The 54,030-nt window shown below is 61.0% G+C and carries 59 protein-coding genes and 4 tRNA genes (1 of these 63 cut by a window edge); 28 read left to right on the forward strand and 35 right to left on the reverse strand.

Translation table 11 applies throughout. The features are described from left to right. Positions 1-248 precede the first annotated feature (248 nt). From CGZ66_RS31570 to CGZ66_RS31580, 3 genes are read left to right on the forward strand one after another with little or no spacing between them, the layout of a single operon-like run. The gene (locus CGZ66_RS31570; RefSeq protein ID WP_167392334.1) at positions 249-1,220 is read left to right on the forward strand and encodes a glycoside hydrolase family 25 protein; all 972 of its coding nucleotides are present in this window, start codon (positions 249-251) and stop codon (positions 1,218-1,220) included. Continuing rightward, positions 1,217-2,059 (forward strand): zinc metalloprotease, encoded by an 843-nt coding sequence (locus tag CGZ66_RS31575; RefSeq protein WP_095090640.1) that lies wholly within the window; start codon positions 1,217-1,219, stop codon positions 2,057-2,059. The genes CGZ66_RS31570 and CGZ66_RS31575 overlap by 4 nt, the downstream gene beginning before the upstream one ends. Continuing rightward, entirely contained in the window at positions 2,023-3,108 is a 1,086-nt protein-coding gene (locus CGZ66_RS31580; protein ID WP_095090641.1) for a S1 family peptidase, read from the forward strand. The genes CGZ66_RS31575 and CGZ66_RS31580 overlap by 37 nt, the downstream gene beginning before the upstream one ends. 268 nt (positions 3,109-3,376) lie before the next feature. On the opposite strand, the gene CGZ66_RS31585 is transcribed toward CGZ66_RS31580, so the two are convergent. Then, positions 3,377-3,658 carry a SinR family protein gene (locus tag CGZ66_RS31585; RefSeq protein WP_095090642.1) on the reverse strand — a complete coding sequence of 94 codons (282 nt, stop codon included), beginning with the start codon at positions 3,656-3,658 and terminating at the stop codon, positions 3,377-3,379. 150 nt (positions 3,659-3,808) lie between these two features. Then, positions 3,809-4,846, reverse strand: a complete 1,038-nt coding sequence (locus CGZ66_RS31590) for an IS66 family transposase (RefSeq protein WP_206073825.1) — start codon at positions 4,844-4,846, stop codon at positions 3,809-3,811. 12 nt (positions 4,847-4,858) lie between these two features. Between CGZ66_RS31590 and CGZ66_RS31595 the strand changes: the two genes are divergently transcribed. The 3 genes from CGZ66_RS31595 to tnpC all read left to right on the forward strand — a co-directional run bounded on the left by CGZ66_RS31595 (position 4,859) and on the right by tnpC (position 7,303). Beyond that, positions 4,859-5,245 (forward strand): transposase, encoded by a 387-nt coding sequence (locus CGZ66_RS31595; RefSeq protein WP_095090644.1) that lies wholly within the window; start codon positions 4,859-4,861, stop codon positions 5,243-5,245. Next, positions 5,242-5,586 (forward strand): IS66 family insertion sequence element accessory protein TnpB, encoded by a 345-nt coding sequence (tnpB, locus tag CGZ66_RS31600; RefSeq protein WP_095090645.1) that lies wholly within the window; start codon positions 5,242-5,244, stop codon positions 5,584-5,586. Before CGZ66_RS31595 ends, tnpB begins: the two co-directional genes overlap by 4 nt. Before the next feature lie 76 nt (positions 5,587-5,662). Next, the gene (gene tnpC / locus CGZ66_RS31605) at positions 5,663-7,303 is read left to right on the forward strand and encodes an IS66 family transposase (protein WP_095090646.1); all 1,641 of its coding nucleotides are present in this window, start codon (positions 5,663-5,665) and stop codon (positions 7,301-7,303) included. A gap of 687 nt (positions 7,304-7,990) precedes the next feature. Here tnpC and CGZ66_RS41595 read toward each other — a convergent pair. Continuing rightward, positions 7,991-8,605, reverse strand: coding sequence for a hypothetical protein (locus CGZ66_RS41595; RefSeq protein WP_342586892.1), 615 nt, complete (start codon positions 8,603-8,605; stop codon positions 7,991-7,993). Between the two features lie 318 nt (positions 8,606-8,923). Between CGZ66_RS41595 and CGZ66_RS40150 the strand changes: the two genes are divergently transcribed. Further along, positions 8,924-9,085: a hypothetical protein gene (locus CGZ66_RS40150; RefSeq protein ID WP_167392335.1), complete on the forward strand. Its 162-nt coding sequence runs from the start codon at positions 8,924-8,926 to the stop codon at positions 9,083-9,085. Positions 9,086-9,091: 6 nt separating this feature from the next. Beyond that, on the forward strand, positions 9,092-10,345 hold the full coding sequence (locus CGZ66_RS31630; RefSeq protein ID WP_095090648.1) for a hypothetical protein: 1,254 nt from the start codon (positions 9,092-9,094) through the stop codon (positions 10,343-10,345). Positions 10,346-10,442: 97 nt separating this feature from the next. Here the strand turns inward: CGZ66_RS31630 and CGZ66_RS40455 are convergent, their stop codons facing one another. From CGZ66_RS40455 to CGZ66_RS31650, 5 genes are read right to left on the reverse strand one after another with little or no spacing between them, the layout of a single operon-like run. Beyond that, positions 10,443-10,640, reverse strand: a complete 198-nt coding sequence (locus CGZ66_RS40455; RefSeq protein ID WP_206073827.1) for a hypothetical protein — start codon at positions 10,638-10,640, stop codon at positions 10,443-10,445. Continuing rightward, positions 10,637-10,858, reverse strand: a complete 222-nt coding sequence (locus CGZ66_RS40460; protein ID WP_206073828.1) for a hypothetical protein — start codon at positions 10,856-10,858, stop codon at positions 10,637-10,639. The genes CGZ66_RS40455 and CGZ66_RS40460 overlap by 4 nt, the downstream gene beginning before the upstream one ends. Then, positions 10,855-11,415, reverse strand: a complete 561-nt coding sequence (locus CGZ66_RS31640; protein WP_095090649.1) for a hypothetical protein — start codon at positions 11,413-11,415, stop codon at positions 10,855-10,857. Before CGZ66_RS31640 ends, CGZ66_RS40460 begins: the two co-directional genes overlap by 4 nt. A gap of 51 nt (positions 11,416-11,466) precedes the next feature. Next, complete coding sequence (locus CGZ66_RS31645; RefSeq protein ID WP_143748919.1) at positions 11,467-11,877, reverse strand: DUF2958 domain-containing protein; 411 nt, start codon at positions 11,875-11,877, stop codon at positions 11,467-11,469. Between the two features lie 9 nt (positions 11,878-11,886). Continuing rightward, on the reverse strand, positions 11,887-12,108 hold the full coding sequence (locus CGZ66_RS31650) for a hypothetical protein (protein WP_095090650.1): 222 nt from the start codon (positions 12,106-12,108) through the stop codon (positions 11,887-11,889). 926 nt (positions 12,109-13,034) lie between these two features. Here CGZ66_RS31650 and CGZ66_RS31660 point away from each other — a divergent pair. The 6 genes from CGZ66_RS31660 (at position 13,035) to CGZ66_RS31685 (ending at position 19,757) form a co-directional block, all read left to right on the forward strand. Then, positions 13,035-13,907: a phage integrase N-terminal domain-containing protein gene (locus CGZ66_RS31660; RefSeq protein ID WP_095090652.1), complete on the forward strand. Its 873-nt coding sequence runs from the start codon at positions 13,035-13,037 to the stop codon at positions 13,905-13,907. Positions 13,908-13,933: 26 nt separating this feature from the next. Continuing rightward, positions 13,934-14,209, forward strand: coding sequence for a hypothetical protein (locus CGZ66_RS31665; RefSeq protein WP_245331330.1), 276 nt, complete (start codon positions 13,934-13,936; stop codon positions 14,207-14,209). A gap of 227 nt (positions 14,210-14,436) precedes the next feature. After that, on the forward strand, positions 14,437-16,152 hold the full coding sequence (locus CGZ66_RS31670; protein WP_095090654.1) for a type IV secretory system conjugative DNA transfer family protein: 1,716 nt from the start codon (positions 14,437-14,439) through the stop codon (positions 16,150-16,152). Next, on the forward strand, positions 16,149-18,725 hold the full coding sequence (locus tag CGZ66_RS31675) for a M48 family metalloprotease (protein WP_095090655.1): 2,577 nt from the start codon (positions 16,149-16,151) through the stop codon (positions 18,723-18,725). The genes CGZ66_RS31670 and CGZ66_RS31675 overlap by 4 nt, the downstream gene beginning before the upstream one ends. A 280-nt stretch (positions 18,726-19,005) precedes the next feature. After that, positions 19,006-19,203: a hypothetical protein gene (locus tag CGZ66_RS31680; RefSeq protein ID WP_095090656.1), complete on the forward strand. Its 198-nt coding sequence runs from the start codon at positions 19,006-19,008 to the stop codon at positions 19,201-19,203. 11 nt (positions 19,204-19,214) lie between these two features. Continuing rightward, on the forward strand, positions 19,215-19,757 hold the full coding sequence (locus tag CGZ66_RS31685; protein WP_095090657.1) for a hypothetical protein: 543 nt from the start codon (positions 19,215-19,217) through the stop codon (positions 19,755-19,757). 15 nt (positions 19,758-19,772) lie between these two features. On the opposite strand, the gene CGZ66_RS31690 is transcribed toward CGZ66_RS31685, so the two are convergent. The 10 genes from CGZ66_RS31690 to tuf form a co-directional block, all read right to left on the reverse strand. Continuing rightward, positions 19,773-20,222, reverse strand: coding sequence for a hypothetical protein (locus CGZ66_RS31690; protein WP_095090658.1), 450 nt, complete (start codon positions 20,220-20,222; stop codon positions 19,773-19,775). Between the two features lie 21 nt (positions 20,223-20,243). Next, complete coding sequence (locus CGZ66_RS31695) at positions 20,244-20,558, reverse strand: hypothetical protein (RefSeq protein WP_095090659.1); 315 nt, start codon at positions 20,556-20,558, stop codon at positions 20,244-20,246. Positions 20,559-20,632: 74 nt separating this feature from the next. After that, complete coding sequence (locus CGZ66_RS31700) at positions 20,633-21,142, reverse strand: hypothetical protein (RefSeq protein WP_095090660.1); 510 nt, start codon at positions 21,140-21,142, stop codon at positions 20,633-20,635. Between the two features lie 86 nt (positions 21,143-21,228). Then, positions 21,229-22,296 (reverse strand): MobA/MobL family protein, encoded by a 1,068-nt coding sequence (locus CGZ66_RS31705; RefSeq protein ID WP_095090661.1) that lies wholly within the window; start codon positions 22,294-22,296, stop codon positions 21,229-21,231. Positions 22,297-22,494: 198 nt separating this feature from the next. After that, entirely contained in the window at positions 22,495-23,724 is a 1,230-nt protein-coding gene (locus tag CGZ66_RS31710) for a site-specific integrase (RefSeq protein ID WP_095090662.1), read from the reverse strand. Positions 23,725-23,834: 110 nt separating this feature from the next. Further along, positions 23,835-23,910, reverse strand: a tRNA-Trp gene (locus CGZ66_RS31715). A gap of 81 nt (positions 23,911-23,991) precedes the next feature. Then, positions 23,992-24,543, reverse strand: a complete 552-nt coding sequence (locus CGZ66_RS31720) for a putative glycolipid-binding domain-containing protein (RefSeq protein ID WP_095090663.1) — start codon at positions 24,541-24,543, stop codon at positions 23,992-23,994. Positions 24,544-24,573: 30 nt separating this feature from the next. Continuing rightward, positions 24,574-25,056: a group II truncated hemoglobin gene (locus CGZ66_RS31725; protein ID WP_095090664.1), complete on the reverse strand. Its 483-nt coding sequence runs from the start codon at positions 25,054-25,056 to the stop codon at positions 24,574-24,576. 122 nt (positions 25,057-25,178) lie between these two features. After that, positions 25,179-26,852 carry a COG3904 family protein gene (locus CGZ66_RS31730; RefSeq protein WP_095090665.1) on the reverse strand — a complete coding sequence of 558 codons (1,674 nt, stop codon included), beginning with the start codon at positions 26,850-26,852 and terminating at the stop codon, positions 25,179-25,181. Positions 26,853-27,012: 160 nt separating this feature from the next. Then, positions 27,013-28,188 carry an elongation factor Tu gene (gene tuf, locus CGZ66_RS31735; protein WP_095090666.1) on the reverse strand — a complete coding sequence of 392 codons (1,176 nt, stop codon included), beginning with the start codon at positions 28,186-28,188 and terminating at the stop codon, positions 27,013-27,015. 294 nt (positions 28,189-28,482) lie between these two features. Between tuf and CGZ66_RS31740 the strand changes: the two genes are divergently transcribed. Then, positions 28,483-29,370 carry a DMT family transporter gene (locus CGZ66_RS31740; RefSeq protein WP_095090667.1) on the forward strand — a complete coding sequence of 296 codons (888 nt, stop codon included), beginning with the start codon at positions 28,483-28,485 and terminating at the stop codon, positions 29,368-29,370. A gap of 134 nt (positions 29,371-29,504) precedes the next feature. Continuing rightward, the gene (locus CGZ66_RS40155; protein ID WP_167392326.1) at positions 29,505-29,642 is read left to right on the forward strand and encodes a hypothetical protein; all 138 of its coding nucleotides are present in this window, start codon (positions 29,505-29,507) and stop codon (positions 29,640-29,642) included. Positions 29,643-29,753: 111 nt separating this feature from the next. On the opposite strand, the gene CGZ66_RS31745 is transcribed toward CGZ66_RS40155, so the two are convergent. Then, a complete protein-coding gene (locus tag CGZ66_RS31745; protein WP_095091667.1) occupies positions 29,754-30,008 on the reverse strand; it encodes a GlsB/YeaQ/YmgE family stress response membrane protein in 255 nt (84 codons plus the stop codon). 130 nt (positions 30,009-30,138) lie between these two features. Here CGZ66_RS31745 and CGZ66_RS31750 point away from each other — a divergent pair, with 130 nt between their 5' ends. The 3 genes from CGZ66_RS31750 to CGZ66_RS31760 all read left to right on the forward strand — a co-directional run bounded on the left by CGZ66_RS31750 (position 30,139) and on the right by CGZ66_RS31760 (position 32,281). Then, positions 30,139-30,603 (forward strand): YidB family protein, encoded by a 465-nt coding sequence (locus CGZ66_RS31750; RefSeq protein WP_095090668.1) that lies wholly within the window; start codon positions 30,139-30,141, stop codon positions 30,601-30,603. A 571-nt stretch (positions 30,604-31,174) separates the two neighbouring features. After that, positions 31,175-31,765 (forward strand): ankyrin repeat domain-containing protein, encoded by a 591-nt coding sequence (locus CGZ66_RS31755; protein WP_095090669.1) that lies wholly within the window; start codon positions 31,175-31,177, stop codon positions 31,763-31,765. A 12-nt stretch (positions 31,766-31,777) separates the two neighbouring features. After that, a complete protein-coding gene (locus CGZ66_RS31760; protein WP_206073829.1) occupies positions 31,778-32,281 on the forward strand; it encodes a YHS domain-containing (seleno)protein in 504 nt (167 codons plus the stop codon). 11 nt (positions 32,282-32,292) lie between these two features. Here CGZ66_RS31760 and CGZ66_RS31765 read toward each other — a convergent pair whose 3' ends face one another. From CGZ66_RS31765 to CGZ66_RS31780, 4 genes are all read right to left on the reverse strand, one after another. Then, complete coding sequence (locus CGZ66_RS31765; protein WP_095090670.1) at positions 32,293-34,470, reverse strand: adenylate/guanylate cyclase domain-containing protein; 2,178 nt, start codon at positions 34,468-34,470, stop codon at positions 32,293-32,295. Positions 34,471-34,795: 325 nt separating this feature from the next. Continuing rightward, a complete protein-coding gene (locus tag CGZ66_RS31770) occupies positions 34,796-35,944 on the reverse strand; it encodes an IS30 family transposase (RefSeq protein ID WP_095081806.1) in 1,149 nt (382 codons plus the stop codon). A gap of 223 nt (positions 35,945-36,167) precedes the next feature. Continuing rightward, a tRNA-Gly gene (locus tag CGZ66_RS31775) sits at positions 36,168-36,241 on the reverse strand. 89 nt (positions 36,242-36,330) lie between these two features. Next, positions 36,331-36,415 (reverse strand) — tRNA-Tyr (locus tag CGZ66_RS31780). Between the two features lie 198 nt (positions 36,416-36,613). Between CGZ66_RS31780 and CGZ66_RS31785 the strand changes: the two genes are divergently transcribed. Beyond that, complete coding sequence (locus CGZ66_RS31785; RefSeq protein WP_095090671.1) at positions 36,614-37,462, forward strand: TrmH family RNA methyltransferase; 849 nt, start codon at positions 36,614-36,616, stop codon at positions 37,460-37,462. A gap of 114 nt (positions 37,463-37,576) precedes the next feature. Here the strand turns inward: CGZ66_RS31785 and CGZ66_RS31790 are convergent, their stop codons facing one another. From CGZ66_RS31790 to gcl, 3 genes are read right to left on the reverse strand one after another with little or no spacing between them, the layout of a single operon-like run. Next, positions 37,577-38,563, reverse strand: coding sequence for a 2-hydroxy-3-oxopropionate reductase (locus CGZ66_RS31790; protein WP_483425962.1), 987 nt, complete (start codon positions 38,561-38,563; stop codon positions 37,577-37,579). A 42-nt stretch (positions 38,564-38,605) separates the two neighbouring features. Then, the gene (gene otnI / locus CGZ66_RS31795; protein ID WP_095090673.1) at positions 38,606-39,403 is read right to left on the reverse strand and encodes a 2-oxo-tetronate isomerase; all 798 of its coding nucleotides are present in this window, start codon (positions 39,401-39,403) and stop codon (positions 38,606-38,608) included. A 25-nt stretch (positions 39,404-39,428) separates the two neighbouring features. Next, complete coding sequence (gcl, locus tag CGZ66_RS31800; RefSeq protein WP_095091669.1) at positions 39,429-41,210, reverse strand: glyoxylate carboligase; 1,782 nt, start codon at positions 41,208-41,210, stop codon at positions 39,429-39,431. Positions 41,211-41,423: 213 nt separating this feature from the next. Here gcl and bhcR point away from each other — a divergent pair, with 213 nt between their 5' ends. After that, positions 41,424-42,245: an HTH-type transcriptional regulator BhcR gene (gene bhcR / locus CGZ66_RS31805; RefSeq protein WP_095091670.1), complete on the forward strand. Its 822-nt coding sequence runs from the start codon at positions 41,424-41,426 to the stop codon at positions 42,243-42,245. A gap of 16 nt (positions 42,246-42,261) precedes the next feature. On the opposite strand, the gene CGZ66_RS31810 is transcribed toward bhcR, so the two are convergent. From CGZ66_RS31810 to CGZ66_RS31825, 4 genes are all read right to left on the reverse strand, one after another. Continuing rightward, entirely contained in the window at positions 42,262-42,504 is a 243-nt protein-coding gene (locus tag CGZ66_RS31810; RefSeq protein WP_095090674.1) for a hypothetical protein, read from the reverse strand. A 152-nt stretch (positions 42,505-42,656) separates the two neighbouring features. Next, on the reverse strand, positions 42,657-42,962 hold the full coding sequence (locus CGZ66_RS31815; RefSeq protein ID WP_095091671.1) for a BA14K family protein: 306 nt from the start codon (positions 42,960-42,962) through the stop codon (positions 42,657-42,659). A gap of 258 nt (positions 42,963-43,220) precedes the next feature. Next, positions 43,221-43,412: a hypothetical protein gene (locus tag CGZ66_RS31820; RefSeq protein ID WP_095090675.1), complete on the reverse strand. Its 192-nt coding sequence runs from the start codon at positions 43,410-43,412 to the stop codon at positions 43,221-43,223. Between the two features lie 198 nt (positions 43,413-43,610). Further along, entirely contained in the window at positions 43,611-43,778 is a 168-nt protein-coding gene (locus CGZ66_RS31825; protein ID WP_095090676.1) for a hypothetical protein, read from the reverse strand. Positions 43,779-43,937: 159 nt separating this feature from the next. Between CGZ66_RS31825 and CGZ66_RS31830 the strand changes: the two genes are divergently transcribed. Together CGZ66_RS31830 and CGZ66_RS41910 are read left to right on the forward strand one after the other, a co-directional pair. Further along, positions 43,938-44,013, forward strand: a tRNA-Thr gene (locus CGZ66_RS31830). A gap of 191 nt (positions 44,014-44,204) precedes the next feature. Beyond that, positions 44,205-44,474, forward strand: coding sequence for a prolyl oligopeptidase family serine peptidase (locus CGZ66_RS41910; protein ID WP_167392336.1), 270 nt, complete (start codon positions 44,205-44,207; stop codon positions 44,472-44,474). Positions 44,475-44,876: 402 nt separating this feature from the next. Here CGZ66_RS41910 and CGZ66_RS31835 read toward each other — a convergent pair whose 3' ends face one another. Continuing rightward, positions 44,877-45,443 (reverse strand): DUF2569 family protein, encoded by a 567-nt coding sequence (locus CGZ66_RS31835; RefSeq protein ID WP_095090677.1) that lies wholly within the window; start codon positions 45,441-45,443, stop codon positions 44,877-44,879. A gap of 112 nt (positions 45,444-45,555) precedes the next feature. Further along, a complete protein-coding gene (locus CGZ66_RS31840) occupies positions 45,556-46,170 on the reverse strand; it encodes a TetR/AcrR family transcriptional regulator (RefSeq protein WP_095090678.1) in 615 nt (204 codons plus the stop codon). A gap of 91 nt (positions 46,171-46,261) precedes the next feature. On the opposite strand from CGZ66_RS31840, the gene CGZ66_RS31845 reads away from it, so the two are divergent. Genes CGZ66_RS31845 through CGZ66_RS31865 form a run of 5 tightly spaced genes read left to right on the forward strand, consistent with a single transcriptional unit; the run spans position 46,262 to position 50,836 of the window. Next, positions 46,262-47,353 carry a polyamine ABC transporter substrate-binding protein gene (locus tag CGZ66_RS31845; protein ID WP_095090679.1) on the forward strand — a complete coding sequence of 364 codons (1,092 nt, stop codon included), beginning with the start codon at positions 46,262-46,264 and terminating at the stop codon, positions 47,351-47,353. 13 nt (positions 47,354-47,366) lie between these two features. Further along, entirely contained in the window at positions 47,367-48,230 is an 864-nt protein-coding gene (locus CGZ66_RS31850) for an ABC transporter permease (RefSeq protein WP_095090680.1), read from the forward strand. Position 48,231: 1 nt separating this feature from the next. Then, positions 48,232-49,014, forward strand: a complete 783-nt coding sequence (locus CGZ66_RS31855; protein ID WP_095090681.1) for an ABC transporter permease — start codon at positions 48,232-48,234, stop codon at positions 49,012-49,014. After that, entirely contained in the window at positions 49,011-50,075 is a 1,065-nt protein-coding gene (locus CGZ66_RS31860; protein ID WP_095090682.1) for an ABC transporter ATP-binding protein, read from the forward strand. Before CGZ66_RS31855 ends, CGZ66_RS31860 begins: the two co-directional genes overlap by 4 nt. A 2-nt stretch (positions 50,076-50,077) precedes the next feature. Beyond that, on the forward strand, positions 50,078-50,836 hold the full coding sequence (locus tag CGZ66_RS31865) for an MBL fold metallo-hydrolase (RefSeq protein WP_095090683.1): 759 nt from the start codon (positions 50,078-50,080) through the stop codon (positions 50,834-50,836). 8 nt (positions 50,837-50,844) lie between these two features. On the opposite strand, the gene CGZ66_RS31870 is transcribed toward CGZ66_RS31865, so the two are convergent. The 3 genes from CGZ66_RS31870 to CGZ66_RS31880 all read right to left on the reverse strand — a co-directional run. Beyond that, the gene (locus tag CGZ66_RS31870; protein WP_095090684.1) at positions 50,845-51,534 is read right to left on the reverse strand and encodes a TetR/AcrR family transcriptional regulator; all 690 of its coding nucleotides are present in this window, start codon (positions 51,532-51,534) and stop codon (positions 50,845-50,847) included. A gap of 109 nt (positions 51,535-51,643) precedes the next feature. Further along, a complete protein-coding gene (locus CGZ66_RS31875) occupies positions 51,644-53,071 on the reverse strand; it encodes an amidase (protein ID WP_095090685.1) in 1,428 nt (475 codons plus the stop codon). 89 nt (positions 53,072-53,160) lie between these two features. Continuing rightward, positions 53,161-54,030 carry the 3' portion of an extracellular solute-binding protein gene (locus CGZ66_RS31880; protein ID WP_095090686.1) on the reverse strand. 165 nt of this gene lie beyond the right edge of the window, so 870 of the gene's 1,035 nt are visible here — the last part of the coding sequence; the start codon falls outside the window, past its right edge; the stop codon is at positions 53,161-53,163.

Below are 54,030 nucleotides of genomic sequence, written 5' to 3' on the forward strand. Positions count from 1 at the left end.
CATATAGGATAGGAAACCCTCGATCTGACTTCAAGTGTGTGAGTGCCGGAGCGTGACTGTAGCCTAACCACAAGGTTTTGCCGCTGCACGCACTGTGCTGTTTTGATGCTAGTTAATCTAAGCAATATTTGTACTACAGCATGTTTTTTAGCTATTGCGAATAATTTTATGATGATGCACGATCGCTTTTGTAATTTATGTTTATTACTGGCCGCACTCTAACATGTCTCTTAGTGGGGAATGCTTACATGGAAATTGATCGCCGCCAACTTCTGATAACCGCTGCAGGAACATTGGCTACTACATCTGCCTCCGTATCTTTCGCCCAGGCGAAAGCTCCCCGATTGGCGGATCTCACCGACCAGCCATCGAGAAGCGACCTTTATGAGTGGATCACTAACATCGCGATTGCGAAGCTGCAGCCGGACGATGATGTCGACAACACGGGAGGCGCATATATTCCTGGAGATTTTACTTTTCCCGATGACTCGACGAAGGATCCGAAGACGGGTGTCGACCGCGTTGACTATCATTGGGGCGTCGACGTCAGCCACTACTCTGGACGCGTGGACCTCAGGTCCTTGCGCGACGAGAAGAACATCAAATTTGTGTACATAAAGGCCACCCAGGGGACACAGTACAAGGACAAGAAGTTTGCCGGGTTCTGGTCACAAGTAAAAGCGCTGCCCAAGCATCCGACTAATACGCTTCGCAGGGGCGCGTATCACTTTCTCGCCGCAGGCAAAGACGGATCCGCCCAGGCGGACACTTTCGTCAACTTCGTGAAATCCCATGGCGGCTTCGAAAAGACCGACATGCCTCCCGTGCTCGATCTCGAATGGGATATTGCCAGGCCTGCCGGCCCGGACCGGTGGAAAGACTATTCCCCAAGTACCATACTCGATTCAGTGAAGGCCTGGTGCGCGAACGTGCAAAAGCAAACCAAACGGGTCCCGGTCATTTACACGGCGAACTCTTGGTGGCGGGAACGCGGTATCCCGCCGAAGCGGATTTCCGAGCTCTCGGACTATGGTATCTGGATCGCGGACTACTCCCGGTCGGGGCAGGCCAGTGAAGACCCCAAGGTTCCGGGCGGTGCAAAATGGAAACTCTGGCAGTTCTCAGACAAGGCCAAGGTCGGAGACGCCTACAAAGGCGGCTTGGACGCCAACGTCTTCAAAGGATCTGATGACGATTTCGAGCAGTTCGCGAGTCAATGATCAATCGGCGCGCCTTCCTCGGATGCTGCGCGTTCTGCCTCGCCGGGAAGGCCCATGGGGACGAACCAAGTTTCATCTGCGCTGTCGAGGACAGCGCAGTTACTGACGCCCTGCAGTTTCGACCGGCGGACGGCAACGGCCAAAACCTGACGTTCAAAACGGACCTTGGCCCGCTGGTATTCACCCCCTACGGGACAGCTTTTAAGAGCGACATTTGGCTACCCGAGGACAGTGAGACTAAAGACAAGATAACCCTAGGCGTGGCCTTCCTGAACGGTGAGAAACCTCAACACGATATCGTCATCGAATCGGCACGAATGTGGCTCGCCACGCATATCGGCACTTTCATAGACTTCGACTTCACGGCCAGTGTGGAGAAGGCGAAGATACGCGTCGAAGTGCTTTCCAATCAGAACTGGTCGGCCATCGGTAGGCGCGCAATGACCGTCACCACGCGGTATACGATGTGCTTCAGCGACCTACATCCTGCCAGTATCATGCATGAATTCGGTCATTGCCTTGGCTTGCAGCACGAGCACAGGTTCCCTCTGTCCACGATCGAATGGGACAAAGACGCTGTTTTCGCAGATATGCATCCAAAGGGCTGGAGTGAAGAAACCATCGAGGAGCAGATACTTACAAAACTGGACAAAAGCGCTGTTTGCCTAGCAAGCCCCAACTTCGATAAATCGTCCATCATGATGTATCCTATCAAAGACGGGTGGGCTACCATCCTTAACGATCGAAACCAACGAGTTGCATTTGTGGTCAATCCTTCCACTATTTCAGACGGTGATGTGGCATGCGTGACGGGACTCTACAAACCTCTGTCCATGTAGGCATTGGACGTTTTCTGGCCTTTGCATATATGTTCCTTTCGTTCGTTGGCCAATGCAACGCACAATCCGTTACCAATATATTCGACGGGGTTGTCTATGTTAGGCTGACGACAGCGGATGGCAGGCTGTTCAGGGAAGGCTCCGGCGTCTTGCTTGGCTCGGACGGCTTCATCTTTACGGCAAAGCACCTTTTTGACAATTTTGACGCTACCACAGGCAAAGTAAGCGTATCGTTGAGGGGCGTTAAGACTGCTCTGATCCCTGCTTCGCGTTACCCAGCAGATGCTAGCACCACAGACATTGCACTCCTCTACGTCAACCAGACCGAGGTCCGTAACGCCGGTATCGGCACATATTTCCGGCTTGGCTGTAATACACCGCCAATCATGGAGTCGATTATCGTCGCCGGATTTCCGGCCGGAGATGCCTCGCCGCTGCTGGTTCTGCCCGCTGTCGTCACAACCGACAGCCTCGACAGTTCGTTTCGAGACTACATGAGGGCTGGTATCGCCCCAGGCATGAGCGGGGGGCCCATTTTCTGGCGGGGGTATCTGATCGGGTTGGTTTATGGCGCCGCCGATAACGTGGAAGCCTTTACCCCCATAAACCAGTCCGGAGAGCTGAGGACCGTCGCAAAGGTGGACTGCTATCAGGTGCCGCCGAACGGCCCTGTACAGGTCGCCATCCTCTCTGCGGATCCGAAGGGTCCAGTGCCCATCGGCGATGTGCAGAAGCCAGCGCAGGCCCCAGCCAGCGCTAAGCCCCGTGTCTTTGTACAGATCGCGGCAGAGAGCCAGCGCGCCGATGCCACCAAGCTGATCTCTGGGTTGGTTGACAAGGGGATCAACGCCGCGCGGGGCATTGAAAACGTAGGGAGCAAGGCGCCACTGTCAGGCGAGATACGCTATTTTTCGGCGGAAGATCGCGCCAACGCCGACAAGATAAAAGCCATACTGGACCAGCTTTCGCCGACAACATTTAGCATTCAACGGGAGAACGTTCCCAATTCCCCACAGAATGTTTTCGAGCTTTGGTATCCGCATGGGTAACTTGCCATTTGCCGCGCGCCTCTCTCCCAACCAAAGCAAACAGGGGCGTAAAAGGTCGAAGCACCGAAATGCCCGCCAGCGGGACCAAGTCAGTTCGTTGCTGGGGAAAGTTCGAAAGTTCGTGGCCCTGAGACCGGTTTAACAGGGCGGCCGTAGGAGCATCAGCATAGCGCCGCCGCAGGGGGGATGCGGGACCGACAGCCTCCGGCGAAGGGCGCCAAAATGAAGATGACGCATCAGAACAGAAAAACGGAAAGGCTCGGGCATCTCACAAGTTGCTCTTTAGCCACTTGCCCCCGCTCTCGTTGAACCCGTGCCAAGCTCCTTCACCTGAGAGCTTGGCTACTAGCAGTTCATCATTGTCGTCCACAAACGGAAGCAGGTCATCCCTTATCTCCTTGGCGGAAAGGTCTGTCACAGTGATGAACGTAGAATCCAAGTGAGCCCAATAGGTAGGATACTTTTCTTTGATGTGTTTGCGAAGCGCTGCGTCCTTCTTGGAGTAGTTCTCACCCTCGCGGTTCAAATCGTATCCGATCATGTAGCTCATCCGGCACCCTCATCGAGAATAGTCAAACAAGAACCATGAGATCAAACATGGATCACGGTGGCAATAGTCATCTGACATTCATAACGCTCGCCGATTTCGGGCCTCGCCTCGATCAGCGCAGCAATGTAACCGGGGCAGATTTCCGGGCGATCAGGCTGGAGCGGCTTGGCTGACGAGATCGGGAAGCGGCAGAACGGCGGTTTGTGTGGGGATACCAAGGCGGTCGCCGAGGTAGGCGAAGAAGGAGACGCCGAGCTTGGTGCAGGTCTTCATCAGGCCGAGCAGGACATCGCGGGCATCTCTGCCTGCGTCACTGACGGTCCCGCCGGAGATCTTGCGTTTGATAACGACGGCGCGAATGTCGTTTTCCGAACCGTTGGTGTGGAGTGGGATCTCGGGGCGATCGAGAACGCGCAGGAGTTCATGCTTGCGGCGGTGAAGCCGGGTGAGCAGCCTGTCGAGCATGACGTAGCCGGTTCGTCGTTTGAACAGGCGGTCGAAGCGGGCACGCAAGGCCGCCGCGCGGCGCGGACAAGGTGACCGCTGATAGCTCTTCAGGTCGTGATAGAACCACCAGATCAACTGGCGCATGACGTCAACGGCCTGGCGCTGGTCTGGCGTCATCGGCACCAATTTGTGGACGAGCCGCTCGGCGTGGACCCAACACAGAGCATGGTCGGCGATGCGGAACTGGCCGGCGTCATCGGAGACGATAACGGCGTCGGCAAGAAAGCCATGATGGCGGATCGCCCCCCACATCGCGCCCTCAGTGGCAATCTTGACCGGGTTCGGCTCAACCGCAAGCTGGTCGAGGCCCAGTGCTGCCAGATGCGCCTGCCAGGCGGCGCTGTCGGCAAACACCTTTTGCGGGAAAGCCGCCAGCCGGTCGATCACCGGACCAGCGAGGTTGCGGCCGCGCATATAGGCCAACGCCTCGTCATTGATGACGTAATCGCCGTGCCCGGCGCGCAGCGTTGCCAGGAACGCCCCCCGTGACTTCGATCGCCCGGTGCGGAACGCGGTGAAGCGGTCATCGCCGATCTGAGCGGTGTAGCCGTCCTGGTTGGCGTGGCGCGCCGACGTATCATCGACCGTGATCCAGCGCGCCGTGGCAAGTCCGGTGGTAAGCGCGTAGGCATCCCCACGTAGCGTGCAGGCGGTTGATCGCTCATTTTCAGCATGAATCATGCGGAGAATCCTGTGAGCGACAGTATGAGCCATCATCGAACATTCGAGATTTTGACGGCGGAGCCTGTGCCGTCCCGACGCAAGCCGCGCCATCGGTCGGAAGACGAGAAGGCACGGCTTGTCGCCGAAGCGTTCTCGCCAGGGGGCAATGTGTCGGCGGTTGCGCGTTCCGAGGGGCTGGATCCCTCGCAGCTCTATGGGTGGCGCCGCAAGGCGCTTTCGTCGGGCATGGTTGCGCCACTGACGGAGGCAGCGAGCAAGCCGGCGAAGTTCACGCGCTTTGAAGCGGTGGGCAGCGGCACGGTGGAAATCGTCATTGGCGATGCCGTGGTGCGCGCCGGCGGCGATGTTGATTCCGATCGCCTGGCGAGGATCATCCGCGCGGTTCGCAAGGCATGATCGCTTCCGGTGTGGTGGTTTACGTGTCGTGCCAGCCTGTCGACTTCCGCAAGGGCGCGGCATCTTTGATGGCGCTGGTCAGGGACGGCGGCCTGGACCCGTTCTCGGGGGCGCTTCACGTATTCCGTTCGAAGCGTGCGGACCGGGTTCGCATCGTGTGGTGGGACGGCAGCGGGGTTTGCCTTTATTCGAAAACGTTGGAAGAGCACGGCTTCTGCTGGTCTGCGATATCGGCCGCGCGCATGCGTCTCGACCACGCCCAGTTGATGGCGCTTCTGGCCGGGCTAGACTGGAAAAAGATCCGTCCGGCCAGGGTCAGGCGGCCGTTATCGACGGGCTGAAACCGGCCTGCGGCAAGATGAATCATGGGGCTGTAACGGTTGGGAAAGCGGCTGTTTTTGTGCTCTGCTGCTTGCCATGGTTCTACCGGATCTTGCCCTTCCCGACGACGTTGATGCGCTTAAGGCGATGATCCTTTCCATGGCTCGCGAGCAGGCTGCGAGCGAGGCCCGGATCGCAGTCGCCGAAGCTCGGATCGCAGCATCTGAGGCGGAGGTCGCCCGGCTGAAAGCCGTCGAGAAAAGCGCCAACGAGCGGATTGCCAACCTCACGTCGATCCTGAAAGTTTTGCAGCGCACGCAACATGGCACGCGTTCCGAGCGGCTACGCCTGGCCATCGACGACGAGCAGGCCTCCTTTGTCTTCGAGGAGGTCGAGACCGGCCTTTCGGCGATCCGGAGCGAACTTGCTCACGCGGTCGGGGACAAGCCGAAGCGTGCCCCGCGCCCGCGCAAGGGTTTTGCCGCCCACCTCGAACGCATCGAGGAGGTTATAGAGCCGGAAATCCCGGCCGACTGCGAGGAGTTGGAAAAGGTTCTGATCGGTGAGGATCGCTCTGAGCGGCTGGACGTCGTGCCGCCGAAGTTCCGGGTCATCGTCACGCGCCGTCCCAAATACGCCTTCCGGGGCCGTGACGGCGTGGTCCAGGCTCTGGCGCCGGCGCACATCGTTGAAAGCGGCCTGCCGACGGAGCGGTTGCTCGCCTATATCGCTGTCTCGAAATACGCCGATGGCCTCCCGCTTTACCGGCAGGAGGCGATCTATCTGCGCGACGGTGTCGAGATCAGCCGGTCGCTGATGGCGCAGTGGATGGGACATCTGGGCTTTGAATTGCAGATGCTCGCCGATTATATCCTGGAGCGTGTGAAGGAGGGCGAAAGGGTCTTCGCCGACGAGACGACCTTGCCCACCCTTGCCCCTGGGTCCGGGAAAACCACGAAAGCCTGGTTGTGGGCCTACGCGCGTGATGATCGACCGTTCGGCGGGACCAGCCCACCGATGGTTGCTTATCGCTTTGAAGATAGCAGGGGCGCCGATTGCGTGGCGCGTCACCTCGCTGGATTCGGGGGCATCCTGCAAGTGGATGGCTACTCGGCCTATACTAACCTGGTCAAGGCACGGGCCAAAGCCGGCGGCAATGAAACAATACGGCTCGCAGGGTGCTGGGCGCATCTGCGGCGCAAGTTTTACGATCTGCACATCAGCGGGATCTCACAGGCCGCGACGGCAACGATCACCGCCATGACCGAATTGTGGAAGGTCGAGGACGAGGTTCGCGGCAAGGATGCTGGGAGCCGCGCCGCGCTGCGTCAGGAAAAGTCCGCGGCCATTGTCGCGAGCCTCTTCGACCTGTGGGAAAAAGAACTGCACAAGGTCTCCGGAAAATCCAAGACTGCCGAGGCGATCCGCTACGCGCTCACCCGGCGGGAGGCGCTGGAACGCTTTCTGATGGACGGTCGTATCGAGATCGACTCTAATATCGTCGAGCGTGCAATCAGGCCCCAGACAATTACGAGAAAAAATAGTCTCTTCGCTGGAAGCGAGGGCGGTGGACGCACTTGGGCGACCGTCGCGACACTTCTGCAAACCTGTAAAATGAATGGCGTCGACCCACTCGCCTGGCTCTCCCAGACCTTGACCCGCATCGCTCAGCGCTGGCCCGCAGCCAAAATCGAAATGCTCATGCCCTGGAACTTCAAACCAGACGCCGTCAGCTAACCGCTTACGTCCGGTGCGCAACACGTCACGATCCTCTGCAACGAAGACCTCGAGGCCCTCCGAAATCAGCCGCACCACCTGACGCTTCGAGATGTCGACGCCAATGCCCGTCAAGAGTGCGGTTAATCGCTCCGTCGTCACTTGGCCCTGAATATGGCAGGCCAGGATGAAGCGGCGCAGGTTCGCGCCCCAGCCGCCGACAATCCCCGACGGCAGTGGCGCCACGATCGTCTCGCCGCTCGGGGTCACCCAGCGTTCGCGCCGGTAGCGCACCACCTCGGCCGACAACACCAGATCGCGCACCAGGATCGTCTCATACCCCTTGAAGCGGGAGCCCGCAGGGGAGCTCACCGCAACCGTCACCTCGCGGCTCACACGAGCGCTGTCGCGCTTGGCGCCGCGCCGCCGACGCTTGCCCTTGGCCGCTTTCGCCCCCGTCGCCTTCTCCATCCCCGACGGTTTGGACGGCTTGATTGGCGGCCGCGGAGGCAGGTCCTTCAGACGCTTAATCTCGTCCTTCAGGCTCTGGTTGTCGGCGCGCAGCGCCTGGTTCTCCATCTGCAGGCTCTCGACCTGTCCGTGAAGACCCCGCACTTCGCCGAGCAGCGTCCCAACCAGCCCGCGGAGTTCCGCCAGCGACAGGCCTTCAAGCGAATCATTCGGCGGCAGAGTCACGCAAAGGGTGAATCACAAACCCGCCCCCCTGCAAACCCCACCTCCGCCCGGAAATCTGCCCCGGTTACCGCAGCAATGTCCTAATTGGTACAAATCACTCCGAATTTCCGCAAAACCGCTCGCCGCCAGCCACCGTGCCCGTGCCAAATGCGATGCCCAGGACCGACGTGCCCGTTCCGGCTCACGCTCGGGATCTAATTTCAGAGTGACGCGCGCTATGTGGCGCCAATCGGCACCCTCAGCCTCCGCCATCAGCAGGACCGCGTACGTCGCGATGTGCGCCACATCATAGGCCGTGACCTTGGCCACGTCCGGTGCCACATCACAGATCTCGTGTTCTGAGGTGGGAAGCAGTTCATCGAGCCAGGTCTCTGCCTCCGGCGGAGGCACCTCGATATAGCGGCCAATCGAGGTCAGGTGCGCTGCGATCTTGTCGCGCAGGTGGTCGCGGCTTCCGTAGCGCGCGTCGATGTCGGCGAGCTTCTTGTACAGCCCTCTACGCTTGCTGCGCGGAACATCGGCATCGCCCATAAAATAGTGACCCCGGCCAAGCGCACAGATGTTGCAGCCGGTCGCGGCCACCTCCTGGACGAACCCCGGAATGTCCTTTTCTCGCATCTGCTTCATGTCAAAGCCTCTCAGCACGACCTGCCTACCACAATGGTTCGAACTTTCAACCCTGCCGTGCACTCGGCGAAGTGCCGTTAGGCTGCCCATTTCGCAGCTATGGACCGGAACGATCCCGCGCATTTCTCCCGCATGTCAATTCTGTGACGCAATCGCGTAGTCGGCTTCGCGTGGCGGGCTATGTCCTGTCCCCAGACGTGCGCTGACCTCGCCGCCCAATTCCCGACATTCGGCACGAGCCAATGTCACGCGGCCCCTTGATGGACGAGCCGATTCATGTTCTTCCTTGGGTGGATCCCGTTCTCGGAAAGAAGCGCGATGGACATCATCCTTTATGTGATCGGCGCAGTCATTCTCGCTGCCGCCGGATATACGGGGTTCAAGTATCTGAATAAATCCAAAAGCGTCTCTGCCCGAAACAATTCGATTGCCGCGGGCCGTGACGTGAGTATAAAATCGCGGGCTAATGACAAGAAGTAACTATGAATGGCTCTCGTAATCGCGAAGAAAGGAAGTATAGCTTCCGCGCGCGATGTCATTATTACGGTCAACATCCATCTCAACACCCCGCCCACCTCGACCAATCTCGCCAACTTGATCAGCACGTCGTTGCAAGCCGATCCAGACGCTGTGAGCAGCGTTGGGCCGTCGCCGGCCGATGAGCGCAGCGTCGAGGAAGTTGTCACTGCCTACCTCATGATGGCCAGTTCCAGCGCAGCCCTTCCGGACAATCCCTACGAGAAACAGTTCGCCGGCATCGACGAACTGCGGATCCTGCTGCGAACGGCGATCGGCCTGTTCAAATCGCATGCCTATCTGAAGGCCCACGACCTGTTCCGTCAGGCCCTAGCCTCCGATTATGCCGGAGACCTCAAGTCCCGTATGGTCTATGACTACTTGGTGAGCGGCTATGTCGGCTATTCGCTGGCCAGCGACACGGAAGGTATCCGGCATTTGATCGCTTCGGTGCAATCCGATTTCGCAGGCTATATCGACCGTTCCACCGAACTGGCCATGGCGGAAGCCCACCAAGAAGTTGCTACGCGCCAGACTGCTGATGATATGCTTTTTGAGAACGAGGGCATCCTAGCCGAGCTACTAAACAAGTTCGGCCCGGACGACATTGCCTGCCTCAATCTCCAGGGTTTGCTTTACCGGCGCCTCGGCGAACGGAAGAGTTCGGGCGGACGCCGAAAACATTTCCTTGAGCTCAGCCGCAGCATTTTCGATCATTTGGCCAGCTTAGAGCTCAACCTGTCGGTGGAGCATTCCAACAACCGCGCGATCACGTTGATTCGCCTCTATGAATTGACCGGCGACGCGATGGCGCTTGCGGAAGCCGAGACCATCCTGAGCGGCATCGACTATCGCGTCACCTCGCTTCCCCTCGCCGATTTCCTGGCGCTGCCCAAGGCGCTTAACAATCACGGCAATGTCTGGAAACAGAAGCTTCAGGCAAACCCTGATGCCGACAGCTACACCTCAGCCATCGAGAACTATTCAAGGGCCGAACGGTATTGGAACGAGCAACAGTCCCCCTACGAGTGGGCGATGCTCCAGAAAAACAAAGCCGACGTGCGCTGTATCTACATGAAGATTTTTGGCCTGAAGAAAGCTACCTTCGAGCGAGCGATGACCGAGATCATCGACTCGCTCAAATACCGAAGTCCCGATCACGCTCCGTATCAATATGAACGCTCTATGGCGGTGAAGCGCGAGCTCGAGAAACTTTTGGCCTGATTGGGCGCCGGTCCACAGGCATTGGGCCTGCGAACCCATGGCTTGTCTAAATTAAGCCGGTGGTGAAAACCATACAGCCTTGGTTGGCCCCGGGTCGCTACGAATGCTTCGGGACAGGACCGATTGCGTACCACTTGGCAATGAGCCCGACACACTGTGTAACCGCGACAACGGCCAGGAGAAGCATAAGCACCAGTGTCAGCACGAAGAAGGCCTTGACGTCATCGAAGGCCCACTCGGACACGTGGACGCAAGCCTCGACAACGATGGCGAGGCCGCGCGGCAGAAGGATCAACGTCGCGGCCCAGGTTGCGCCCCCAACGGTAGCGCCTTGGTGAACAGAGCGAGCTTGACCTGACTGCGTTGCGGCCCGCGATTGTCCCGATCTGGCTCCGGAACGATGTCAAGCGCCGCCGAAACGTCCGGCAGCCATAAGGTGTAGAGGGCGGCCAGGACAGCCAGCACAAGACTTGCCGCCGATATGGCGTCTGACAGGTGTTCCGCAGTGCTCATTGGGGATAGAGAGCCTGGAGCTCGATAAACGTCCCGTTCGAGACCACATAGGTGTCGAACGTGCCGACCTTCCGCCGAATCGGGGTTCGCGGTACGGCCGCGGAAGCAAGCTCTCCGTTGAGCATCTCGATCACGACGGCATTCGCCAACCGTGCCTCGCGGTCACCCCCTTGCGCGCCTTGGCACGCCGCAATGAAACGCCGCGCGGCGGCGTGCATTACGCCCTTGAGCTGATTGCGATGGCGCGACAGCGTCGCTCTGAGAAGCGCGCGTCCCTGCGCACCGGAGAGGTTGAACATCCGGGCGATCTTCTCGTCCGTCGGAAAATCCGCCGCAGGCAACGCGAGAAGGATGGCGACCAGACGGCGCTCGCGCAGGTCTGAGACGGTTGTCATGGCCTCACCGGCGAACATCTCTATATATTCGCGCAACGCCGCCTGGGCATAAGGCTCAAGGCGCTGTTCGACGTGCCCTGGCGCGCAGCCAAGAGTGTCTGCGACGGCGTCGATTTCGCCATCGGGCGCGTCCAAGGTAATGGTCAAGTTGAGCTGCGGCATTGGGCAAGCATACTTACCATCAAAGTCCGCGCAAGCCGGTTTCTTTAAAGATTATTGACGATCGGGCGCCGAGGCCGGACGCGGCATACCGGCCTGTGCGGGCCCGCCTTTTCCGACGTGCTCGCCCGCGTTCGCGCGGTTCGCATAGGCTGACGGCGTCTGGTCCGCCACGAAGTAAAGGTCACGCTCAACTGGCAAGCCGAGAGGCCCGCGTAACGACGACGGCTCAGACAGGCTCACGCTGCCGATCTCCGGACAACCGAGTCCGAGATCGCAGAGTCCGAAAGCGATATCCGGTTCATCCGGATCAATTTCGGTCAGAAGCCAGGTCGCGCCGGCATCCGGCGTGAACAGTTTGACGACGGGAACAAAGTCGATTTCGCCGTCCGTACCATGGAGAGGAAGCTGCTGGCGACCATTCGCCAGCAGCTTGTTCCGCAGGTCTTGGGTCAAGATCTGCATGGCGGCCTCCTACTCGTCGTCTTCGACTTTGGGAGAGCGAAGGACAATCCGTCCGTCGAGCGGCAAGGCGTCGAGGAGAAGCGTTCCGCCTTCGCCGTCATCGTGGGCGAAGAAGGCGCCGATGCGGGTCCAGAAGCCCTTCTGGCCCTCTTTGCCGTCACGCACGGTGTACGCGTGGTAGATCGGAGACTTCGGCTCGGGTTTCGTGTGGGTGTTGCGTTTGATGGTCATGGTCTTTTCCTTTGGTTGATGGTTTCTGTCCCGGAGGACGGTTCCAAAGGAGACGGCGTGCAGAGGCGACTTGTCCCCAACACGGGAGCGCAGCGAAGGAGCGGGCAGGAACGGGACAAGACGGCCGCGCCGGCTAAAAGAACAGGCATCACCTCCGGACAGTCCATCAACGGAAAGGCCATGGCCAACGCGACACCGGACGTGGCGAGACAATTCCGGCAACGCGACGACGCTGCAACGGCTGGGGCATCCCGGGTGGATGCTTCCGGCCCCGCCTGCCTCCCACGCGGGGCGGAGGCGGTCGAAACGACAATCAAGCCTTCGGCCCTGACGCAGGGCCACCGCTTGCCGTGCCGACGCCAATCCGGGATCCGGGCTAACAGCGTTGGCCCGGAACGCGGAAAGGCGTGACGAGCATGGTCGGGCATGGAATGTCCGACGATGCGGGCGGCCGGCGGTCTGTCACTCGCCAATGTATTGGGGAGTGACAGACCGCCCCCAAACCCACGGTGGATGACGGGTTAGCGCAAACGCCACCACATGACCTGCAAATGACGCTGCGTTTCGGTGATCATTTCCGGTGCAATCCACTGGCCATTAACAGGCGACACCGTTCAATGTCCCGGCAGGCACAGACTGCCTGATCCATCTCACCCGACCATTTCCCCAACCAAAGGAGAGCAGAATGACTGCTTATCGCATACGTGCGCCGCCGCGGCGGCCACATCTCCGGTTTCGACCTCTCGGCAACCGGATGCCCAACAGGGCAAACCATATCGGCCAGCCATCAGGCTGGCTCGGGAGGCTCGTACCGTAAAGTAGACTACGCATTCCGGCCATACCGCGAATGATCTTCACGGGGTGTCACGATCTACGGACGTGCATCGGCCATCAACACTCAGCCAAAAAAATAAAAAGCGAGCAAGATGGACGATCTAACCATGGACCTGGTGCGGCTGTGCCACCGCAACCGGGACGGCTCTTACGGCACTCAAAACAACCGCCGGCGCGGCCTGTCCGCAATGGCAAATGAGCTCGTGGACCTCGGCTACAAGCTACCATCCGCGACCTCCCTTAAACCCAAGCATGTCGACGCCCTTGTCGAGCGATGGCTCGATACCGATACCTCGGACGCGAGTGTCCGCAACCGCCTCACCTGGCTGCGCTGGTGGGCGGAGAAGGTCAACAAGGTCAATGTCGTCAATCGTGAGAACTCCGCATACGGCGTCGCCGAACGCGGCGAAGTCACGCGCAACCGTGCCCAGGCTCTTGATCACGCCAAGCTCGCTACCATTGAAAGTCCGCACATCAAGGCCTCGGTTCTGCTGCAAGCAGCCTTTGGCCTGCGACGCGAAGAGGCGATGAAGTTCCAGCCGCAAGCGGCCGCCCGCGCCGACCATATCGCCCTTCAGGCGAGCTGGACGAAAGGCGGCCGCGCTCGGACGGTACCCGTGACCACGCTCGAACAGCGGCAAGTCCTCGAGCACGTGCTGCGCCTGGTTCCCGGCGCCGGCTCGTTAATCCCGCCAGAGATGAGCTATGTCGAGCAACTCAAGCGTTTCGAGTATCAGACACTCAAAGCTGGTCTGCGTAATACCCATGGCCTCCGCCATGGCTACGCCCAGCAACGCTATGCGGCGCTGACCGGCCGAATCTGCCCACTGCAAGGTGGCAAGCGCTGGGCTGATATGAGCGGGAATGAACGTGCTGCCGATCGGGCAGCGCGCCACAAAATCTCGGCCGAGCTGGGCCATGGCCGTCTGAAAATCACCGACACCTACCTCGGGAGTGCATTCTGATGAAACGCGCAGAAGGCAATTTCCTCATGGCCGCCAACAAGAGGACGAAATACGCAGAAGAGCTGTTCAAGCCGGCGGCCATCGCCGCCGCCGTCGACGAGACGGCCATGCAGGGCTATCGCCGCTATCGTATCGTGCAGGAGTTTCCGTTCGACCTTTCTGACACGGAGGCCGCGAAGGCGCTTGAGAAATGGCTCGATTCCGAGCAGTTTGAATACGTCTGGCGGCCGACGCGTCTCGAACAGGATGCGTACAGGCCGTCGATCTTGGCGGAATACCCTGAACTAGAGATCTCTTGGTAACAGAGCTGAAGGCGTGGCGTACGCCAGACCGGCTGAGGGGATGTTCATCCCCTTTCTTTGTGTTTGCCTCCGCTTCCGGAGGTGCCTGGAACAGCAGTTCTGCTGTTCAAAACGCACATTATCCAACAACAGCGCAAAACCGATCTCACTCAACTGAACAGTTCGAAAATCCCGTTGTATTCGGTTGATCAGTTGCTACAGTCTGATCATTCGGGCTGGGGTGGGACGTGGCCAACAAATACGATCCTTTTGGCGATTTAGATCGCGGTTTTGCGCTTGCCCTGAAGTGGGGCAAGTGGGGTCTTAAGGGCGGGAAGTACCTGGGAGCCCGCTACGCGCGGCGCCAAGTCGAGCAGCTCTATGGGCCCGAGGTGGCGGACGCCGTCGAGGCCGCAATCCGGTCCGGCCGGGATCCCGGCCCTATCATTGAGCGGGCCAAGCGCGATCTGGAAGAGCGTCAGGAACGCCAGCGTCAGCTCGAAAGTCCGCCGCCGCTTTATGGCTCGGCACGCTGGGCCACATCCGCTGACCTGCGCGCCATTCCGAGCGGCAAAATGTACTTGGCCGGGCGGTCGGCTTTCGACAATCCGTCCTCGATCCTCCTGGGCGCCTATTCCGACGACGAAACCGGTGGGGAACCGCAGTTCGTGCATTGGGACGACGACGGTCACCTGTTGACCATTGCCCCGACGCGATCGGGCAAGGCGGTGACTTCGATTGTACCGAACCTGCTGCGGTATCGGGGCAGTTGCGTGGTGCTCGACCCCAAGGGCGAGCATTTCGAAAAAACGTCGCAATGGCGTAAATCCATCGGTCACGAAATCTATCGCATTGCCCCGTTCGACCACGGCTCGGGCTGGGTCCGGCATCGCTACAATCCCATGGCCCAGGTGCGCACCGAATCGGATGCGCGCTCCCTTGCGGAGCAGATGTTTCCCCGTGATCCCAAATCATCGGAATTCTTCACTGACGACGCGACCGGGTTTCTCACCGCAGCCATGATGTACGTTAAGTACAACGCGCCGTCCCATCGGCGTACCCTGGCAACCGTCTGCCAACTGGCCTCCCAGAAAGGCCGGGATCTCCTCAACGTTGCCCAGAAAATCGCCGAGTTCGCGCCGACTGCCGACGCCGGCAAGGCGGTGCTTGAAAAGACGCGCGATCGCGGCCTGAAGACGCTCGAAGCGACGCTGGAGAGTAAACTCGCCCTGTGGCGTGACCCAGATATCCAGACCAGCCTGAGCGGAACGGACTTCTCCTTTGAGGATCTGAAGGACCGGCCGATGACGGTCTACATTGATATCCCGTTCGGCAAAATGGAGCCGTATGCGCCTTGGTTGCGCGTCCTGCTCAAAGGCGCCCTTGATGCCATGGAGAGCAATCGCCGCAAACCGGATATCCCGGTGCTGTTCGTCCTCGATGAATTCTTGAACCTCGGACCTTTTCCGGAATTCCGCGCGGCCATCCGTACCCACGCCAGCGCGGGCGTTCGCCTGTGGTTCTTCCTTCAGGATGTCATGTCCCTCCAGGAGCATTATCCGGGCGACAGCTGGCAGCCGTTTCTCAACTGCTCCGTCAAACAGTTCTTCGGTATCGACGATCCCATCACCGGGGAGCTGATCGGCAAGTACCTGGGCCACGAAACGCTCGCTTATCTGAGCCGCTCCAGCGGCCACAGCGGGTCTTCCCAGTTGGAACGCTGGTACGGGGACGCCTCGGTGAACACCGGCACCTCCGGCAACGAAACCGTCCAGTTCCTAGGGCGGCCGCTGATGACGCCGGATGAAATCATGGAACTGCTCTCCGGCTGGCAGCGTAACGGCTGGCGCTGGAGTATCAACTACGCACGCGGCGCGCGCCCCTTCAGAACACGGCTGGTGTCCTACACCGAGAGCGAGACGTGCCGGAACCGGATCGGCACCATGGCGGAGCCTCAACCATGACGCTGGCAACTTCGATTTTTGGCATGGAAACAAGGTTGCGGCCGCTGCTCAAGGCGGTCCTTGTGGTCACGGTTTTGCGCGTCGCATGGATCGCGCTCAACATCTACGAAATCAACATGGTGTCACTCGCGTGGGCTTTGGTGCCGTGGCCGCGGTGGACCTATTCATGGACCGCGTGGACCGCCGAGCTTGCGCTGATATTCTACCAGCTCCGTGCCTATATCCGGCTGGGTCGCCTGCTCCTCCTGCGTTTCGCGCCGCACGTAGCCGCATTCCTTGGATTCTCGGACCGTTCCGCCGACCCGGGCGTGCACCTCAAACCCCGCAACCGCTCATGGTGGCCGACAGCATTGCTGCTATGCGGCATCCTGATCCTGACTTGCCAGGTGATAACGTGGCTGGCCTTGATGCTGTGGTACAGGGGATGGGCGCCGTTCGACTGGTATCTGAGAACCGAGTACGCCCACTATCCGATGCTCGTTGGAATGGCCCTGTCCGTCCTGGGCCTGATGTTTGGCGGTCGCTACATCGCCCGCGCCTCCGGTGATGTCAGCACCAGCTTCGGGGTGGTTCCCGTGGCGGATGACCACTGGCTGGCCGTGCGGGTGCATGCCTTCTCGGACCGGCTCAACCTTCCGAGGCCTGCCGTCGGGATCACGAACGTCATGAACGCCTTTGCGATGGGTGCAAGACAGAAGTCGTCCATGGTGGTTATCGGCAAACCGCTGTTCGATTTTGACAAGGACGAGCTGGACGCGATTATCGGGCATGAACTGGGTCACATCCTGCACAAAGACATAGCGCGGATGCAGTTTGCCGAGGGCTTCCAGCGCATGCTGGTCGGCGTGGTGAACATCCTGACCGTGTTTGGGATGGTCATGGCCGCATCCGCCTCGAAGAAACGGGCCAACGCGCGACTGAACGCGCATCTCGCGTGGGGGACCGGCGTCGTTGTTCGCAAAACCGTGTTCGTCGCGTCAGAGCTTGTCGCCAAGGGGATTTCCCGCAACCGCGAGTTCCATGCCGATGCGGTCGGAGCACACGTGACATCGACCGAGGCTATGGCCGGCGCCCTCCGGCGCATCCATGGAATGACGGCCAAGCCGACGGCGCAGGAGCACCACTACGGCTACTTGATGTTCCGGGGCGCCGCGTTCGGCAACCTCTTCTCCACCCACCCCACGCTCCAGGCGCGACTCAAGGCCTTGGACGCGCGTGCATCCGAACCCGCAAAGCCGGCGCACCTGGAACCGGCCGGTGATGCCGAAGTCAGCGGCCCCGTTGCACGCTCCCGCAGCTTGGGGTTTTCAGACCCCTTAGCTGGAAATGCACCGCCATCACCGCTGTGGTTAAAACTGGGTGCCGTAACGTCACGCTCCCTTCGCGCAACACGGCGGGCGGGCGCGAAGCTCGGCGCGAAAGTGAACATGCGGCGCGTCGGAATGGCAGGCACCGCGTGCGTGGTCCTGCTGCTGGTGGCACCCGCGATTGTCAATTTTTACGCGCTCGATCGCCGGTTCAATGACGCCACGACGTCGGCAGGGCATGCACTGTCATCGTCCTGGGCCTGGGTGGCCGACACGACCAGGGCATTGATGGGTCACGCTGAAGACGCCCGTCTCACACAACTGGAGCAGCGCGAGCAAGCCCTCAAACGAGCCGAGGCGCAGCTAGGCGCGGACCGCCAAGCACTCGCAGCCGATCGCAATGCCCTCGCAAACGAGGTGGCGCGCCCGCAAGCGGCCTCGCCGGTCGTCGCCGACCCGTTCGCTGATTCGCTGCAGGCGCAGATTGGACCGTTGAACCGGAAGGTGGCGGCTCTCACGTCAGAGAGGGACGATCTGCGCAATACGATTCTTGACCTCAAGCGCCAGCTAGCTCTGCAACCAAGCCCGGCCTCCGCCAATACCAACAATCTTCTGTTGCAGCTGGATGCGGCCAATGCCGACCGTGCGAGGCTGTCGGCGCAGCTTGCGCAGAGGCAAAACCCGGCCACTCAGCCGGGCGAGGTCGCGTCGCTCACCAATCAATTGGCTGAAATGACGGCCGCTCGCGACGAGATGAAACTCGAAAACGATAGCTTGGAGAGGGTGATCGACGACCTGAAGACACAGATTGCCTTCAGGGATTCAGCCGAGGTAGGCCTCAACAAGCGCATCCAGGACTTTCAGAACCAGATCGCAGGCCTGGCTGCGAGCCAAACCACAAGTCAGGAGCAATCCAACCTGCCCGGCATTGCCGAGCCAACGCCGCAGGGTGCTTTCGGCGCCATCGCGGTGGCAAGGAACGGCGTCGTGATCCTGACCGATCGCGGTTACGCGAGTTATGAGCTCGCGAGTGACGCTGCCATGGCGGAATGTCGCCGCTTCAGCAACGGAACCCGGTGCAACGTTGCGCAGGTCTTCCGCGATACTTGTGCCGCCGTGGCCCGTGTCAAACCGGTCAGCAAAGCGTCCCGCTATCAACTGGAATTCGGCGACACGCTGGAGGATGCATCGCAGGCCGCACTTGATGCCTGCTCAGGAAGTTTCGGCAGGGCGTGCCAGACGACACGTCAGGTCTGCGTGCATTAAAAAAGCAGCGGCGGGCTCCCGCCCGCTGCTCAGCCCCGCCCCGCGTTACGCGCCGATATGACCGCCGAAGCGACAATGTTCGCTAAGCAAGGTCGACAGAATCTCGTTGAACTTATCGATCTGTATCATTTCGGCAACAGGCTGAATTTTATGACTATTTCATATGCATCCTCGTTTATGAAAAGCTACGCATTCATAATTTTGATGCATTATTGCAGTTGACGACCACCACATCGCCCTCGAGGGCGGTTGGCCCTCTCCGGCCAACAGAGGAACATCAATGCCCGACATCACTTTTGACCCAGCCGGCGGCACCGTCGAAGACTATTTCAGAAACGCCGAAGTGCCGAAGACCGTCAAGTTGACGGCGCGGCTTCGCAAACTGGACAACAAGGTTCCGCGTAACGCTGTGACAGTGGCGGACATCGATCGTCTTATCGAAAGAACGAACGCTCACTATGCCAAACGCCCCCGTTAAGGGGGCGTCGTTTGTACACCGACAATCGGTACGTCTTTACGAGCCCTGCGGATGCCATTGAGAGCGCGGGGTTTTTAATCGTGTGCGTCAAAGCCGTGTCCTTTATCGCTGGCCACTATGGATGCTCCCCAAAGCTCAACCTGCAGCAAGTCGAATACGCCCGAAACCAATGGGCAGAGCTCGCTGCGCCCCTGCCGCTCGAGCGGTATCGACCTGAAAAGCGCGAGCTTCTCACGATCGCAACGCTCATCGAGGCTCTGGTCGACATCCCCTTCGTCCGCTATGCCAACGCGACCGGTGAAGTCCCGACCTTGCTCGGCGAATTTCCCGCGAAGGTGACCGCTTTAGTAATGGGCATCATCATCTACGACATCACGCTCCGCACCCGCATGAACCGGACGACCGAGATCAGATACCTCGATCTTGATCGGATAACCGGAGAAGAGATGCAAAAGGCCATCAAGGCCTTGCACGAGCGGCAGCCACGTAAATACAAATTCCGTCTTCTACTCTCGTTCCTGCGGAAGTTTTCGACGCCGATCGTTTTTCACTAAAATTGGCATTTCGGGCTAACGTCGGTCTGAAAACCAGTCCAGATGGTCTTCGTGCGCCGGTTCGCGTTCCATCTCCCGCACCATCTCGGGTTCAGCCAGCTCCTGCTCGTCAAGCTGGGGCGGGTTGTCGGCGAGTGATTGTTTGAACCAGTCGAGGTGATCTTCCCGCGTGACGGGAAGGGCCTCCTCAAGGCTGTCGGCGAGGACCCGTTCTTGCGGCTGCTCCTGCTCCTCGCGGAGGAGCTCTTCCAGGTCCTCGATCCGCGCCTCGGTCTTGCCGAGGTCATACATGTAGCCAAGCTGGGTGCTGTGGCGCTCCTCCAGATAGGAAATCAACTGGCCGGGGTCGCCCCCGGCAGCCAGTTCATGGGTTGCGCGCTCGATGTCGTGGTCGAGCCCAGCGATCGACTTATCCAGCGATTCTGCGTGGTCATGCAGCCGCGTCAGGTCTTCCTGTTTACCCATCGTGCAGTCCCCCAAAGCACCCTAGTGCTGGTAGTGATAGGCGGCCTGATGTTCCGGCTGGTCTTGCAGCTCGGCGACCAGGTAGGCCCGGAGCTTCTCCCCGGATTTCACCAGGTCCTGGGCGCGGCCATAAAAATGAAAGGTGCCCTCCCGCAGATGCTCCGGGAATTCCGGCATGGTTTCGGCCTGCGTTTTGCGCATGGTCCAATAGGCAAGCCGCTTGCGGCGCCGGATCAGGTCCGTTTCCAGCCATTCCAATTCCTTGCGCGCCCGGGCGCGCTGCTCGTCCGTCAGTTCGCGGATGCCGAAAACAGATCCTCTGTGTACCTTGGTCATGAAACTATGATGGGACGGGTTTGAGCATCCCGCAAGTGCTACCTTGCCCCAGAGCAAGAACCGCCGATGCGAAGTCACCGAAAGCTTACCGTGGCTTGTAGGAAGCGGCCGCGACCCGGCAGCCAGCCCAAGAGGTCGTCGGATGAGGGCTCGCGTTGCGCCTCCTGCTCGGCGGGCCGCCGGGCGGCGCCCGGTTCATCGAGGTTTGGCGGATTTTCTGCCAAGCCCTCCCTGAACCAGTCCAATTGATCCTCCGGTGACCCATACTGGACGGCCTCAACCAATTCGAGCCATGCCAGAGGGCTTTCCCGATCGGAGCCGATACGGCGACCGTTACTTTGGGTATCATGCGCGCCGACATGGCGCTCTAACTCCTCGATCTCCTTCGCTACCGTGCCTAGTTCGTAGATTAACTCCCGTTGTGCGCTATAGCGGTCTTGCAGAAATGTAATAATTCGTTTGGCATTAGCTTCCGCTTCCATGCGCGGCAGCCAAGCTTGCATCGTGGATTCGATATCGCCGATAGCCTGTTTCAATGTCCGAGCTTGGTCGTGCAAAAGTGCGAGTGCCTCCTGGTCATTCACAGTGTTGCCCTCCGTCTAATTCTGGGAACTCTATACGCACGTTTGTACGCGCTCCACATGAGTCACGCTAAAAATGACGCATGTGCCTACCGCCGATCGCGTTCCGGATCATCCAGCCGGCTGCGGTCCGGGCCGTCAACCGGCTCCGGGCGGCCGTTGTCGAACCAGTCCAGTTGGTTTTCCCACCGCTCAAGGGTTTGAACATCTTGGGATGTGGATTTGTCGTCCAGCCAGTCCAGCAGGTTTTCCGGGGCCAGCCGGTAGGCCGCGGCATCGTCCTCGGTCGTCTCCAAGGCATTCTCGCGCTCAACAGCGGCGCGGGCGGCCGTCACGTCGCCTGTCTCAGGCCCAGCCTCTGGAGGGCCTGGACGATGCATATCGTCGAGCATCCGTTCCTCGGCCGTGTCCAACTCTCGCGGGTGGATTGGGTCGCCGTCCGGGTCGGGCACGGGAAGGTCTTCTTCACCCGGTTCTCGCGATATCATCGGCTCCCTCTCCAGTTTCGCATAAATCCTGCGTGTCCGCCGTTCATCCCGGTCGGGGCCGCGATGCTGGCCCGCCACTTGGTCGAGCCGCCGCTTCGCATAACTCCGGCCATCGATCGCTATGGCGAGCCCGACCTTGCCCAACGCCGCGTTGGCTACCCGTTCCCAAAGAGCCCTCGCCTCAGTGACGAACTGCTTGCCATCGGCACTGCGGATCTTTAGCCCAAACCCTGCTTCACCGACAATGCGGGTCGTCATCAGCATATGAACGTGAGGATTGCGGCGGGTTCCATCGTCATGGATGGCCAGGTCGACGACAAACCCCTGCGCGGTGTAAGCGTCAGCCATGGTGCGCGCCACAGCCAGCCATTCGGCGCGTGGCAGTTCGACCGGTAGGGCGAACTCCACCTCTTTGGCTAAACGCGCGTCCTTGCGCCTCTCTGCCGCCTCTACGGCGTTCCAGAGCCGGGCACGTTCAGCCATCCATCCAGGTGCTCCTGCGGGCAGGCGGATTTCGGTCGCCACGACATCGCGACGCCCGCCGAAGTCCGACAGGCGCTCCTCGGCTTCATTGGGCAGAACTTCACCCGCGCGATAGGCGGCGGCGGTCACCACGGAGCGGCCGTCGCCCCGGCTGATGTTTTTGACATTCAGGTGGTAAATGGCCACGGGCCTCTCCACGGCTCGGACGGGGTTTCCAAAGGGGGTTTACCCCCTTGGCGCAGCTGCCGGTTTTCTCCGGTTTGCGCCCCGCAACCGGTTAGAAAACCGAGCAAGCGTCGCCCCCCACGTTGTAATGCGTACACGTTGGGGCGATGCGTAGGTGCGCTGTACGCATTGCAACAAATTCCGGTCAAATCCACAAGCTCACCCGGCCCTCGGTTTTTCGAAGAGGTCAAGCGTCTCCGACGGCTTTTGTCGTTTCGCTGGCCTGGGCTTTCGGACGTTGATGGCAGCGGCATCGAGGCGGTTCTTGAGATGCACTGCATAGTGCTTCTCGATCATCTCGACGCTCGTCCGGCAGTTTTTGGCGATCTGGTAAATGTCGGCGCCCTCCAGCAGCCTGAAGCTGATGTAGCTGTGGCGCAGCGAGTAGAGCGTCCGCCGGTTGCCTTCGCGGTCGAGTTTGAGGCCGATCTTATCAAGGATGCCGTTGAACTGCTTCTTGTGGTCCACCGGAAAAATCCGGTCAGTGGGTTTGGGCTTGTTCCGGGTCACCATTCGCTGGAACGGGAACACGGCGCCGGAGGTGCTCTTGCAGTACCCGACCCCGCGCTTGCCCCGCACCTGGATCTCCAAAATCTTTTGGCCCGTTCCCTCGTCCTTCACGGCCTCCACGTCGCGATACTCAAGCCAGTTGGCTTCGTCGGGTCGGAGACCGGTATTCGCGAGGAACAGGATCTTGTCGTGGAGTTGCTCGGCCAACCACACGCGATGGGCCTTCTCGCCTTCCGCCGCCTTCTTGCTGGCTTTCCGGGTCTCCTCGGCGTGCGCCCGCGTCGCTTGGTACAGCTGTTTGTACTCCTCTGGTGTAAACCAGGCGCGGTGCACGACCTTCGCGGACTTCTTGTAGGGCTGGGAGACGTCGGGCAGGTGCGCCAGCCAGCGATGCCGTACAGCGGTCTTCAGCACCAGTCGCAACGTGACGGTTTCATGGTGAAGCGTGCTGCGTGAGGGGAGCTTCTTGCCCTCCTCCGGCGTCATCCGGGAAATGCGATACTCCTGCACCGTGCCGGCGTTGATGGTGGAAAGGCCCATCTTGCCAAAGTACGGCACGAGGTAAGCCCGGACGCGCCGGTAGTGGTCCTGGACCCAGCGGGCGTTCCGCTCTCCGTCCGTGAGGACCTCGTACTCTGTGGTGAACTGGTCGGCAGCGTCCTTGAACGTCTTCTCAGCGACAAGCTCGCCCCGGCGGCCTTTGTCCTTAAGCCCGAAATACCAGTCTTCTGCCCAGTCTTTGGCCCGAGAAAGGCTCTCTTCCTTGGTGCTGACCCGCCAGTTTTTGCCTTTGAGGTACGTCGAACAGTTCCAAATCGGGCTGTCGTTGCGCCGATAGACGTGAACTTTTCCTTCGAGAATCGTGTGCTTTTCCGTCATCGCCAGACACTCCCTGAGCACGTGCAACTTTGTGCAAGAGATGTGTAAGGCTAGTTTCGGCTTCCACGCCGCGCAAGGCGTTTTCTAAGTGCCTGTTTCCGTTGAGGAAATGGCACGGGCAGCAGGGCTCGAACCTACGACCTGCGGTTTTGGAGACCGCCGCTCTACCAACTGAGCTATGCCCGTATCGTGCGCATGTCGGCGCAGCAGGCGCTTCCTAAAAGCTTCCGCACGCTCTGTAAAGAGTGGTTTGCAAGCAAACGCGCCTTAACCCCTGCGCCAGAAATCGGGATAGCTGACGACCAGCCCGTCGCGGTCGATCTCGAGCTCCCGCTTGAAGTCGCTGGCGCGCGATTCATAGAGATATCGCCTGCCCTCTTCGAGGCATGTGTAGCGCTGCGGATTGGCGACGACGGTGAGGGCCGGGAAATCGATGAAGGCGGTGGTGATCTCGGCACTTTGTCCCGTCGAAAGCCGCAATCGCCGGATCGGCAGCGTGTTGGTGAACGGCGTGACGGTGAGATCAGGGTCGAGGACGCCGTCGAGCTCGGGCATCGGCAGGCCATCCCTGGTCCAGCGACCATCGCCGTCGGCGGCAAGGACAAGTGTCTGGCCGCTGCCGATCACGTCGACCATGACACTCCTGGCATGCCAGTTCGCGTTGCAGGCGATGCGGTAGCGCACCGCAAAAGGCGTTTCACCAGAACAGATCACGACAGAGTCGGCCGAGACTTCCCCTGCACGCTCCTGCAGCAGCAAGTGTTCGAGGCCGGGGCCATCCCACTCGTGCCAGCGCACGATATTCATATCTTCCAGCATCAGCCCGACACCTCCCGTGGCGACTGGAGGCTACTCTGTTTCCGGCGGCCTGTACGGCCCACCCGGCACGCCCCAGCCCCAGGCCGGCATCGGCTCCGTCTCGGGATCGCAGGTCTCGCCGAGATTGGAGTTCATTTTGGCCAGCCGCGAGCCCCATTCGACGTAGCCCATGAAAGCAGAGCGGAATTCAGGATCGTCTGGCAGGCCGACCGCGTCGGCGGCATCGGCCAGAAGATTGATCCAGCGGCGGCGCTGCTCCTCGGTCAGATGCTTGCCCAGGTGGTGCATGACCATCTCGCGGTGACCGCCAAATTTTTCGCTGTAGGTTTTCGGTCCGCCGAAAACCTCGCCGATGAACGCCGCAACGTGGGCCGGATGGTCCGGCGACATGGTCCTGAACACCGGCCCGACGACCGGGTCGCGAAGCACCTTGTCGTAGAAGGTTTCCGTCAGCCGGTTCAGCGCCTCGGCGCCGCCTGCCCATTCGTACAATGTCGGGACGTCCTGGCTCATTTGTTTCTCCACCGGGGCCCGAGCAATGCCAGAGATGGCAATGCCGGAGATTACGATAGCGGAACTATCGGGGATGGCTCAACCTGCCTCGACGGCCAGTCCGCCCGACCGTACCGGCAAAACTATGACTTGGTGGGCGCGTTGGCCTGCATCCTGGGCGCCGATACCAGGCGGCAATTGCCCGGCTTCGGTGCCGATTTGCAGATGGAAGCGCCGGTCAGTTCATCCGCCGATTGAGGCCCTGTCGTCAGCCCGACTTTGAGCATCTTCCTGGGGTCAAGCTGCCGTTGGCTCGAATGGAGCTTTGTCGCGGCAAACAGGTCAGGCCCAACCGCCATCTCTTCGAGGTATTTCTTGACCTGCTGGTCCAGTTCCAGCGACCGCAAGCGCAACCGCGCATGGGGGCCGACCAGGCGTCTGACGCCGCCCGCAAGCATGATCGGACAGGCTGCATCGCATTCGCCCAACGCATCATTGGTGAGCCCGACATAGACGCCGTCCTGAGCCGTGCAGCCCGGCTTTTCCGGCTCGCATTCCATGAACTCCGTGCGTGCGACCGCCACGTCGAGCCTGCGTTCGCGGATCAGCCTTCCGGCGGCAAGAGCACCGGAAAGGTCGCCTCCCGGCGAGTTGATCACGACGGGCAGCCGCCGATCCCCCAGGGTGCCGAGCAGTTCGCGCAGCTTCTGTGGCGTCTCGGCGGTAATCCTGCCTTCCGCTGCGATCCACTCCGGACAATCGGGATCGCAGAGGAAACTCTTGCCGCGCACCAGAACGAAGCGCATGTCGGCGACATTGTCTCGCTGGACGGTTTCGGGTTCGGTCGGCGCGGCAGTGGCGGGCTCGACTTTTGCCGCCTCGGCAGCGGCCGGCCGCGTGGCCTTGTCTGCCGGAGACGGCACTTCCCGGCAATTCTCGGGCAATGGAGTGGCGCGGCAGATGGTTCCAGCGGTCAGCATGTCGACGGAATCCAGGCTAGTGACCATCTTCATCCGAAGCATGTTTTGCACTTCCAGTTGGTGGATTGCGCTGGCCGGGGTGTCCTTCATCGTTTCGAGCACGCCCGGTCCGACGCCCATCCCGTCGAGATAGGTCGCCAGCCTTTTCTCCACCGCCTTGCTCATTTCGTAGGTCTTGTAGCTGCCGGCACTCTTCCGGCTGACGATCCTAGTGCTGAGTACCTTCTTCTTGCCGCCTACGATGCGATAGGTGGTGCGATATTGCAGTTTCGTGCGGATATACGTCGTGGTGATCTGATGGACGCCGAGATAGGCCGATTCACCGACCAACCGCCTGATACCGCCGGCAAACATCAGCGGACAGGCGGAATTGCACATCGCGCCGCTGGCGTAGGCATCGCCGAAATAGCGGGCGCCGCTGCCATCGTTTTCCGCGCAGTCCTTCGCATCAGGCAGACAGCCGTCGAACCGGGTCTTGCCGACAGCGATATCGAGTTTGTTCTTGCGGATCAGCCGGCCAAGCGTGAGCGCCGCCTCGACGTTGCCGCCGGGAGAATCGACGACGATCGGCAGGTTTCGGCCGCCAAGCGTCTTGAGCATGCGTTTGAACAGAACCGGCGTCCGGGCCTCTATCGAGCCTTCGGCGGATATCCATTCCGGGCAGATCGGCTCGCAGCCCGGTGCGTTGCTGCGGACGACGACGAAGCGCATCGTCGGACCGAGATCCGGCGCCGTATCCGCCGCAAAGGCGGCATGCCCCGCGACAAGCGACGCCAGCAGGCAGATCAGCCGCACCGACCACAAAGCCCGACGATGTAAAAGGCGCCCTGGAACCATTTGGAAAAGCCCCGCCATGCAAGCTATCCTAGACGAGGTCCAAGGGCTTGCAACAGGGTTCGACCGACAACACCCGACGACCCGCCGGGCAAAAGGAAAAGGGCGGCCCCAAGGACCGCCCTATCCGTCTCGAACCTGACCCAGCGGATGCCGGGGTCAGTTATTCCTTGATGGTGACGACGATGCCGGCACCGACGGTGCGGCCGCCTTCACGGATAGCGAAGCGCAGCTTCTCTTCCATGGCGATCGGCACGATCAGCTCGACATCGACCGTGATGTTGTCGCCCGGCATCACCATCTCGGTGCCTTCCGGCAGCGACACGATGCCGGTCACGTCCGTCGTGCGGAAATAGAACTGCGGACGGTAGTTGGTGAAGAACGGCGTGTGACGGCCACCTTCGTCCTTGGTCAGGATGTAGGCTTCGGCCACGAACTTCTTGTGCGGCTTCACCGTGCCGGGCTTGGCCAGAACCTGGCCGCGCTCGACACCTTCACGATCAACGCCGCGCAGCAGCGCGCCGATGTTGTCGCCGGCCTGGCCCTGATCGAGCAGCTTGCGGAACATCTCGACGCCGGTGCAGGTCGTCTTGGTCGTCGGACGGATGCCGATGATCTCGAGTTCCTCGCCGACCTTGACCACGCCGCGCTCGACGCGACCGGTCACAACCGTGCCACGGCCAGAGATCGAGAACACGTCCTCGATCGGCATCAGGAACGGCTTGTCGAGCGGACGAACAGGCGTCGGGATGTAGGCGTCGACCGCCGCCATCAGCTCGCGGATCGCGTCCTCGCCGATCTTCTTGTCCGAATCTTCCAGAGCCGCCAGAGCCGAGCCCTTGACGATCGGAATGTCGTCGCCGGGGAACTCGTTCTTGGTCAGAAGCTCGCGAACCTCGAGCTCGACCAGTTCGAGCAGCTCAGCATCATCGACCTGGTCGACCTTGTTCAGGAACACCACGATCGACGGCACGCCGACCTGGCGGGCCAGCAGGATGTGCTCGCGGGTCTGCGGCATCGGGCCGTCGGCAGCCGACACAACCAGGATCGCGCCGTCCATCTGCGCGGCGCCGGTGATCATGTTCTTCACATAGTCGGCGTGGCCGGGGCAGTCGACGTGAGCGTAGTGGCGGGCAGCCGTCTCGTATTCGACATGCGCCGTCGAGATCGTGATGCCGCGCGCCTTCTCCTCAGGTGCCGCGTCGATCTGGTCATAGCGCTTGTATTCGCCAAAATACTTCGTGATCGCCGCCGTCAGCGACGTCTTGCCATGGTCAACGTGACCAATCGTGCCGATGTTCACATGAGGCTTGTTACGCTCGAATTTACCTTTTGCCATAGTCTCTTTCCTTGGACGGCCTGGACCTTCAGTTCAGTCGAATGCGGGGCGATTAGCGACAAAGGCCAAAAAACACAAGCGTCTTTTGGCCGGGTGCCGTCTCACTCAGTCCGAACCATTGATCCGATTGCGGGGATGTGGCGCTGATATAGGAAGGGGCGAGACGAAATGAAATGGGTGGCAGGCGGATCGATCGAAGCCGCCACGGCGCTGTCTTGCCTGCCCATCCGTGTCTGATTCACCGACGGTTCATGGCCCATTGCGGTCGTCATCGAGGTCTGATTTCTTCGCCGGATGCATTTCATCCCGACCGCCATCCGCGGCCCCCTGTTCATGATCGTCTCGACCGGGTCGTATCTCGTCAACGATACGATGATGAAACTCGCGACGTCGGGCCTGCCGTCCTACGAAGTGCTGTTTCTGCGCGGTGCGGCGGCAACGCTCTGGGGTTTCCCGCTGTTGTTCGCGCTGGGCTACGGCAAGCAGATTCCGCTGATCTTCGACAGGCACGTGCTGCGCAGGAACCTGCTCGAGCTGGCGGCGATCCTCTGCTACGTGGTGGCGCTCGCCAACATGCAGATCGCAGATTCGACGGCGCTCGGTCAGATCACGCCGCTGTTGATGCTGGTCGGCTCCTCGATCCTGTTCCGCGAGCGGATCGGCGGCCAGCGCATGGCGCTGATCGGGCTCGGCTTCATCGGCGCGCTGATGGTGGCGCAACCGACCATGCAAGGCATTTCGGTCTACGCCTTGCTGGCGCTCGGCAACGCGACGCTGTCGGCGGCACGCGACCTTGCCGGCAGGCGGGTTACGGCCGAGGTGCCGGGGATGATCGTGGCGATCTCCGCCGTCGTGGTGGTGCTGATCGGCTCCGGTGCCGTGCATCTGGTTTCCGAGCGCTGGGTCATGCCCGAGGCGCGCCATCTGCTGCTGATGGCAGGCGCCGGATTTTTCCTGATCTTCGGCCACTTCTTCATCTTCATGGCCTACCGCGTCGGGCCGACCAGTGCGGTAGCGCCGTTCTACTATTGCTTCACCGTCTGGGCGGTCATTTCGGGCCTGTTGGTGTTCGGGCAATTTCCGAACGCGCTCGCTGTTTGCGGCATCCTGCTGGTGGTGGGCAGCGGACTTGCCATCGTCTCGCTGGACCAGCGCAAGCGCCGGCTGACGGTCGTCGCCTAGCCCTACCCAAGCAGGCCAAGCGGACGCTCACCTGCGTCTTTCAGCGCGCTGTTGCCGAGCCGAAAAAGATCGTCTAATCGGCGAAGACCGTCCAATCCAAGACGCCATGATCAATCAGCCAAGGGAGTTCCCCCATGACGGATTTTGACCAGAACAAGAACTCCGACGCCGAGCACAAGGCCGCCATCCGCAAGTCAATCATCGGCTGGATGGTGTTCATCGCGAGAACGCTGATCTTTTTCGCCGCAGCCGACGCAGTGCTGATGCCATAGGTCGCGTACCGGCCCGAAGCTGGTCCTCAGCAGAAATTCGAATTTTCAGACGATCCGGTCGGCCCCTGGAGCGGTTCATCGTTTCACGGAAACGCAGACCGCTCTACCACTTTACGCCCGTCCTCCGCTGAACTGGTGGTAGGCCCACAGTACGACTACCGCGCCGATCACGGCGACGATCAGGCTGTAGATGTTGAGGCCGGTGACGCCCGACGCGCCGAAGGCGCTGAAGATCAGGCCGCCGACAATGGCGCCGACGATGCCGAGCACGATGTCCATCAAAATGCCCTGGCCGCTCTTGTTGACGATCTTGCTGCCCAGGAAGCCGGCGATGACGCCGAGTATGATCCAGCTGATGATTGACATTTTTTCCTCTCCATCCACCCGCCAGCCAAACATTTTCATAGGATTGTCAAAAGCTCAAGCCAACTTGAAATTCCGCCCGCGTGCCCCATTGTTGAGGTGGGGTTGGGCTGGTCGCTATGGAGGATCCACTATGGGACTTTTTGACAACGCCGTTCCCGGCGGCAACATCACCAAACCGCTGATGATCGCGCTCGGCGCGCTGCTGGTCGGAAAAATGCTGAGCGGCAGAAGTGCTGAACAACCGGACCAGACCGAGACCCCGGCCCCGACCGGACCCGCTTCCACCGGAACGACCTCCGCCGACGACGGCCTGCTCGGCGGATTGGGCGGCCTGCTCGACAAGCTCAGGGACGCCGGCCACGGCAATGTCGCCGACTCGTGGGTCGGCACTGGGCAGAACCAGTCGATCAACGCCAACGATCTCGGCACCGCAATCGGGCCACAGGTCATTCGCGAGATCGCGCAAAGGACCGGGCTGAACGAGCAGGAGCTGCTCAAGCAACTGTCCGCGGCCTTGCCCGGTATCGTCGACAAGCTGACGCCGAACGGCCAGATGCCGCAGCAACACCAGGTCGCCTCCGCGTTCAACAGCTAGCGCCGCGCAGACATCTGCACAGTGGAGGAGCGCTGCGCGGCTTGCCGCGCGGTGTTTCGACCCGGAGATCGTGCGGACGGGAGGTCTGGAGCGGGTAGCGGGAATCGAACCCGCATATTCAGTTTGGAAGACTTCCAAGAATGTAATGAAATCAATAGGCCGTGTCATTCACCTTATCAAAAACGGCCGATCCGGGCAGAATTGTGCGGCGTAGTGTCATCAGAACCTCATGCAAAATGATTGGGGCATACCTCAAACACAGTGGTCTGTCTGGGTGAACACTCCAAGGTCAAACCGTCACCCCTGAAAGACCGATTTTTGACCCGGAGCAGACTCTCGCAGGCGAAGGTGCGCATGATCGCTTTGCGCCGCATTTCGGGCACTACGACGGTCCCGTCCATTCACCAAAAGCGGACATCGATGGAGCAGAGGCAACAGAAAGCTCCAAGTCCGGTCGTTCTTGGCGCAATCCCAAGCGGACATTCCATTTTTCGGGCAACGTCAAACTGCCACGTGCGGAGCACCGTCGTCCCGAACTTGTACGCTGTCTTCGCGCGTGATATCGATACTGATGCGTGGACTGCTGATACTTGTCGTATTGGCGCTTGCCGCGACCGATGCAGCGGCGGGCGACGTGTTGTTCGACGCCATAGCTGCCGGCGACAAAGTGGGTGTCGAGCAAGCTGTCGCGAGCGGTGCCGACGTCGATAGTCGGGCGCGCGACCAGGCAACCCTACTCATCGCTGCAGCCCTTGATAACCAGCCGGAAATCGCCGAATTCCTGCTGAGCAAGGGGGCCGACGTCATGGCCCGGAACTCGGGCGGCTTCACCCCGCTACATGCGGCCGCCTTCTCGGGCAGCCTGCCGATCGCCAAGCTGCTGCTGGAAAAAGGCGCGGTGCTCGACGATACCGCCAACAAGGCGGGCGCTACGCCGTTGTTGGTTGCCGGCGAGGAAAACCACGTTGAACTGGCGGAATTCCTTATTGCGAAAGGTGCCGATGTGAACCATCCCGAGGGTCATGGCTACATGCCGACAACGCGCGCATTCTGGAAGGGCAACACGGATATAATACGACTGTTCAAACGCCATGGTGCTACCTGCCAAGCCAAGATCCTTGGCGAGGCGAACGCGGCGAAGTGCGCAGAGATCCACGATTAACGGAGGATGCAGATGAGCACGTTGATCAAGTCACGACTGGTTCGGAATTTGGGGGCGGCTGCCCTAGTCGCTGTAGCTGCGGTCGCCGGCGCGGGATCGGCCTGGGCCGACGATTCGGTAAACACCGGCTATTTCGGCGGTGTGGCGATCATGGGCTACGACACGGTCGCTTACTTCACTGACGGCAAGGCCGTGAAGGGCTCCGAAGAGTTCACCTATGACTGGTTGGGGACACCCTGGCATTTCGCCAGCAAGAAACACCTGGAAATGTTCATGAGCGAACCGGTCAAGTACGCTCCTCAGTATGGCGGCTACTGTGCTGCCGAAGTCGTGGGCGGAGGGGTCACGATCAATGTCGATCCGGAAGCATTCAAGATTATCGACGGCAAGCTCTACCTGATCTACGACGTCGGCAATGCGGACCACTTCGCCGCGCATGCAGCTGAAAATATACCGAAAGCCGATGCCAACTGGCCGAAGGTGGCGGCCAATTTGGAGCTCGACAAGTATCACTGAGACGCGTGCATCTACTGAACCACCGCGAAGTGGAATACCTTGCTTGAGTTGACGAAGGAATAGCCACCGCCTCCATCGTCGCTGCGTTTATAAACAGGTCCGCAGTCGGGGCGCCCGAACATATTTTCACTCTGCTCGCACAATAGGTCGCCATCGACAAAGACGGTCTCGGTGAGTAGTCGCGTCGTCGAACGGAACGCGGCCTTGCCGTCCTTTCCGACCTGCAGGATGGCTGGCTGAAGACCGGGCTCAAGTTGACCTTGCAACGTATGGCCAAGGACAAGGGAGTTAATCTCGCCTCCCTTCAACTGGTCGTGTTGGTCGGCGATGAAGGCGAACGGCCATTCGGGCAAGCCCGCCTGCTGCAGCGCGTCAATGATGAGAGCCGAATCCCGGGGGTTACGATATTGGACACCGTTGAGCCGCAATGCCGACAATGAATCGTACCCCGGTGTCGACATGGAACTTAGTCCCTCGGCGATCGCCGCCCTCGCATCCGGCAAGCGGCCGGCGCGGACGTAGGCGGCAGCGAGGGTAATTCTGAAATCTCCGACCGACGGCGCATCGTCTCGCGTGCGTTCGAGCGCCTCGATCGCCTTCTCGTTGCTGCCCTGGACAAGAAAGACCAGACCGGCAATTTGCCGGTTGATGGCCGAAAGGTTGGGATCGAGCCTGAGCGCTGTCTCGACCGCTGCGGCTGCCTCGGCATGATTGCCGGCGAACAGTTGCACGTATCCTAGAGCTATTTGCGTCTCCGCATCGCCGGGGCCGAGTGCGACGGCTCGCTCGGCCGAAGCGATGGCTTCCTCGTAGCGGCGATCCACGACCTGCATGATGCCAAGAATCGCATAAGGCGACGAAAGGTCCGGGTCGAGTTGCAGCGCACGGCTTGCCTTCTCATAGGCGCGCTTGCGCGCGGGCGCGCTCTGCATGATGTCGTTGAACGATTCGCGCCAGATATAGACTGTCGTGCTTGCATCCGCCGCGAAGGCTTCGGCAAAAGCGGGGTCAAGCTCCTCCGCCTTGTCGTAGAGCGGAAGCGACTCCCGCAGCCCGGCCCGTCCGCCGGTGCGTGCCGCCTGCTCGGCTCTGAGATAGTAGTCGTAGGCCTCTAGATCTTCTGTCGGCGGACGCGCCATCCGCTCGCTTTCCACCGTTGATGGTTGCAAGCCGAGCGCCTTGGCGATTTCCCGGCTCATCTCATCCTGGACGCCAAACACGCCGGCCATACCGCGATCGAACCGGTTGGCCCACAGATTGTCGCCCGTTGCCGTATCGATGAGCTGGGCATTGAGGCGGATTTGCTCGCCGGTGCGGCGGACGCTCCCCTCGACAACGAAGCGGACGCCAAGGTCGCGCGCGACTTCTGCCAGCGCTGCAGGCTTGTCCTTGTAGGCGAACACCGAATTGCGCGCGATGACGTCCAGACCGGAAAGCTTGGTGAGGTCGGTGATCAGATCTTCGGTGATGCCGTCAGCGAAATAGTCCTGGCCTGGATCGCCGCCGAGGTTTGCAAATGGCAGCACGGCAACCGATGGCCGCGATGGCACCGAGAACTTCTGCCACGCAAAAATGCCGGCAATCGCGGCAATCGCCAGGACGGCGGCGCCAGCCAGGATCATGACACGCAGGCCCGGCCGGTGGGGCGCGGCCGTGACCTTTCCCGATGCCGCGGGATCGAGCAAGAGTCGATAGGCGCGCACCGGATCGGCGATATTCTTGAGGCGCTGCTCTCCCAGACTGGCAAAGCCTACGTCCACCTTGTGGACGGCATGATCGAATGCGGTTCCGGAGATGCAGACTCCGCCTGGCTCGGCCATAGCCTCGAGGCGAGCGGCGATGTTCACGCCATCTCCGTAGATATCGTTTTCGTCCACGATGACGTCGCCGAGATTGACGCCGATGCGAAACCGGATCTGCCGGGCATCAGTGGTGCCCTTGTTGCGCTCTGCCATTCGGCGCTGGATCACGGAAGCGCAATGGACGGCATCGACGACACTCGCGAACTCGACGAGCGCGCCGTCGCCCATGAGCTTGATGATTCGGCCGTGGAATTCCTCGATCGCGGGGTCGACCAGTTCGCGACGGCAACCCTTCAATCGTTCGAGTGTGCCTACCTCGTCCTCACCCATGAGGCGGCTGTAGCCAACCACATCGGCAGCAAGTATCGCGGTAAGCCTTCGCTCCATACTTGCCTGCGCCCTCCCCGGTCGATCAAGCGGCTTCGCTGCAGCCTATTCTAGTCCCACGTCGGACGCGAGCGTCCGCTTAGGTCAACAGCGCCGACTTGGCTGAGTGTCCGCTTTGGAGACACCGAAATGCGGTGGGAATGACCAGATCGGGTCAGCTCACGACATCGGACCTTGGAGGTGCAACGTCCGCCATCGCTCTTCCCCACACAACAAATGGACGGCGCACTGCGGTCATCTGAGAACTAGAGGCGGATGGCCGCTTCTGTTTGCCCGTTCTGGCAGATGAGCCGAATGGCAGCTTTCCACCGGTGAGTTCAACTGGTCACCGCAACACCTTCTGTAGCCTATCGGCCGGCGTTTCGAAGTCCAGGATTTTTCGGGGGCGCTGATTGAGCCGCAGAGCGACGGCGTTGAGTTGGGCCTGGGAGACACGGGAGAGGTTGGTTGCTCTCGGGAAGTACTGCCTGAGCAGACCGTTGGTATTTTCGTTGGTGCCGCGCTGCCAGGGACTGCGCGGATCGCAGAAGTAGACCTGTAGATCGGTTGCAACGGTGAAGCTCCTGTGACGAGCCATCTCCTTGCCCTGGTCCCATGTCAACGAGCGCCGCAGCTCTTCGGGCAATGTGCCGATCTGCTTGGCGAGGGCCGCCACGACGGTGGCCGAGTCCCTTCTCGTCAACTTCACAAGCATCGTGAACCGGCTGTGTCGTTCGACGAGGGTGGCGATGTTCGTGTCGTTCGCACCGGTGAGCAGATCACCCTCCCAATGGCCTGGGATAGCTCGATCCTCAGCCTCAGCGGGACGCTCGCGGATGGAGACCATATCGAGTATCTGCCCTTGCCCCGTCCGGCGCTGTGCACCTTTGGCGAGGCGCATCTGCCGTTTGGTGCGCAGATGTGCCGTCAGTTCCTTCTTGAGTACCCCTCGCGACTGGATGAATAGACTGCGATAGATTGCTTCATGAGATATCCGCATGCTTGGATCGCCCGGGTACTCTCGCCTCAACCAGCCCGCTATTTGCTCCGGCGACCACTGTAGCGCCAGCTTTTGCGCGACCCGCCATCGTAGCCGTCCAGAGCATGCAAGGCGACACTGCTTCGGGCGTAGCGCGCGCTCCCAAGCCTGCTTGTCAGCCCGAGTTGCACGGTAAGTTCGCGTACCTCCATTGCGCGTGATCTCCCGACATATTGTCGATGGCGCGCGCCCAAGACTTCTGGCAATGGCGCGTATCGCAAGACCCGCCGCGATCCCCCGAGAGATCTCTTCTCGCTCCGCCAGTCCAAGCGCCCAAGCCGCTCTACGCCTTGCTGACGGAGCAATGCCGCCATGTAGGGATACGATCCGCTGCACGCCGGTTTTGTTCCTGCGGTCCAATGCCCGCGAGATCGACGAAATGCTTTGGCCTTGCTTCCATCGCTCCCAAAGCTCGGCCTTCTGCGCTGATGTAAACCAGACCCGTGACGTCACCATGCGACACCTCCTCATCCTCTCAGACTAAAGGTGTTGCCACGATCGGTTGAACCCACCACCTATTTCGCGCACGTCCTTTCAGTGCCGCCTTCTGTCGAGGGTAAGCTTACCAAGCTGAATATCTGCAGCGGGCTTTTTAGGAATAACAGCGCAGTACTGACAGGCGCAGTGACACGGCACTATCGATCTCAGGAAAAATTTCATATAAATATCAAATAGTTAATGGAGCGGGTAGCGGGAATCGAACCCGCATATTCAGCTTGGAAGGCTGCTGCTCTACCACTGAGCTATACCCGCGCCTTGCACTGAAGTACCGGATTCCCCCGAAAAGCGCCATGCACTTTTCGGTCCGATGCTTTCGCGTTTCAGGGCTTCCGGGCCGGCAGTGGTGGAGAGGGTTGGATTCGAACCAACGTAGGCTAAGCCAACGGATTTACAGTCCGTCCCCTTTAACCACTCGGGCACCTCTCCAGTTCTGCCGCCGGAGCCATGCAACGAGGCATTCACGCCAATCCGGACCCGAGTTAGTCTTCTCCGAAACCAGCGCAGCGCCTTATGGCGGCAAGGCCATTGGGTGTCAACCGCGCAACCGGCGTTTTTCGATGTTGTTCGCCGGCTGCGGCGACGAGCCATATCCTTGGCCTGAGGAGACGGCTATAGAAGCCGGCCATGAGCGACAAAACCAACACCCCGAAAGACACCCACTACGCCAAGTTGCGGCGCGCCTATCGCGACGAGAAAAGCGGCGGCGCGCCGGCGTTCAGGCCCCGGCAGCCGGTTCCGCCAGGCGAACATGCCGCGGACGGCCTGGTGCGGCTCTATGGCCTGCACACGGTGCGAGCGGCGCTCGACAATCCGCGCCGCAGGATCAGAAGGATGCTGGTCACGCGCAATGCGGCCGAACGCCTGGAAATCGCCGATCTCGCCGCCCTGCCTTTCAAGGCGGAACTGGTCGAACCCAGGGACATCGACAAGATCACCGGCTCGGACGCCGTGCATCAGGGCGTGTTGATCGAGGCCGAACCGCTGAAGCCGATGCGGCTTGATGCACTAGGCGATGCCAGGCTGGTGCTGGTGCTCGACCAGGTCACCGATCCGCACAATGTCGGCGCCATCCTGCGCTCGGCGGTCGCCTTCGGCGCCGGCGCGCTGATCACCACGGCGCGCCACAGCCCGCAGGAATCGGGCGTGCTGGCGAAATCGGCCTCCGGCGCGCTGGAGCATATCGACCAGATCGAGGTGAAGAACCTGGCCGACGCGCTCGGCCAGTTGCACGAGGCCGGGTTCCAGACCATCGGCCTTGATTCGGACGGGCCGGCGGAACTCGAAACCAGTTTTGCCGGTGACAGAATAGCGCTGGTGCTCGGCGCCGAGGGCAAGGGCCTGCGCCAGAAGACACGCGAGACGGTGACGACGCTGGCGCGGCTCGACATGCCCGGCGCCATCCGGTCGCTCAATGTGTCGAACGCCGCGGCCATCAGCCTCTATGCGGCGCGGGCTTTCTTGAAGCGCGGCTGAGCCTCACGCCAAACATCTCGAAATGCGAAACGGGCTCCGGCGACAGACGCAGGAGCCCGCTCTTCGACAGGCACGAGTTGGCGGCTTGGGAACGTTGCGCCGCCCTCTCCTGACCTATGCTGCTTTGCCTTTGACGTCGGCTGCGTTGCCGCCCACCTCGAAATTGGCCATCCGCTCAAGCGCCCTGACCAGCGCCGAGTGATCCTCCCTGGCGCCGCCATTGGCGGCGCAGGAATTGAACAGCTGCTGCGTGGTCGAGGTGTTGGGCAGCGACACGCCGAGTGCTTTTGCCCCTTCCAGCGCCAGGTTGAGGTCCTTCTGGTGCAGCTCGATGCGGAAGCCCGGCGCGAAGGTGCGCTTGACCATGCGTTCGCCATGCACTTCGAGAATGCGCGAGGCCGCCAGCCCGCCCATCAGCGCTTGCCTGACCTTGGCCGGGTCGGCACCGGCTTTCGATGCAAAAACAAGCGCTTCGGCGACCGCTTCAATGGTCAGCGCGACAACGATCTGGTTCGCCACCTTGGTGGTCTGGCCGACGCCGTTCGGCCCGACCAGGGTGATGTTCTTGCCCATCTTCTCGAACACCGGCCTGGCGCGCTCGAACGCCTTGTCCTCGCCGCCGACCATGATGGTCAGCGACGCCGCCTTGGCGCCGACTTCGCCGCCCGAAACCGGCGCATCGAGATAGTCGCAGCCCAACTCATTGATCTTTTTCGCAAACACCTTGGTTTCGATCGGCGAGATCGAGCTCATGTCGATCACCAGCTTGCCCTTGGTCAGGCCGGACGCGACACCGTTGTCGCCGAACAGCACATCGGCGACCTGTGGGGTGTCAGGCACCATGGTGATGATGATATCTGCCGCCTTCGCCACGGCGGCATGGCCGGAGACTGACTCCAGTCCCTTGGCGACGAGGTCAGCCGGCGGCTTCGAGCGATGGTCGCTGGAGATGACCGTATAGCCAGCATCCAGCAGATGCCCCGCCATCGGCGCGCCCATGATGCCGAGGCCGATGAAACCGATGGTTTCCATTGTGGTCCTCCGTCGTATGTCTTTGTCGAGGCTGCGTTCCTTCGCGCCCCCCTCTGGCCTGCCGGCCATCTCCCCCACGGGTGGGGAGATTGGCAGCTTCAGCGTCGGCAGCTAAGCCGCCGCACTTCCCTGTCCGGCCAACTCCCTGAACCAATCCAGCCCAGCCTCCGTGCCGGCCTTCGGCTTGTATTCCGCGCCGATCCAGCCGGAATAGCCGATACCGTCGATATGCTCGTAGAGGAAGGGATAGTTGATCTCGCCCGTCCCCGGCTCGTGACGGCCGGGATTGTCCGCAAGCTGGATATGCGCGATGCGGCCGAGGTTTGCCTCGATGTTACGGGCGAGATCCCCCTCCATGATCTGCATGTGATAGATGTCGTATTGCAGGAACAGGTTCTTCGAACCGATACGGTCGATCAGCGCCAGCGCCTGGTCGGAGTAGTTGAGGAAGAAGCCGGGAATATCGCGGGTGTTGATCGGCTCGATCAGCAGCCGGATGCCGGCCTGCTCCAGCTTTTCCGCCGCAAAGGCGAGGTTTTCGGCAAAGACGTCCTCCAGCACCTTACGGTCGGCGCCCGCGGGCGCAATGCCGGCAAGGCAATTGACCTGTTGGCAGCCGAGCGCCTGCGCATAGTTGATCGCCTTGGCGATGCCCTGGCGGAATTCCGGCACGCGATCCGGCAGCACGGCAATGCCTCGCTCGCCCTTGCCCCAATCGCCTAGCGGCAGATTGAACAGTACCTGCGTCAGGCCGTTTTTCTTTAGCCGGGCGGCGACCACCTCAGGCGCGTGATCGTAGGGGCCGATATATTCGACGCCCTTGAAGCCCGCGCGGGCAGCTGCGTCAAAACGGTCGAGGAACTCATGCTCGCCAAAGAGCATGGAAAGATTGGCTGAGAAACGCGGCATTTCTTTTTTCTCCCTTTCCGCTGATCTAATCCAGCATCACGATCGCCGTCGGTGCGTCTTCCTGATGTTCGGCAAGGTCTTCGAATTCGGTGATCTTGTCGATCTCGGTGCCCATGGAGATGTTGGTGACGCGCTCGAGGATGAATTCGAGCACGACCGGAACCTGGTGTTCTTTCATCAGCCGCTGCGCTTCCTTGAAAGCGGCTGCGAATTCCTCGGGCTTGCGCACCCTGACCGCCTTGCAGCCCATCGCCTCGGCAACGGCAACGTGGTCGACGCCATAGCCGGCCTCGGGATCGCCCGAGCGGTTGATGTTCTCGAAGGCGAGATTGACTTCGAAATCCATCGAGAAGCCGCGCTGCGCCTGTCGGATCAGCCCGAGATAGGCGTTGTTCACCACGACATGGAGATAGGGCAGCTTGTGCTGCGCACCGACCGCCAGTTCCTCGATCATGAACTGGAAATCATAGTCACCCGACAGCGCCACGATGGTGCGGTCGGGATCGGCGGCGCGAACGCCAAGGGCTGCCGGCAAGGTCCAGCCGAGCGGGCCGGCCTGGCCGCAATTGATCCAGTTGCGCGGCTTGTAGACATGCAGGAACTGCGCGCCGGCGATCTGCGACAGGCCGATCGTGGTGACATAGGTGACGTCGCGGCCGAACGCCTTGTTCATCTCCTCGTAGACACGCTGTGGCTTGAGCGGCACCTGGTCGAAATGCGTCTTGCGCTTCATCGTCTTCTTGCGGCCCTGGCACTCCTTCGCCCAGCCCGACCAATCGCGCAGCTTGCCCGCCGTCTTCCACTCCGTGGCGACGTCGAGCAGCACCTTCAGCGCGGCGCCCGCATCCGAGACGACGCCGAGATCCGGCGCGAAAACACGACCGATCTGCGTCGGCTCGATGTCGACATGGATGAACTTCTTGCCCTTGGTGTAGACGTCGACCGACCCGGTGTGGCGGTTGGCCCAGCGGTTGCCGATGCCGAAGACGAAATCGGCCTCCAGCATCGTCGCATTGCCGTAGCGGTGCGACGTCTGCAGCCCGCACATGCCGGCCATCAGCCGGTGGTCGTCGGGGATGGCGCCCCAGCCCATCAAGGTCGGGATGACCGGCACGCCTGAAATCTCGGCGAATTCGATGAGCAGATCCGATGCATCGGCGTTGATGATGCCGCCGCCGGCGACGATCAGCGGCTTTTCGGCCGCGTTGAGCATCGCCAGCGCCTTTTCGGCCTGCGCGCGCGTCATTGCCGGCTTGAACGGCGTCAACGGCTCATAGGCATCGATGTCGAACTCGATCTCGGCCAACTGCACGTCGACCGGCAGGTCGATCAGCACCGGCCCCGGCCGCGACGAACGCATCAGGTGGAATGCCTTCTGCAGCGTCATCGGCACCAGATAGGGCTCCATGACGGTGACCGCCCATTTGGCGACCGGCGCGGCGATGGCGGCGATGTCGACCGCCTGGAAATCCTCCTTGTTCAGCCGCGCACGCGGCGCCTGGCCGGTGATGCACAGGATCGGGATGGAATCCGCGGCGGCCGAATAGAGCCCGGTGATCATATCGGTACCGGCCGGACCCGAGGTGCCGATGCACAGACCAATATTGCCAGCCTTGGCGCGGGTAAAACCTTCCGCCATATGCGAGGCGCCCTCGACGTGGCGGGCAAGGACATGGCGGATCGTTCCCCTCGCCTTCATGGCCGAGTAGAATGGGTTGATCGCCGCGCCCGGCACGCCGAAAGCGCAGGAAATACCTTCCTTCTCAAGAACGAGAACCGCAGCATCGACAGCGCGCATCCTGGCCATTTTCCAGCCCTCCACAGGGTTTGTCATTGTTGGATGGCTGAGAATGTCACCAAGCCGGCTATTTTTCAATTTTTTCAGAATATTTTTTCATTTCTAACAAACGGCGATTAGATGATGAATTTGACCGGTTTTTCGTTTTCCATCGATTTCACAACCTCGCACAATGAAAAACTTTTTCATTGCCTCTCGCACCGAATTGCAGACAATACGGCCATGGAAACCACCGAGAAACGCCAGCGCGGTCGGCCGCGCGCCTTCAACGGGCCATCCGAGCCGACTTCGGTGCAGTCGCTCGACCGGGCACTGCGCATCCTGGCCATTGTCGCCGAAGGCAGCGGCCTGTCCCTAAGCGAGATATCAGCGCAAAGCGGCCTTGCCGCCTCCACCGCCTACCGCATGCTGACGACACTCGAAAACCATGGCATGGTCGAATTCGACACCAGCGACCAGCTGTGGTCGATCGGCGTCGAGACCTACCGCATGGGCGCGGCGTTCCTGCGCCGCCGCAAGCTGGTCGACCGCGCCCGTATCGTCATGCAGGAACTGATGGAAAGGACCGGCGAGACCGCCAATCTCGGCGTTGCCGAGGATGATTGCGTGGTCTTCGTCAGCCAGGTCGAGACGCACCAGGCGATCCGCGCCTTCTTCCGGCCGGGGACGCGCAGCCCTTTCCACGCCTCCGGCATCGGCAAGGCGGTGCTGGCGCATCTTGAGCCGGAGCGTGTCGGCACCATCCTGCGCAAGGCTGGACTGCAGCGCTTCACCGACAGGACGCTTTCCGACATTTCCGCCCTTGCCCATGACCTGGCAACGATCAAACGGCGTGGCTGGTCGGTGGACGACGAGGAGCGGCACCCCGGCATGCGTTGCGTGGCAGCCGCCATCTTCAATGAATTCGGCGAGCCGATCGGTGGTGTCTCGGTGTCGGGGCCGACCGTGCGGGTGACGCCGGAACGGCTAGCCGAGATCGGCCCTTTGGTGCGCGATGCCGCGGCCGAGGTGACCAGGATGATCGGCGGCGCTCTCTCAGCCTGATGCGGCGCGGGGAGACTCACCGCCGCGAGTAGGCCAATCGGGCAAAGAACAGGCAAGCAAGCAGACAGCCGATGGCGAACATGCCCCACACCAGCCCGGCCTGTTCAAGAAAAACCTCGCCGCTTTCGGAATTGTAGCAGCGGCCAAGTTCGTTGAAGCAACCCCGCCACAACCAGTAGCGGTCATGCCAGGCCAGCGCGAACAACAGTGCACCGGCTCCCGTGGCGATGGCGAGAACGGCAAAAATTGCTTTCTTCATAGGATCGTTGTCCCACCGCAATAACTCGAAATCATGGCCTCGGTACCCGGCCGGGACCCGATCCCATCCCCTCCCCCCGAACATCTTGCGAACAGCAAAAAGAGGGGCGGCGGGGGCGCCCCTCCTGCAGTTGATTGAGACGCCACCTCCTCTCAGAGCCGGCAGTAGTGACGGTAGCCGTCGTAGCCGACATAGGTGTCTGAGTCCGGATCGTAGCTTGCGTAGCGGTCGAAGCAGCGGCGGACGTGCCACGAGCCGCCGTCTTCGTCGACATAGACGGTGCGGGGCTGCTGGGCGAGCAGGGTGCCCAGGACAAAGCCGCCAACGCCGGCGGCGATGCCGATGCCGAGGTCGTGGTGATGATGCGAATGCGCGGCCGAGGGCTGGACGGTGGCGACCAGCATGGTGGCAGCGACGGTGGTGGCGATGAGGCCGGAAACGAGTGTGCGGGTGAACATGATGATCTCCTTGCTTCGTTGAACGAGGCGATCCATCCGCCTCTTGATCATCTGTCGTGACGGCGAGGAGAAAGGTTCGAAACTTTTTTCGATTTTCCTGGAGCCGCAGAAATCAACCAGTGTGGAGGCCTGCCGGCGCGATGCCTGCGCGTATCGACGGAAGTCTGGACCTTAGTGTCGAGGCCGGAGGCTCAGCGACCTGGCGCATAACGCAAAAAGGGCGGCCGAAGCCGCCCTTTGGGGAATTGGGTCTCTCCATCAAAGGAAAATGATCACCCGGCCATGGTGGTGGTGGTGATGATGGTTGTGGTGCCACCACCAATGCTCGAAATGCCTGTAATGGTGATGATGATGCATGCCATGGGCTGACGACGTTCCGACCGTGCCGGCGAGCGCGCCGGTGGCGACGAAAATGGCAACGAGGCCTGACGTAAGAGTGCGCTTGAACATGATGATCTCCTGGATCCTTGATCGAGGCGACCCATTCGCCTCTGACCATCAGTCGGCGCGGTGCGGCAAATGGTTCGAAAGGTTTCGGAGATTTTTCGGCGGCGCCGGAAGGCGAGTGAATAGCGAATAGGGAGTAGCGAGTAGCGAAAGAGCCGCACTCGCCACCTGGACTATTCGCTATTCGCTATTCCCTACCGCTCACCCCATGCCGGTGACATGGCGAAGCCAGAAGGCGAGTGCGATGAAGCCGATGATGGTGGTGACGCCGGTCCAGTCGACATTGGCCTTCTTCACATCGCTGATGATTTTCACCAGCAGCATCCAGACTACCAAGATGATGGGGAGAATGATGACAAACCTGATCATGCGACACCCCTGCTCGAAGCGATTGCACCTTCCAGATATGTAGGAAGCGATTTGACGGTTTTCAGGATGCCCCTCGCGGCAGTCCAGACGACATGCCGGGTAACCGAAAATGGAGTTTTGTCTTTACAGGCGCAACAAATATGCTAACCGGAGCGCCGTGCCCTTGTAGCTCAGCTGGTAGAGCAGCGGTTTTGTAAACCGAAGGTCGGCGGTTCGATTCCGTCCGGGGGCACCAGCAAAATCAAGTAGTTACGCGGATTTCCCCTACCGTCACTTTGATGACATTTGGCATCCGGGTAACGTTCCGGGTAACAGAATCATGATTCAATGAAAAAAGCCCGCCGCCCACGCTAGTTCGGGAGGAGAGTCCCCTTTGCCCTTGAACAACGGTACGCCTCGCTTAGCTGGATAATAAGCTCGCGCCGGTTGAAGCTCTTCATATTCAAGCTACGTGACTTTCTGCCACAACGTCTGGCGTCCCCAGCACCCTTAGCGCCGTCTATCCGCACACCATTGCTCCTGGTTCATGGCGAAGGTGATGCAATCATGCCTCCGGCAGAGAGTGTCCGTGCCGCTGAGCAACTAACGGCGGCCGGTGTGCGGGCTAGCATCTCAATTGAGCCAAGACTCGGCCACCAGGTTTCAACCGCCGGTCTCGCCGACGCCGCCAGTTTCATCAATTACGCGCTTGCCTGACTGTGGTCGCGCCCGGTTCGAAAGCCGCCGCTCCGCCATCAATTCGGCTTGGCGGCGGACCGTCCGCACTCCGCCGGTCGCATGTATGGCCATATGGGGAAATTGGCGCTGGAGTTCACGGATAAGGCCCGCAAGGGTCGTCGGCGGCGAGACACGTTCCCATGTTTCGAGGCTCGGCCGTTGAACACCGTGTCGAATATGGCCGCCGCCAAAATCGGGACGAACCTCAACCGGCGCACGGGTTGACCCGCCATGGAGAAGAGTTCCCGAAATTCTAAGCATTGATGAAATGGCAGCACGGCTTGACTGCTGCTTATGCTAGCATTTTGCGACGGGATCAGCGAGCGGTTTCAGGAATGACCGAGAGCGCGAGCGCTCCAAAATATTCGTATTGCCCCGCGTCTATGCCGCGTTCGCCACCTGGGCGGATGCTTTCACTCTGGTGAACGTGTTGCGCACCCTGACCGATCTGTAGACGTAGGCGACCCATAGTCCGACCAGGACAAACGAGGTTATGGACGTAGCAAGCGCCTCTCCGGTGACCACTTGTCCAACCGGGACGCCGAAAACCGTGGAAACCCAGATCGCGTCCAGGATGAATACCACCGGGATTGCTAGCCATTGGGTGAGGAAGAGCTGCTTGAACCTTAGGCTCCGCCTCAGCATGGCAACGAGCACGACCACTTGAAGCACCAGAAATGCCAGCACCAGCCCAACCTCGCCGTAGACCACCATGGGTCCGTTCGGCACCAGCATGAGCTGGTTGTAACCATCGCTCGAGGAACCCAATGTGGCGAGCGTACGCAATGGAGCCATGGCCTGACCAATCGCGAGAAGCATCAGCCACCCTCCAATTCCGACGAGTTCCGCCGGATTCTGGACGGGCTTGTAGGCAGATCGAACCGCAAAGAAGACAGGCACTCCGATCAACAACAGAAGTATTGCCCAATGCCAGATGGAAAACTGCATTCACCCCTCCCCTAGAAATACACTCATGGGTTGTAGCAGATTTCGGATTCGACTCAAGGGGGTTGAGCCGCGGCTTGGTCCAAAAATCGATTCTGCTGCCTGCTCCTGACAATCAGACCGCAATCGCCGCCACCAGAATCCGGTTCTGCCGGCGTATCGCGGCGCGCAATTCCGATATCCTCGCCTCGTCGCGTTTCACGAACTCGATGAACATCATGTTCATGTTGTTGAAGATCAGTTCGCCGAGTGCTGCCCCGTCGATGTCCTGCCGCACCAGGCCGAGCGCCTGCAGGCGGGAGATCAGCGCGCGGATCTGTTCGGTCAGTGAACGGTCGAGCGCGGTGTAGGCCTGGCCGAACGGGCTGTCTGGCAGTTGCGTCGAGATCGCCATTGCCTGCCGCCACATCTCCTTGCTGAGATAGTGCAGCGAGTGTTCGATATAGATGCCGATCAGCGTGTCCAGCGCGTCGCCGACATTGGCCGGCGGCTTGGCGACGACACCTTGCCCGGCATTCAACACCTCGTTGACTTCCAGCGAGACGATGGCGCCGAGGATGTCGCCCTTGTTCTGGTAGTAATTGTAGATCGTGCCGACCGAGACTTCCGCCTGCGCGGCGATCGCCTCGATCTTGGCGCCTTCATAGCCGGCCTCGCGGAAAAGCTCTGCCGCCGCCTCGATGATGCGCCTGTGGCGATCCGCTTTTTGCCTTGCCCGCAATCCGCTCATATCAGCCTCTTGCCATAAAAACAGAATTGACTCAATTTTAGAATTGGTTCAATTTTTTGCAAGAAGCCACAAAGGCAAGGGAGAACACTCGATGTCCGCATCATCCGCATCCAGGAATCCGCTTTCCACCCTGAGGAGCCATTTGCACGCCGCGTGCGCCGCCACGGCGCTGCTGCTCGACGCCGGCAGCTTCGCCCAAGCCGCCGATCTCAACGCGCTGATCTGGTGCGATCATTCCGATCCAGCACTTCTGCAGCCCTTCGAGGAGGCCAACAACGTCAAGGTCAACGTCAAGGAGTTCGAGGGCACCGGCGCCGGGCTCGCCATCGTCGAGCAGTCGCAGCCAGGCGACTGGGACGTGATGGTGATCGACTCGATCGACGTGCCGCGCGGCGTCGAAAAGGGCCTGTTCGAGCCGCTGCCCGACGACAAGCTGCCCCTGGCGGACATGTTTCCCCAGGTGAAGATGGAAGGCTCCACCGTGGTCGGCGGCAAGCGCTACGGCATCACCGAAAAGTTCGGCTACAACACGATCGGCTACAACAAGACCAAGGTCGACCCGGCCGACATGCAGTCGATGGCGGCGCTGACCGGCGACAAATACAAGGGCAAGGTCGCCATCTACGACTATTATCTGCCGGTCATCGGCATGGCCGCACTCGCCATCGGCAAGAAGACGGCCGATCTGACCGAAGCCGACCTGCCCGCCCTCAAGGACGAGCTTCTCAAGATGAAGGCCAATGCCAAGCTGGTCGGCGAGGTAACCGCCAGCCAGACGGCGCTGGCGACCGGCGAAGTCGATATCCTGGTCGGCGGCGGCGAATGGGTGACGGCCGGGCTGGCCAAGGAGAACCCGGCGCTGGACTTCTCGATCCCCAAGGAAGGTGCTGTGCTGTGGTCGCAGTCGCTGGCCATGTTCAAGGATTCCAAGAACAAGGACATGGCGCTGAAATTCATCCAGTACATCATGAGCCCGGAGGGCCAGGCGCGGCTTGCCACCTCTTCCTGCTACTGGGGCATGCCGGCGAACACAAAGGCGGCTTTGACCGACGACCAGAAGAAGATCCTGCGCTTCGACGAACAGCCGGGCTTCCTCGCCCGCGCCCAGGCCTACCCGGCGCCGAACGCCGACCTCGACAAGAAGATGCAGGATATGTGGACCGAAATGCTGCAGGCAAAGTGAGCGATCACCGCTGATGACCGCTGCAAACAACGGGCGCGCCCTGCCACGGGCGGGCCGCGCCCTGCCCTGGGCGCTGGTCACGCCGGCGCTCGGCTGGACCCTTTTGTTCTTCGTGCTGCCTTTCATCGCCATGGGGCTGTCCAGTCTGACGGCGCATGAGGGCAGCGGCTTCACGGTGTCCAACTACAGCCAGTTCTTCACCAACCCTTCCTACTGGCAAGCGATGGTGAATTCGCTCGAGGTGACGGCGATCGTCACAGTCGTCTCGGTGTTGCTCGCCTATCCCTTCGCCTGGATCCTGGCCGAACAGGTGCCGGAACGCTGGCAAAGGCTGGCGCTGATGCTGGCCGTGCTGCCGTTCTGGACCTCCTATGTCGTGCGCTCCTATTCCTGGCTGCTGGTACTGGCGCAGAACGGCGTCATCAACCGGGCGCTGACGGGCATCGGCGTGGTCGCCGAACCCCTGCAACTCGCCAACACACGTTTCGCCACCGTCACGGGCTTCGTGCATTTCTTCGTCATGCTTTTGACGCTGACGATCTTCGCCAACCTGAAGCAGTTGAGCCCGAGCTATCGCAAGGCGGCCGCCGATCTCGGCGCCGGGCCGGTGCGCACCTTCCTGCATGTCATCCTGCCGCTGACCTTGCCCGGCATCATGGTCGGCGCCTTCCTCACCTTCGTGCTCTGCATCGGTGACTACATCACGCCGCAGATCCTCGGCGGCAACAACGAGCTTCTGATGCCGCAGCTGGTGATGATGCAGATCGGCCGGCGCGGCGACTTTCCGCTGGCGTCGGCGCTGTCGATCATCCTGATGGCGGTGGTCACCATCGCCTATCTTGCCTGCGCCCGCTGGCTCAAGATCGAGCGGGCGTGAGATGCGCAGGATTGTCCGCATCGTATCCTGGCTCTATGCGCTTGCCGTCTACGGCTTCATCTTCCTGCCTGTGGTCGTGCTGGTCCTGTTCTCGCTCCAGTCGACCTCCTTTCCGATCCCGCCCTTCACCGGCCCGTCGCTGCGCTGGTACGACGTGGTTCTGTCGGACACGCGGCTGACTTCGGCGCTGGTCAATTCGCTGCTGGTTGCCTCGATTTCGTCGCTGGCCGCCGTCACGCTCGGCTTCCTTTCCGCCTGGGGCTTTGCCCGCTTCGTCCTGCCCGGCTCCGGCCTGCTGCGCGGGCTGATCACGCTGCCCCTGACGGTCAGCTATCTCATCATCGGCATGGGGCTGCTGGTGCTGTTCAACTGGGCCGGCGTGCCGAAATCATTGCTTGCCGCCGGCATCGGCCATGTCGTGATCAACCTGCCGCTGTGCTTTGCCATCATCTACAGCCAGATGGGCGACCACCAGATCAACATCGAACGGGCGGCGCGCGACCTCGGCGCGCCGGAATGGAAGGTGCTGCTCCTGATCACCGTGCCGGTCATGGCGCCTGCCATATTCGCCGGCTTCTTCCTGTCGATGACCTTCTCCTGGGACGAGTTCGTCATCTCCTTCCTTTTGACCCGCTTCGACACGACCTTGCCCGTGGAAATCTGGAACCTGCTGCGCTCCGGCCTCAATCCCAAGACCAACGCCGTCGGCTCGCTGGTCTTTGCCGTCTCCATTGTGCTGGTCGTGCTGTTCGAACTGACATTGCTGCGCCGGAGAAAAGCATGACCGCGCCTTTGGTCGACATAGACTCGGTCTCGCATCGCTTCGGCCAACAGACGGTGCTCAAGAGCGTTTCGCTCAAGATCGAACCGGGCAGCTACACCATCCTGCTCGGACCGTCAGGCTCGGGCAAGACGACGCTGCTGTCCATTCTCGGCGGCTTCGTCACCCCGAGCGAAGGCAAGGTTTTCATCCGCGGCGTGGACTGCACCTCGCTGCCGCCGGCAAAGCGCCCGACGACGACGGTGTTCCAGGATTACGCGCTGTTCCCGCATATGAGCGTCGGCAGCAATGTCGGCTTCGGCCTGCGCATGCAGGGCGTCGATGGCTCGACGCGGGCCGCACGGGCGCGCAAGGCGCTGGCGCTGGTCGGCCTCGCCTCTTCTTTCGACAAGAAACCGCACCAGCTCTCCGGCGGCCAGCGGCAGCGCGTGGCGCTGGCGCGTGCGCTGGTGATCGAACCGGCGGTGCTTTTGCTCGACGAGCCGCTTGGCGCGCTCGATCTGAAATTGCGGCGCCAGATGCAGGACGAGCTGAAGGCGATCCAGAAGCGCGTCGGCACCGCCTTCATCCATGTTACCCACGACCAGGAAGAGGCGATGGCGCTCGCCGACCACTGCGTGGTGATGAATGACGGGCGCATCGAGGACGAAGGGCCACCTGAACGTGTCTACGCCAGGCCGGCGACGCGCTTTTCCGCCACCTTCATGGGCGAAAGCACGATCCTGGCTGGCACCGTCACGGAGGCCAGTGACAGGACCAGCACTGTCGCGACGCCGGTCGGGCAGGTTTCGTTGCCGAGCGCGTTGCCGGTGGGCTCGGCTGTCGGGCTCGCCATACGACCGGAGCACCTCGTCCTCGGCGCGGCCGGCGGCGGTGTCAGGCTTGGTAGCGCCGAGGTCAGCGACGTCGTCTTCCAGGGGAGCTTCAAGCGCGTGCTGGCGGTTTCCGTCGAAGACCCTTCGCTGCAGTTCATCGCCAGGCTTCCGGCATGGGCGGCAGTCCAGCCGGGCGACACGGTTGCGGTTTCGTGCGATACCGACCAGATCATCCTGTTGATGGACTGAACATGGGCACGCTTCCGGTCATCGGAGCTCCGGACTGGTACGAGACCATCCGCATGAGCGATGGCGTGACGCTGATCCATGAGCCGTGGATCAAGCCGTTCTTCCGCTGCAACATGTGGCATGTGCGCGGCCGCGACCGTGATCTCCTGTTCGATACCGGCCTCGGCCATTTCAGCCTCAGGCGCCACGTGTCGCTGGTGACGGAGCGAAAGCTGACCTGCGTCGCCAGCCACACGCATTTCGATCATATCGGCTGCCATCACGAATTTCCCGACCGCTGCGTGCACGCCGCCGAAGCGGAAATCCTGGCCGATCCGCGCAACGAATGGACGGCCGCCGGCACTTACGCGACAGACGAGATGTTCGACGGTATGCCGCAAGGCTGGGACACCGCGCGCTACAGCATCCAGCCCGCGCCGGCCGACCGCCTGCTCGCGCATGGCGATGTCGTCGATCTCGGCGACCGTGCCTTCGAGGTGATCCACACGCCCGGCCATTCGCCCGGCGGCATCGCGCTCCACGAGAAAGAGACCGGCATCATGCTTTCCGGCGACATCATCTATGACGGCCCGCTGATCGACGACGTCTATCACTCCGATATTTCCGACTACATGGCGACGCTGCTCGGCATGCGCGACCTCGATGTCGCAGTCGTGCATGGCGGCCATTTTCCGAGCTTCGGCAAGGTGCGCTACCGCCAGCTTGTCGACGAATATCTGGCGCAGAAGCGGCAGGCCGGCTGCCATCTGCGACAGCCTTAGCAAGCGAGTTAGCGCATCAATTCGAAATGTCGCGGAAACGACTGATGCAGCAGCATCAGCATCGTCTTTCTCAACACATCGGAATTGCCCGCCGGTGGATTGAGGTGATCCCAGATCCATGCGCCATGGACGAGATAGTTGAGGCTCTCAGCCAGCGTGTCCGGGTCGACATCGGTGTAGCCGCCGCTGCGCTTGATTTCGATGAGCAGGTCGCGCGCCTCGGCATTGTAGCTGAGATCGCTGGGCAGGCCGATCTCGTTGTAGATCTGCATGCTCTTGCGGTCGCTGGAGAACACGACAAAGACCGAGACCCATTTCGGATGCTGCCGCGCGAATCTTTGCGCGCATTCGACCGCGCCCATGAGCCGCTCGACCGGCGATAGGCCGGGCACGCGCACCAGCGTCGCCCACAATTCATCGTACTGATCGCTGAGATACTGCAGCACGGCCCGAAACAGGTTCTCCTTGCTGCGAAAGTGGAAAACCACCAGTGCGTTGGAGGATCCGACATGCTCGGCGATGCGCTGCATCGTGACACTCGCCAGACCTTCGTCGGCGATGAGATCGATGGTGGCGTCGATGATGCGCTGGATGCTGGCTTCACCGCGCTCGCGCCGGCGATCCCTGGGGGCCGGCACGAGCCGGCCGTCGCCAGCCTCGGCGACCATTGCCTTCGCGGCTGCCTTGCGTTGCGCCATTTCTGTCCAGCCTTTCAAACCTCGCGGCGGAGCTTTCCAGCCCCGCGCGCCGGCTCACCATAACCGAAGCCGGAGATCAAGCACCAGCGCGGCAAGGGCCACATGGCTATCACAGCGACGGTCGCGTTTCGGTGTTTGTGTACCACTGTCCCTGAGCCGTCTCATAGGCCAGCGCCGCCCGGAAGACATCGGCGTCGCAATAGGTGCGGCCGACAATCTGGATGCCGGTCGGCACGCCATTCGTCGCGCGGCCCGACGGCATGGACAGAACCGGGCAACGGCTCAGCATGTTGAATGGCGTCGTCATCACCCAGCCAAGCGAAGGGTTCACCTGCTTTCCGCTGATCTCGACGGTGTCCCTGGTGTGGTCGAACTCCGCCGGCACAGAGGGAAGCGCATTGGTCGGGCAGATCAGCACATCATATGTCTCCAGCAACGGTCCGAGCGTCTGGTACATCCTGGCCGCCACGTCGAGGGTTGCGACAAAATCCGTAGCCTTCGACTTTTGCCCATCTTCGGCAAATTGCCGTGCATAGCTGGTCATATCCCCGCCGTGCTGCTTGAGAAGTTGCGCCAGCGAAGCACCGAAGAGGTGCTCCAGATAGGCAATGCCGGCCTTGAGCACCTCGTCGCCCCAGCCCAGATCGACCTCCTCGACGGTGGCGCCAAGTGAGCGGAACACGTCGCAGGCGGCGAGTGTGTTTTTGCGCACCTCCGCATCCACTTCGAAGGAGCCGAGGTCCATCGAGAGAGCAATCTTCCAGCCCTTGATCGGCTTGTAGTCGAGTGGCAGGCGCAATTTCGGACGCAGCGTGGCGATGTCGAGCGGACTTGGTCCCGCCATGACATTCTGCAACAGGATCGCATCCCCGACGTTTCGCGCCAGCGGGCCGGTGTGGCAATAGAAGTCGAGATTGAACGGCGGCTCGTCCGGGTTGCGCCCATAAGGCGGCTTGAAGCCGACGAGACCGCAAGCGGACGCCGGAATGCGGATCGAGCCTGCAATGTCCGAACCGGTGGCGATCGCCGATGTGCCCGAGGCCAGCGTCGCCGCCGCACCGCCGGATGAACCACCCGGCGTGAAGTCCGGGTTCCACGGATTGCGCGTGACGCCCCAGCGCCTCGACCAGGTATAGCCGGCGCAGCTGAATTCGGGCGTTGCCGTGCGTGCATGGACGATGCCTCCGGCCTTGATGATGCGCTCGTTCATCGTCGAAGTGTGGCCGCCAATGGCGTCCTTCGACAGCAGCGAGCCGTGCGATGTCGGCTTGCCCTTGATGTAGCTCTCGTCCTTGATGCCGATCGGCAGGCCCTCGAGCGCGCCGGTCCTGGCCCCCCTGGCGTATTTCGCCTCAGCTTTTTTGGCCAGTTCCATCGCCTCGTCGAAATGGGTAAAGGTGAAGCAGTTGATTGCCGAACTGGTGGCTTCGGCGCGGTCGATGGTCGCCTGCATCAATTCGACGGGCGAGAGTTTCTTCGCCTTGAACAGCCGCAGCGCCTCGCTGGCCGGCATGTAGCAAAGGTCGAGATCAGTCATGGGAAGTCTCCTGCGATCGCCGGATCGCCTTTGGCATGGACGGGAGGTGGCCGCGCCGCGATATCGCGGCGCGAGAAACCGGGGTCGGGCTATTTCTGGAGATCGGTCCAGATTTTCGTGTAGAGCGCCTGCACATCAGGTGGACAGGCCGGCATGAATTGTCCCTTGGCAGCGAATTCGGCCGGAACGTTCACTTCCGGCGCGTTCTTCATGTCGTCGGGCATGAAGGCTTCCGAGCCTTTGATGCCGTTCGAATAGCGCGCGAAGGCCGAGATCAGTGCGGCGTTCTGCGGGTCCATGATGAAGTTCTGGAAGAGCTTGGCGTTCTCGACGTTCCTGGCGTCCTTGAGGACGGCGACGTTGTCCATCCAGATCGGGTAGCCTTCCTTGGGATAGCCATAGACGATCTTGTCGTTCTGCAGCCGCTGGCGGAGCGAAATGCCGTTCCAGTTGACGCCGGCGGCGATGTCGCCCTTGCCGAGGCCGTCGACGGCGCCATAGTCGAAGGACAGCCATTTCGCCTTGGCCTCGACCAGCTTGTCGCGCACTTTCTTCAGCACGAGCTTGTCGTCGGTGCAGTATTGGCCGCCTTCGTAGGCGATGGCGAGGAACATGACGTCACCCATTTCGGGAACGACATTGATCTTGCCGACGAGTTCGGGCGGCGGATCGAGGAAGATCGCGGACGTGTTCACATCACCCGAATAGACCGACTTGTTCACCGATACGCCTGTCGTGCCCCACTGCCACGGAACGGTGTATTTACGACCCGGATCGAAGGGGACATCGACCCATTTGGAATCGACGTTTTTGAAATTCTCCATCTGGTCCGGCCGCGATTCAAGCAGCAGCCCCTCGCTGATCCAGATCGGGACGACGCTTGCCGAAGGCACGACGATGTCGAAACCGGCGCCGCCCTGGCGGATCTTGGCGAGTGCTGTGTCGTTGGAATCGAAGTC

The organism is Mesorhizobium sophorae (genome assembly GCF_002270415.1).
Lineage (GTDB): Bacteria > Pseudomonadota > Alphaproteobacteria > Rhizobiales > Rhizobiaceae > Mesorhizobium > Mesorhizobium sophorae.

Bases quoted from the DNA above. Each gene is read 5' to 3' on its own strand.
- CGZ66_RS31570 (WP_167392334.1), top strand. From the start codon at position 249: ATGGAAATTGATCGCCGCCAACTTCTGATAACCGCTGCAGGAACATTG.
- CGZ66_RS31575 (WP_095090640.1), top strand. From the start codon at position 1,217: ATGATCAATCGGCGCGCCTTCCTCGGATGCTGCGCGTTCTGCCTCGCC.
- CGZ66_RS31580 (WP_095090641.1), top strand. From the start codon at position 2,023: ATGCGTGACGGGACTCTACAAACCTCTGTCCATGTAGGCATTGGACGT.
- CGZ66_RS31585 (WP_095090642.1), bottom strand. From the start codon at position 3,658: ATGAGCTACATGATCGGATACGATTTGAACCGCGAGGGTGAGAACTAC.
- CGZ66_RS31590 (WP_206073825.1), bottom strand. From the start codon at position 4,846: ATGATTCATGCTGAAAATGAGCGATCAACCGCCTGCACGCTACGTGGG.
- tnpB (WP_095090645.1), top strand. From the start codon at position 5,242: ATGATCGCTTCCGGTGTGGTGGTTTACGTGTCGTGCCAGCCTGTCGAC.
- tnpC (WP_095090646.1), top strand. From the start codon at position 5,663: ATGGTTCTACCGGATCTTGCCCTTCCCGACGACGTTGATGCGCTTAAG.
- CGZ66_RS41595 (WP_342586892.1), bottom strand. From the start codon at position 8,605: ATGAAGCAGATGCGAGAAAAGGACATTCCGGGGTTCGTCCAGGAGGTG.
- CGZ66_RS40150 (WP_167392335.1), top strand. From the start codon at position 8,924: ATGGACATCATCCTTTATGTGATCGGCGCAGTCATTCTCGCTGCCGCC.
- CGZ66_RS31630 (WP_095090648.1), top strand. From the start codon at position 9,092: ATGGCTCTCGTAATCGCGAAGAAAGGAAGTATAGCTTCCGCGCGCGAT.
- CGZ66_RS40460 (WP_206073828.1), bottom strand. From the start codon at position 10,858: ATGAGCACTGCGGAACACCTGTCAGACGCCATATCGGCGGCAAGTCTT.
- CGZ66_RS31640 (WP_095090649.1), bottom strand. From the start codon at position 11,415: ATGCCGCAGCTCAACTTGACCATTACCTTGGACGCGCCCGATGGCGAA.
- CGZ66_RS31645 (WP_143748919.1), bottom strand. From the start codon at position 11,877: ATGCAGATCTTGACCCAAGACCTGCGGAACAAGCTGCTGGCGAATGGT.
- CGZ66_RS31650 (WP_095090650.1), bottom strand. From the start codon at position 12,108: ATGACCATCAAACGCAACACCCACACGAAACCCGAGCCGAAGTCTCCG.
- CGZ66_RS31660 (WP_095090652.1), top strand. From the start codon at position 13,035: ATGGACGATCTAACCATGGACCTGGTGCGGCTGTGCCACCGCAACCGG.
- CGZ66_RS31665 (WP_245331330.1), top strand. From the start codon at position 13,934: ATGGCCGCCAACAAGAGGACGAAATACGCAGAAGAGCTGTTCAAGCCG.
- CGZ66_RS31675 (WP_095090655.1), top strand. From the start codon at position 16,149: ATGACGCTGGCAACTTCGATTTTTGGCATGGAAACAAGGTTGCGGCCG.
- CGZ66_RS31680 (WP_095090656.1), top strand. From the start codon at position 19,006: ATGCCCGACATCACTTTTGACCCAGCCGGCGGCACCGTCGAAGACTAT.
- CGZ66_RS31690 (WP_095090658.1), bottom strand. From the start codon at position 20,222: ATGGGTAAACAGGAAGACCTGACGCGGCTGCATGACCACGCAGAATCG.
- CGZ66_RS31695 (WP_095090659.1), bottom strand. From the start codon at position 20,558: ATGACCAAGGTACACAGAGGATCTGTTTTCGGCATCCGCGAACTGACG.
- CGZ66_RS31710 (WP_095090662.1), bottom strand. From the start codon at position 23,724: ATGACGGAAAAGCACACGATTCTCGAAGGAAAAGTTCACGTCTATCGG.
- CGZ66_RS31720 (WP_095090663.1), bottom strand. From the start codon at position 24,543: ATGCTGGAAGATATGAATATCGTGCGCTGGCACGAGTGGGATGGCCCC.
- CGZ66_RS31725 (WP_095090664.1), bottom strand. From the start codon at position 25,056: ATGAGCCAGGACGTCCCGACATTGTACGAATGGGCAGGCGGCGCCGAG.
- CGZ66_RS31730 (WP_095090665.1), bottom strand. From the start codon at position 26,852: ATGGTTCCAGGGCGCCTTTTACATCGTCGGGCTTTGTGGTCGGTGCGG.
- tuf (WP_095090666.1), bottom strand. From the start codon at position 28,188: ATGGCAAAAGGTAAATTCGAGCGTAACAAGCCTCATGTGAACATCGGC.
- CGZ66_RS31740 (WP_095090667.1), top strand. From the start codon at position 28,483: ATGCATTTCATCCCGACCGCCATCCGCGGCCCCCTGTTCATGATCGTC.
- CGZ66_RS40155 (WP_167392326.1), top strand. From the start codon at position 29,505: ATGACGGATTTTGACCAGAACAAGAACTCCGACGCCGAGCACAAGGCC.
- CGZ66_RS31745 (WP_095091667.1), bottom strand. From the start codon at position 30,008: ATGTCAATCATCAGCTGGATCATACTCGGCGTCATCGCCGGCTTCCTG.
- CGZ66_RS31750 (WP_095090668.1), top strand. From the start codon at position 30,139: ATGGGACTTTTTGACAACGCCGTTCCCGGCGGCAACATCACCAAACCG.
- CGZ66_RS31755 (WP_095090669.1), top strand. From the start codon at position 31,175: ATGCGTGGACTGCTGATACTTGTCGTATTGGCGCTTGCCGCGACCGAT.
- CGZ66_RS31760 (WP_206073829.1), top strand. From the start codon at position 31,778: ATGAGCACGTTGATCAAGTCACGACTGGTTCGGAATTTGGGGGCGGCT.
- CGZ66_RS31765 (WP_095090670.1), bottom strand. From the start codon at position 34,470: ATGGAGCGAAGGCTTACCGCGATACTTGCTGCCGATGTGGTTGGCTAC.
- CGZ66_RS31770 (WP_095081806.1), bottom strand. From the start codon at position 35,944: ATGGTGACGTCACGGGTCTGGTTTACATCAGCGCAGAAGGCCGAGCTT.
- CGZ66_RS31785 (WP_095090671.1), top strand. From the start codon at position 36,614: ATGAGCGACAAAACCAACACCCCGAAAGACACCCACTACGCCAAGTTG.
- CGZ66_RS31790 (WP_483425962.1), bottom strand. From the start codon at position 38,563: ATGGCCGGCAGGCCAGAGGGGGGCGCGAAGGAACGCAGCCTCGACAAA.
- otnI (WP_095090673.1), bottom strand. From the start codon at position 39,403: ATGCCGCGTTTCTCAGCCAATCTTTCCATGCTCTTTGGCGAGCATGAG.
- gcl (WP_095091669.1), bottom strand. From the start codon at position 41,210: ATGGCCAGGATGCGCGCTGTCGATGCTGCGGTTCTCGTTCTTGAGAAG.
- bhcR (WP_095091670.1), top strand. From the start codon at position 41,424: ATGGAAACCACCGAGAAACGCCAGCGCGGTCGGCCGCGCGCCTTCAAC.
- CGZ66_RS31810 (WP_095090674.1), bottom strand. From the start codon at position 42,504: ATGAAGAAAGCAATTTTTGCCGTTCTCGCCATCGCCACGGGAGCCGGT.
- CGZ66_RS31815 (WP_095091671.1), bottom strand. From the start codon at position 42,962: ATGTTCACCCGCACACTCGTTTCCGGCCTCATCGCCACCACCGTCGCT.
- CGZ66_RS31820 (WP_095090675.1), bottom strand. From the start codon at position 43,412: ATGTTCAAGCGCACTCTTACGTCAGGCCTCGTTGCCATTTTCGTCGCC.
- CGZ66_RS31825 (WP_095090676.1), bottom strand. From the start codon at position 43,778: ATGATCAGGTTTGTCATCATTCTCCCCATCATCTTGGTAGTCTGGATG.
- CGZ66_RS31835 (WP_095090677.1), bottom strand. From the start codon at position 45,443: ATGCAGTTTTCCATCTGGCATTGGGCAATACTTCTGTTGTTGATCGGA.
- CGZ66_RS31840 (WP_095090678.1), bottom strand. From the start codon at position 46,170: ATGAGCGGATTGCGGGCAAGGCAAAAAGCGGATCGCCACAGGCGCATC.
- CGZ66_RS31845 (WP_095090679.1), top strand. From the start codon at position 46,262: ATGTCCGCATCATCCGCATCCAGGAATCCGCTTTCCACCCTGAGGAGC.
- CGZ66_RS31850 (WP_095090680.1), top strand. From the start codon at position 47,367: ATGACCGCTGCAAACAACGGGCGCGCCCTGCCACGGGCGGGCCGCGCC.
- CGZ66_RS31855 (WP_095090681.1), top strand. From the start codon at position 48,232: ATGCGCAGGATTGTCCGCATCGTATCCTGGCTCTATGCGCTTGCCGTC.
- CGZ66_RS31860 (WP_095090682.1), top strand. From the start codon at position 49,011: ATGACCGCGCCTTTGGTCGACATAGACTCGGTCTCGCATCGCTTCGGC.
- CGZ66_RS31865 (WP_095090683.1), top strand. From the start codon at position 50,078: ATGGGCACGCTTCCGGTCATCGGAGCTCCGGACTGGTACGAGACCATC.
- CGZ66_RS31870 (WP_095090684.1), bottom strand. From the start codon at position 51,534: ATGGCGCAACGCAAGGCAGCCGCGAAGGCAATGGTCGCCGAGGCTGGC.
- CGZ66_RS31875 (WP_095090685.1), bottom strand. From the start codon at position 53,071: ATGACTGATCTCGACCTTTGCTACATGCCGGCCAGCGAGGCGCTGCGG.